53 protein-coding genes, 3 pseudogenes and 1 riboswitch are annotated in these 55,311 nt (G+C 45.3%); of the genes and pseudogenes, 25 read left to right on the top strand and 31 right to left on the bottom strand.

The features are described 5' to 3' along the window. The first annotated feature begins 170 nt into the window (after window positions 1-170). Window positions 171-410, top strand: a complete 240-nt coding sequence (locus H6F44_RS08925) for a ribbon-helix-helix domain-containing protein (RefSeq protein WP_190350601.1) — start codon at window positions 171-173, stop codon at window positions 408-410. Window positions 411-418: 8 nt separating this feature from the next. Here the strand turns inward: H6F44_RS08925 and H6F44_RS08920 are convergent, their stop codons facing one another. After that, entirely contained in the window at window positions 419-1,303 is an 885-nt protein-coding gene (locus H6F44_RS08920; protein ID WP_190350600.1) for a VWA domain-containing protein, read from the bottom strand. 435 nt (window positions 1,304-1,738) lie between these two features. Between H6F44_RS08920 and leuS the strand changes: the two genes are divergently transcribed. Further along, window positions 1,739-4,318 (top strand): leucine--tRNA ligase, encoded by a 2,580-nt coding sequence (gene leuS / locus H6F44_RS08915; RefSeq protein ID WP_190350599.1) that lies wholly within the window; start codon window positions 1,739-1,741, stop codon window positions 4,316-4,318. A gap of 68 nt (window positions 4,319-4,386) precedes the next feature. Here the strand turns inward: leuS and H6F44_RS08910 are convergent, their stop codons facing one another. From H6F44_RS08910 to H6F44_RS08880, 8 genes and pseudogenes are all read right to left on the bottom strand, one after another. Next, window positions 4,387-7,431, bottom strand: coding sequence for a CHAT domain-containing protein (locus H6F44_RS08910; protein WP_190350598.1), 3,045 nt, complete (start codon window positions 7,429-7,431; stop codon window positions 4,387-4,389). A gap of 17 nt (window positions 7,432-7,448) precedes the next feature. Then, window positions 7,449-7,661: pseudogene (locus tag H6F44_RS08905) on the bottom strand (transposase); the annotation flags it as partial. Between the two features lie 42 nt (window positions 7,662-7,703). Continuing rightward, a pseudogene (locus tag H6F44_RS23985) lies at window positions 7,704-7,869 on the bottom strand (transferase hexapeptide repeat containing protein). Window positions 7,870-8,136: 267 nt separating this feature from the next. Then, window positions 8,137-8,313 carry a hypothetical protein gene (locus tag H6F44_RS08900; RefSeq protein WP_190350597.1) on the bottom strand — a complete coding sequence of 59 codons (177 nt, stop codon included), beginning with the start codon at window positions 8,311-8,313 and terminating at the stop codon, window positions 8,137-8,139. A gap of 128 nt (window positions 8,314-8,441) precedes the next feature. Further along, window positions 8,442-8,789, bottom strand: a complete 348-nt coding sequence (locus tag H6F44_RS08895) for a type II toxin-antitoxin system RelE family toxin (RefSeq protein WP_190350596.1) — start codon at window positions 8,787-8,789, stop codon at window positions 8,442-8,444. Then, window positions 8,779-9,006: a hypothetical protein gene (locus H6F44_RS08890; RefSeq protein WP_190350595.1), complete on the bottom strand. Its 228-nt coding sequence runs from the start codon at window positions 9,004-9,006 to the stop codon at window positions 8,779-8,781. Before H6F44_RS08890 ends, H6F44_RS08895 begins: the two co-directional genes overlap by 11 nt. Window positions 9,007-9,185: 179 nt before the next feature. Then, complete coding sequence (locus H6F44_RS08885; protein ID WP_190350594.1) at window positions 9,186-9,425, bottom strand: hypothetical protein; 240 nt, start codon at window positions 9,423-9,425, stop codon at window positions 9,186-9,188. A gap of 300 nt (window positions 9,426-9,725) precedes the next feature. Then, on the bottom strand, window positions 9,726-13,544 hold the full coding sequence (locus H6F44_RS08880) for a hydantoinase B/oxoprolinase family protein (RefSeq protein ID WP_190350606.1): 3,819 nt from the start codon (window positions 13,542-13,544) through the stop codon (window positions 9,726-9,728). Window positions 13,545-13,633: 89 nt separating this feature from the next. On the opposite strand from H6F44_RS08880, the gene H6F44_RS08875 reads away from it, so the two are divergent. After that, window positions 13,634-14,395, top strand: coding sequence for a DsbA family protein (locus H6F44_RS08875; RefSeq protein ID WP_190350593.1), 762 nt, complete (start codon window positions 13,634-13,636; stop codon window positions 14,393-14,395). Between the two features lie 101 nt (window positions 14,396-14,496). Here H6F44_RS08875 and hisG read toward each other — a convergent pair whose 3' ends face one another. Both hisG and H6F44_RS08865 read right to left on the bottom strand, forming a co-directional pair. After that, the gene (gene hisG / locus H6F44_RS08870) at window positions 14,497-15,117 is read right to left on the bottom strand and encodes an ATP phosphoribosyltransferase (RefSeq protein WP_190350592.1); all 621 of its coding nucleotides are present in this window, start codon (window positions 15,115-15,117) and stop codon (window positions 14,497-14,499) included. Window positions 15,118-15,169: 52 nt separating this feature from the next. Next, a complete protein-coding gene (locus tag H6F44_RS08865) occupies window positions 15,170-17,410 on the bottom strand; it encodes a hypothetical protein (protein ID WP_190350591.1) in 2,241 nt (746 codons plus the stop codon). 206 nt (window positions 17,411-17,616) lie between these two features. Further along, window positions 17,617-17,774: riboswitch (cobalamin riboswitch) on the top strand. 32 nt (window positions 17,775-17,806) lie between these two features. On the opposite strand from H6F44_RS08865, the gene H6F44_RS08860 reads away from it, so the two are divergent. The 5 genes from H6F44_RS08860 to cobI all read left to right on the top strand — a co-directional run bounded on the left by H6F44_RS08860 (window position 17,807) and on the right by cobI (window position 22,774). Further along, entirely contained in the window at window positions 17,807-18,514 is a 708-nt protein-coding gene (locus H6F44_RS08860) for a HupE/UreJ family protein (protein ID WP_190350590.1), read from the top strand. Window positions 18,515-18,600: 86 nt separating this feature from the next. Next, entirely contained in the window at window positions 18,601-19,641 is a 1,041-nt protein-coding gene (cobW, locus tag H6F44_RS08855) for a cobalamin biosynthesis protein CobW (protein WP_190350589.1), read from the top strand. Between the two features lie 229 nt (window positions 19,642-19,870). After that, complete coding sequence (cobG, locus tag H6F44_RS08850) at window positions 19,871-21,436, top strand: precorrin-3B synthase (RefSeq protein WP_190350588.1); 1,566 nt, start codon at window positions 19,871-19,873, stop codon at window positions 21,434-21,436. Beyond that, window positions 21,429-22,058: a precorrin-8X methylmutase gene (locus H6F44_RS08845; RefSeq protein WP_190350587.1), complete on the top strand. Its 630-nt coding sequence runs from the start codon at window positions 21,429-21,431 to the stop codon at window positions 22,056-22,058. Before cobG ends, H6F44_RS08845 begins: the two co-directional genes overlap by 8 nt. A 14-nt stretch (window positions 22,059-22,072) precedes the next feature. Continuing rightward, window positions 22,073-22,774 (top strand): precorrin-2 C(20)-methyltransferase, encoded by a 702-nt coding sequence (gene cobI / locus H6F44_RS08840; protein WP_190350605.1) that lies wholly within the window; start codon window positions 22,073-22,075, stop codon window positions 22,772-22,774. Window positions 22,775-22,821: 47 nt separating this feature from the next. Here cobI and H6F44_RS08835 read toward each other — a convergent pair whose 3' ends face one another. From H6F44_RS08835 to H6F44_RS08795, 9 genes are all read right to left on the bottom strand, one after another. Continuing rightward, complete coding sequence (locus tag H6F44_RS08835) at window positions 22,822-23,181, bottom strand: CpeR family transcriptional regulator (protein ID WP_190350586.1); 360 nt, start codon at window positions 23,179-23,181, stop codon at window positions 22,822-22,824. Next, on the bottom strand, window positions 23,159-23,764 hold the full coding sequence (locus tag H6F44_RS08830) for a chromophore lyase CpcT/CpeT (RefSeq protein WP_190350585.1): 606 nt from the start codon (window positions 23,762-23,764) through the stop codon (window positions 23,159-23,161). The genes H6F44_RS08835 and H6F44_RS08830 overlap by 23 nt, the downstream gene beginning before the upstream one ends. Before the next feature lie 67 nt (window positions 23,765-23,831). After that, on the bottom strand, window positions 23,832-24,368 hold the full coding sequence (locus H6F44_RS08825) for a phycobiliprotein lyase (RefSeq protein ID WP_190350584.1): 537 nt from the start codon (window positions 24,366-24,368) through the stop codon (window positions 23,832-23,834). Beyond that, entirely contained in the window at window positions 24,368-25,141 is a 774-nt protein-coding gene (locus tag H6F44_RS08820) for a phycobilisome linker polypeptide (protein WP_190350583.1), read from the bottom strand. Before H6F44_RS08820 ends, H6F44_RS08825 begins: the two co-directional genes overlap by 1 nt. A gap of 138 nt (window positions 25,142-25,279) precedes the next feature. Beyond that, on the bottom strand, window positions 25,280-26,029 hold the full coding sequence (locus H6F44_RS08815) for a phycobilisome rod-core linker polypeptide (RefSeq protein ID WP_190350582.1): 750 nt from the start codon (window positions 26,027-26,029) through the stop codon (window positions 25,280-25,282). Between the two features lie 308 nt (window positions 26,030-26,337). Continuing rightward, a complete protein-coding gene (locus H6F44_RS08810) occupies window positions 26,338-27,198 on the bottom strand; it encodes a phycobilisome linker polypeptide (protein ID WP_190350581.1) in 861 nt (286 codons plus the stop codon). Window positions 27,199-27,502: 304 nt separating this feature from the next. Continuing rightward, window positions 27,503-27,856: a 50S ribosomal protein L20 gene (rplT, locus tag H6F44_RS08805; RefSeq protein ID WP_190350580.1), complete on the bottom strand. Its 354-nt coding sequence runs from the start codon at window positions 27,854-27,856 to the stop codon at window positions 27,503-27,505. Between the two features lie 72 nt (window positions 27,857-27,928). Then, window positions 27,929-28,126 (bottom strand): 50S ribosomal protein L35, encoded by a 198-nt coding sequence (gene rpmI / locus H6F44_RS08800; RefSeq protein WP_169362119.1) that lies wholly within the window; start codon window positions 28,124-28,126, stop codon window positions 27,929-27,931. Between the two features lie 114 nt (window positions 28,127-28,240). Next, window positions 28,241-29,317 (bottom strand): Mrp/NBP35 family ATP-binding protein, encoded by a 1,077-nt coding sequence (locus H6F44_RS08795; RefSeq protein WP_190350604.1) that lies wholly within the window; start codon window positions 29,315-29,317, stop codon window positions 28,241-28,243. A 290-nt stretch (window positions 29,318-29,607) separates the two neighbouring features. On the opposite strand from H6F44_RS08795, the gene H6F44_RS08790 reads away from it, so the two are divergent. Continuing rightward, a complete protein-coding gene (locus H6F44_RS08790; RefSeq protein ID WP_190350579.1) occupies window positions 29,608-29,928 on the top strand; it encodes an STAS domain-containing protein in 321 nt (106 codons plus the stop codon). A gap of 59 nt (window positions 29,929-29,987) precedes the next feature. Here the strand turns inward: H6F44_RS08790 and H6F44_RS08785 are convergent, their stop codons facing one another. After that, window positions 29,988-31,142, bottom strand: a complete 1,155-nt coding sequence (locus H6F44_RS08785) for a PP2C family protein-serine/threonine phosphatase (RefSeq protein ID WP_190350578.1) — start codon at window positions 31,140-31,142, stop codon at window positions 29,988-29,990. A 124-nt stretch (window positions 31,143-31,266) separates the two neighbouring features. Beyond that, the gene (gene psbP / locus H6F44_RS08780) at window positions 31,267-31,815 is read right to left on the bottom strand and encodes a photosystem II reaction center PsbP (RefSeq protein ID WP_190350577.1); all 549 of its coding nucleotides are present in this window, start codon (window positions 31,813-31,815) and stop codon (window positions 31,267-31,269) included. 267 nt (window positions 31,816-32,082) lie between these two features. On the opposite strand from psbP, the gene H6F44_RS08775 reads away from it, so the two are divergent. The 3 genes from H6F44_RS08775 to H6F44_RS08765 all read left to right on the top strand — a co-directional run bounded on the left by H6F44_RS08775 (window position 32,083) and on the right by H6F44_RS08765 (window position 35,699). Continuing rightward, window positions 32,083-33,291 carry a DUF4336 domain-containing protein gene (locus H6F44_RS08775; RefSeq protein WP_190350576.1) on the top strand — a complete coding sequence of 403 codons (1,209 nt, stop codon included), beginning with the start codon at window positions 32,083-32,085 and terminating at the stop codon, window positions 33,289-33,291. Between the two features lie 61 nt (window positions 33,292-33,352). Next, window positions 33,353-34,111, top strand: a complete 759-nt coding sequence (locus tag H6F44_RS08770) for a DUF561 domain-containing protein (protein ID WP_190350575.1) — start codon at window positions 33,353-33,355, stop codon at window positions 34,109-34,111. A gap of 118 nt (window positions 34,112-34,229) precedes the next feature. Beyond that, window positions 34,230-35,699 (top strand): class I SAM-dependent methyltransferase, encoded by a 1,470-nt coding sequence (locus H6F44_RS08765; protein WP_190350574.1) that lies wholly within the window; start codon window positions 34,230-34,232, stop codon window positions 35,697-35,699. A gap of 178 nt (window positions 35,700-35,877) precedes the next feature. Here H6F44_RS08765 and H6F44_RS08760 read toward each other — a convergent pair whose 3' ends face one another. Next, window positions 35,878-36,045: a metallothionein gene (locus H6F44_RS08760; RefSeq protein WP_190350573.1), complete on the bottom strand. Its 168-nt coding sequence runs from the start codon at window positions 36,043-36,045 to the stop codon at window positions 35,878-35,880. 259 nt (window positions 36,046-36,304) lie between these two features. On the opposite strand from H6F44_RS08760, the gene H6F44_RS08755 reads away from it, so the two are divergent. Continuing rightward, window positions 36,305-36,697 carry an ArsR/SmtB family transcription factor gene (locus H6F44_RS08755; protein ID WP_190350572.1) on the top strand — a complete coding sequence of 131 codons (393 nt, stop codon included), beginning with the start codon at window positions 36,305-36,307 and terminating at the stop codon, window positions 36,695-36,697. Between the two features lie 156 nt (window positions 36,698-36,853). On the opposite strand, the gene H6F44_RS08750 is transcribed toward H6F44_RS08755, so the two are convergent. From H6F44_RS08750 to H6F44_RS08740, 3 genes are all read right to left on the bottom strand, one after another. Then, complete coding sequence (locus H6F44_RS08750; RefSeq protein WP_190350571.1) at window positions 36,854-37,273, bottom strand: hypothetical protein; 420 nt, start codon at window positions 37,271-37,273, stop codon at window positions 36,854-36,856. Between the two features lie 274 nt (window positions 37,274-37,547). After that, window positions 37,548-37,895, bottom strand: coding sequence for an FHA domain-containing protein (locus tag H6F44_RS08745; RefSeq protein ID WP_190350570.1), 348 nt, complete (start codon window positions 37,893-37,895; stop codon window positions 37,548-37,550). An 89-nt stretch (window positions 37,896-37,984) separates the two neighbouring features. Next, window positions 37,985-38,374: an FHA domain-containing protein gene (locus tag H6F44_RS08740; RefSeq protein ID WP_242016502.1), complete on the bottom strand. Its 390-nt coding sequence runs from the start codon at window positions 38,372-38,374 to the stop codon at window positions 37,985-37,987. A gap of 175 nt (window positions 38,375-38,549) precedes the next feature. Here H6F44_RS08740 and prfB point away from each other — a divergent pair. The 7 genes from prfB to H6F44_RS08705 all read left to right on the top strand — a co-directional run bounded on the left by prfB (window position 38,550) and on the right by H6F44_RS08705 (window position 46,765). Beyond that, window positions 38,550-39,657, top strand: a protein-coding gene (gene prfB, locus H6F44_RS08735) for a peptide chain release factor 2 (RefSeq protein ID WP_190350569.1) whose coding sequence is annotated in 2 segments (ribosomal slippage) — window positions 38,550-38,621 and window positions 38,623-39,657 — 1,107 coding nt in all. Because the reading frame shifts where the segments join, the coding sequence is not laid out codon by codon here. 109 nt (window positions 39,658-39,766) lie between these two features. Continuing rightward, entirely contained in the window at window positions 39,767-40,348 is a 582-nt protein-coding gene (locus H6F44_RS08730; RefSeq protein ID WP_190350568.1) for a DUF4168 domain-containing protein, read from the top strand. 251 nt (window positions 40,349-40,599) lie between these two features. Continuing rightward, the gene (pilM, locus tag H6F44_RS08725; RefSeq protein ID WP_190350567.1) at window positions 40,600-41,709 is read left to right on the top strand and encodes a type IV pilus biogenesis protein PilM; all 1,110 of its coding nucleotides are present in this window, start codon (window positions 40,600-40,602) and stop codon (window positions 41,707-41,709) included. 9 nt (window positions 41,710-41,718) lie between these two features. Beyond that, window positions 41,719-42,414, top strand: a complete 696-nt coding sequence (locus H6F44_RS08720; RefSeq protein WP_190350566.1) for a PilN domain-containing protein — start codon at window positions 41,719-41,721, stop codon at window positions 42,412-42,414. A 1-nt stretch (window position 42,415) separates the two neighbouring features. Beyond that, on the top strand, window positions 42,416-43,168 hold the full coding sequence (locus tag H6F44_RS08715; protein WP_190350565.1) for a hypothetical protein: 753 nt from the start codon (window positions 42,416-42,418) through the stop codon (window positions 43,166-43,168). Window positions 43,169-43,601: 433 nt separating this feature from the next. Further along, window positions 43,602-45,920 carry a secretin N-terminal domain-containing protein gene (locus tag H6F44_RS08710; RefSeq protein ID WP_190350564.1) on the top strand — a complete coding sequence of 773 codons (2,319 nt, stop codon included), beginning with the start codon at window positions 43,602-43,604 and terminating at the stop codon, window positions 45,918-45,920. 98 nt (window positions 45,921-46,018) lie between these two features. Further along, entirely contained in the window at window positions 46,019-46,765 is a 747-nt protein-coding gene (locus H6F44_RS08705) for a cytochrome c biogenesis CcdA family protein (protein WP_190350563.1), read from the top strand. Window positions 46,766-46,800: 35 nt separating this feature from the next. Here H6F44_RS08705 and H6F44_RS08700 read toward each other — a convergent pair whose 3' ends face one another. Continuing rightward, on the bottom strand, window positions 46,801-47,718 hold the full coding sequence (locus tag H6F44_RS08700) for an alpha/beta fold hydrolase (RefSeq protein WP_190350562.1): 918 nt from the start codon (window positions 47,716-47,718) through the stop codon (window positions 46,801-46,803). Between the two features lie 16 nt (window positions 47,719-47,734). Next, the gene (locus H6F44_RS08695) at window positions 47,735-48,481 is read right to left on the bottom strand and encodes a phosphoadenylyl-sulfate reductase (RefSeq protein ID WP_190350561.1); all 747 of its coding nucleotides are present in this window, start codon (window positions 48,479-48,481) and stop codon (window positions 47,735-47,737) included. A gap of 102 nt (window positions 48,482-48,583) precedes the next feature. Between H6F44_RS08695 and H6F44_RS08690 the strand changes: the two genes are divergently transcribed. Together H6F44_RS08690 and H6F44_RS23535 are read left to right on the top strand one after the other, a co-directional pair. Next, on the top strand, window positions 48,584-49,159 hold the full coding sequence (locus H6F44_RS08690) for a DciA family protein (RefSeq protein WP_190350560.1): 576 nt from the start codon (window positions 48,584-48,586) through the stop codon (window positions 49,157-49,159). A 126-nt stretch (window positions 49,160-49,285) separates the two neighbouring features. Continuing rightward, window positions 49,286-49,654, top strand: a pseudogene (locus H6F44_RS23535) (HD domain-containing protein); the annotation flags it as partial. A gap of 133 nt (window positions 49,655-49,787) precedes the next feature. Here the strand turns inward: H6F44_RS23535 and H6F44_RS23130 are convergent. Both H6F44_RS23130 and lipB read right to left on the bottom strand, forming a co-directional pair. Beyond that, entirely contained in the window at window positions 49,788-50,231 is a 444-nt protein-coding gene (locus H6F44_RS23130; protein ID WP_190350559.1) for a T3SS (YopN, CesT) and YbjN peptide-binding chaperone 1, read from the bottom strand. A gap of 400 nt (window positions 50,232-50,631) precedes the next feature. Continuing rightward, window positions 50,632-51,324 (bottom strand): lipoyl(octanoyl) transferase LipB, encoded by a 693-nt coding sequence (gene lipB, locus H6F44_RS08675; RefSeq protein WP_242016501.1) that lies wholly within the window; start codon window positions 51,322-51,324, stop codon window positions 50,632-50,634. Between the two features lie 98 nt (window positions 51,325-51,422). On the opposite strand from lipB, the gene H6F44_RS08670 reads away from it, so the two are divergent. Continuing rightward, the gene (locus tag H6F44_RS08670) at window positions 51,423-51,917 is read left to right on the top strand and encodes a CAP family protein (RefSeq protein ID WP_190350558.1); all 495 of its coding nucleotides are present in this window, start codon (window positions 51,423-51,425) and stop codon (window positions 51,915-51,917) included. A 94-nt stretch (window positions 51,918-52,011) separates the two neighbouring features. On the opposite strand, the gene H6F44_RS08665 is transcribed toward H6F44_RS08670, so the two are convergent. Further along, window positions 52,012-53,154, bottom strand: a complete 1,143-nt coding sequence (locus H6F44_RS08665; RefSeq protein WP_190350557.1) for a CO2 hydration protein — start codon at window positions 53,152-53,154, stop codon at window positions 52,012-52,014. A 307-nt stretch (window positions 53,155-53,461) separates the two neighbouring features. Between H6F44_RS08665 and bioB the strand changes: the two genes are divergently transcribed. Then, the gene (gene bioB / locus H6F44_RS08660) at window positions 53,462-54,400 is read left to right on the top strand and encodes a biotin synthase BioB (RefSeq protein ID WP_190350556.1); all 939 of its coding nucleotides are present in this window, start codon (window positions 53,462-53,464) and stop codon (window positions 54,398-54,400) included. Window positions 54,401-54,406: 6 nt separating this feature from the next. Continuing rightward, window positions 54,407-55,198 (top strand): peroxiredoxin-like family protein, encoded by a 792-nt coding sequence (locus H6F44_RS08655; protein WP_190350555.1) that lies wholly within the window; start codon window positions 54,407-54,409, stop codon window positions 55,196-55,198. Window positions 55,199-55,311: the final 113 nt, after the last annotated feature.

Below are 55,311 nucleotides of genomic sequence, written 5' to 3'. Positions count from 1 at the left end.
ATCTTTCCTAGTCGAGCCAAATTTGTCGGGCTTATGCTGGCGGTGTTTCAACCTGTAACTCACTTGCTATTCTAATATAAAGCCGTGCTGGAAGCACGGGGTTTTAAACCCATTTTTCTGATAAGGTAGTTTAGGCGATCGGCAGAAATATAAATTATTACTTTAATACCATGAATGTTAGCGTCCCTATCCCCCAAGAACTTGAGACTTATATCCAATTACAGATTCAGTCTGGAGGTTACAACACAGTCGCAGACTATTTCTTAGCACTGTTAAATCAAGATCGGCAAAAAAAAGAAGCTCAAGCAAAATTAGCGAACTTATTGCAAGAGGGCTTAAACTCGGACCCCAAAATAGTCACACCAGATTATTGGCAAAATTTACGCCTGTCGTTTCTAGGCTCAGATTAAAGTCTCTATTATTTGGTGATTTTTACAATGAATTCTTTCTGAACAGTATTTTCACCATTCAAAGTTAAAGTGAAATAATTTTTGGGTACTTTTTCTCTTTTTGTGATTTCCTGCCCATCAAGCAAAATTTGCAAACTATCACTAGTCGGCTTTATCCAAAGCTCCTTTCCTTCCCTTTTCAGATAACCTATTGATTCACCAGCAGCACAATCAAAAGAATCTATTCCTAAATCATATCGATCTTTCATTTTTTCAATCTCACCATCATTAATAGAGATCTTCCAATCCTTGCGACTGGCATAAATATGTAAACCACTCAGAATCAATCCTATTAACACAGCAATGCTACCAACTCCAAAGATTAATGCTGGTAGCCATAACTGATTCACCAAATAAGGTGTAACCAAACAATTACTTTGTCCGTTAGGCGCATAGGTACAGACCTCTTGAACTGTAGGCGCAATATCAACTACGGTTAGTTTGTAATTATCTTTAATTTGATGAGATCGTTCTGGCTTATTTAAAAGATCTAAACCTTGCAACCAAGCGCTTCTATCCTTGCTTTGTTCAGAATTAGCATCACGAAAAGGACTGTTAGGCGGCGTTTCAATCCAATCTTGTTCTGTAGCAGGAGACTTGCTAAACAATGGTGCATCTGTCATCCAGATTACTGATTGACGATAAATTGGTTGCTTTGCAATCAGTCGCTCTTGATTGAGTTCAGCCAATCGCCGATAAATTTTCCCCTCAGCGTTTTGAATATCCGTGTTGCGTAATTTAGGATCTGCTTCAAAGCTCAAATTACTCAGCAGTTTAGTTTTGTCCTCATTAGAACGAATAACTATTGGCTGTTTAGACAACTCTGTATTATCTATATCCGTTGCAAAATCCACAATATAAATGCGATCGCCAACCTGTAAAGCATCCCGAATAAGCTGTGTGATCCTTGTGCGTCCCTCCTCCTCAATCCTCACACTCTGAGTGCGATCGATTGCTATAAATATTTCCCGCCCTTGATTTGGAACGAATTTAGATACAATCTCTAAACCAAAACTCTGTTCTGGGGATAATTTTTCTTTTGATGGATAAACTATGTTGGATGTCATACAGAGATAAATTAAGGATAAGTCAAGAAAAAATAGCACATCTATCCGTATGCATCATAATCTAAATTACGATGATCACTGAGTCGCACCAAAACTTTAGCGCTAGTTCAAAATTAAACTTGATATATGGCTGATAGTAAAGCTATGCTAGTTTAACTTGGTTAGCATTGATTGCTTAAATCCCTTGTATCATCATATTTTTCTCGCGTTAGTTGATAAGTAATGGACACCAGATATACCCCCCAGCAGATCGAACCCAAATGGCAACAAGTTTGGGCAGAGAAACAACTTGACAAAGTAAGCAACGATGCAGTTAGTGCAGACAAAAAGAAATTCTATGCGCTGTCAATGTTTCCCTACCCATCGGGCGATCTGCATATGGGTCATGTCCGTAACTACACGATTACCGATGTGATAGCCCGTTATAAAAGAATGCAGGGCTATCAAGTGTTGCACCCAATGGGCTGGGATGCCTTCGGATTGCCTGCGGAAAATGCGGCGATTGATCGCAATACCCATCCCGCGAAATGGACTTACGCAAATATCGACAATATGCGATCGCAACTTAAACAAGTGGGCTTGTCCTACGATTGGGATCGTGAACTGGCCACCTGTTCACCCGAATATTACAAATGGACGCAATGGATCTTTTTGCAATTTTTAGAAGCGGGTTTGGCCTATCAAAAAGAAGCCAAGGTGAACTGGGACCCCATCGATCAGACCGTAATTGCCAATGAGCAAGTAGATAGTGAAGGGCGCTCTTGGCGCTCGGGCGCGATCGTGGAGAAACGCAAATTGCGCCAATGGTTCTTGAAAATTACCGACTATGCCGAACAACTGTTGCAAGATTTGGACAAGCTAGATGAATGGCCATCTAGCGTCAAAATTATGCAAGCCAATTGGATTGGCAAATCGACAGGTGCAGAGCTAAGTTTTGCGATCGTGGGCAGTGAAGAAAAAATCACAGTTTTCACGACCCGTCCTGATACGGTTTACGGTGTGAGCTATGTCGTGCTTGCCCCAGAGCATCCCCTAGTCGAGACTTTGACTAGCACCGATCAAAAAGAAGCCGTTGAAACATTTATTCAAGAAGTCAAAAATCTTAGCGAAATTGATCGCACCTCTGACGATCGCCCTAAGCGTGGTGTAGCGATCGGCGCAAGTGTAGTTAATCCTTTTACTGGCAAAGAGGTTCCCATTTGGATTGCCGATTATGTTCTCTTTGAATATGGCACAGGTGCTGTTATGGGCGTTCCTGCCCATGATGTCCGTGATTTCGCCTTTGCCAAGCAGTATAATCTTCCCATTCAAACCGTAATTATTCCAAACTCCCCTCTCCCTATGGGAGAGGGGCAGGAGGTGAGAGAATCTGCCTATACCGAAGCAGGAATCATGGTCAATTCGGGAGAGTTTAACGGATTGGATTCCGTAACTGCGAAAACCAAAATTATTGAACTTGCGGAAAAGAATCAATGGGGAACTGCCAAAATTACCTATCGCTTGCGTGATTGGCTGATTTCGCGCCAAAGATATTGGGGCTGTCCAATTCCTGTCATCCATTGCCCTGAATGTGGCATCGTTCCCGTTCCCCATGCTGATTTACCCGTAATTTTGCCTGAAGATGTGGAACTCACAGGGCGCGGAGCCTCGCCTCTCGCTCAAAAGGAAGATTGGATCAATGTTCCCTGTCCCTGTTGCGGCACGCCAGCCAAGCGCGAAACCGATACGATGGATACCTTTATTGATTCTTCTTGGTATTTTTTGCGTTTCAGTGATGCCCAAAATGATCAGGAGATTTGCGATCGCAATGCGGTAAATAATTGGCTACCCGTCGATCAATATGTGGGCGGTGTTGAACACGCAATTTTGCATTTGCTCTATTCCCGTTTTATGACTAAAGTTTTGCGCGATCGCGGATTACTCACTTTTGATGAACCCTTTACGCGCTTGCTGACTCAGGGCATGGTACAGGGCCTAACCTACATGAATCCCAACAAAAGCGGCAAGGACAAATGGGTTCCTTCGGCTTTAGTTGACCCGAAAGATCCGAAAGATCCCAAAACTGGCGAACCTTTGCAAGCTCTCTATGCCACGATGTCCAAATCTAAGGGCAATGGGGTATCTCCTGAAGTGGCGATCGCTAAGTATGGAGTCGATACTTTGCGGATGTTTACACTCTTCAAAGCTCCTCCTGAAAAAGATTTGGAATGGGAAGATGCCGATGTCGAAGGTCAGCAACGCTTCTTAAATCGCGTATGGCGCTTGGTGTCTAGTTTTGCGGAAACTAGGCAAAATGGCATCTCTGACAAAATTGATCGGAACTTGCGTCGTGCCATTCACATCGCCATTAAGGAAGTTTCCGAAGATTTCGATGGCGGCTATCAACTGAATACCGCCATTTCCGAGTTGATGAAGCTTAGTAATGCTTTGCAAGACAATGAAGATAAATCTTCTACTACTTTTTTAGAAGGTATTGAAACTCTCCTAACTTTGCTTGCTCCCTTTGCACCACACATCGCTGAGGAGCTTTGGTCATTAATTGGTCACACTGACTCGATCCATTTGCAGCCTTGGCTCACCCATGATCCCGATGCGCTCACTGTTGATGAGATTACCCTCGTCATTCAAATCAATGGCAAAGTACGCGGCAGCCTCCAAGTGCCATCTAGCGCCAGCAATGATAAGCAAGCCTTGGAAGCATATGCTCGCAGTTCCAGTGCGGCGCAGAAGTATCTCGAAGGCAAGGAGATTAAGAAGGTGATTGCTGTTCCTGGCAAGTTGGTGAATTTTGTGGTTGTCTAAGGTTAAATCGAAGACAACGTGTAAAAATAACTCTTGCCATTTCATCAAGCCATTTCATCAAGCCATACTCATAACCCATTGCCAATCAGGATAAATGGCGACCAGTAGTAAGGATGACTAAATTCATCATTACCCTTAATCAAGCTACGCTGAGACTTAGCGAGAACTGAGGCTTTGGTAATCTGCGGATCTGAGAGTAGATCGTAAAAGCGATCCATCAAAGCCTGTGTTCCACCATCGGACACTTGCCAGAGCGAAGCGATCGCCGCCTTGGCTCCCGCATATTCCATTTGATAACCAAAACCCATAATTTCTGTGCCATTGCCCAATTTGCCGCCCAATCCTGTCTCACAGGCACTAAGAATCACCAAATCCACATTCTGCAAAGACCATGTAGCCACATCCCGCAGTGAGGCGCGACTGCCATCACCAAATAATACAAAGGAATCTTCAGGATCTCCAGTCACAAAAGCAGCATGGGTAGCGAGATGGATAATATTATAATTTTTAAATTTATCAACTGTAGATTTGACGCTAAAGTTTTGATCTACGAGCTTGACGGAATTGGGAAGTTTATCGGTCAAATTCTCAATTTCTTTACCCGCAAAGGGCAACCCAGCAAAATTGAAAACTTCGCCATTGACCTCAAAAATGTAGCGACCCGTAATAAAAGCGCCAGCCAGTACGCGCAAAGGTTGATTGCGGCGACGATCGCTCAATTTGGTGAGACTAGCTGCCGTAATTGTATTGATGGCATAGCGTTCCACTAGCCATTGCTTGCCATCATGGAGCGCGGCGATCGGCAAATAGCGTAACTGTCCATCGGGCGCATAGATAATCGTCTCTACTCCTGCCCTTTGCAAATCCGCAGCGATGGGGGCAATCAGCCATTGATAAAGCTGTTGTGAGGAATCCAATACATCTAAAGAAGAAGGATCGCGCACTTCCGAACGGAATTTTACGATCAATTGGTTAATCGCCTCGCGTTTAACATTGACGGTACGGCGGATCACATCACCTTTTGCAGGAACCAAAATTAGCTCTAGACGATCTTCCAAAATCAAGGGGTATAAAATCACCGACTTTTGTGATAACTGCTGCAAACTGCTTTGCAGACTAGTGAATTGTTGGAGATTTACATCCCCGCTAGTAGTTCCTGTCACCTGCTGCAAAATAGAAACCACCGCAGGATTTTGAATATAATTATTAAGCTGTTGTGATGCCAGTTCTTGTATTTGGAGCAGTTCTTGCAATTTTTGTGATTGCGCGGCAGTACGGTTTTCAGGCGTGATTTTTAAAATCTCGATCGCCTCCTGCCCCGATTGAATCATGCGATTTTGAATGGCATTGTAATCTATCAAAAAACGACGTTCAGGATCTAATAAACTGATGCCCCTAGCCGTATCCACATTGCCCCGCACATTTTTGAGATAATCATCCAGTTCCTGCACCTTCAACAAATCTAGAACTTGCTGCGCTTCTAAAACCCGATTTTGCTTGAGCAATAGGTCGGCTAGATCGCGATAGGTTTGAGAAACCTTGCCCGTGAAGATATTCTGTTCTGCTTGCGATAGCGATCGCAGTTCCTTACGCAGTTGCTCGCGCAGATTTACTGACTGCTTATAAAAAAGAATTGCTAATTCGGGCTGATTGGTATTTGCAAATAGTTGTCCAAGCTGACTAAGGGCGATGCTCTCTTCGGCTCTTTCCCCGATCTGTTGATGGATTGTTGCCGCCTGTTGATAGAGATCAATTGCTTCAGGATAACGCTTGAGATCCGTATAAATATTGCCAATATTACCAAGGACGATCGCCTCAGTAGAGAGATTGCTTACCTTTTTTAAAAGTGCCAATATCTGATCGTAGGTTGTCAAAGCTCGCTCGCTTTGCCCTAGTTCCCCATAGGCAAGGGCAATATTATTCAGGGTTTTGGCTTGGGCGGGCAGATCTTTGAGTTCTTGATGAATTTTATAAGCCTGTTGATAATAATCTAGCGATCGCTGCACCTGCCCCTTATCACCATAAATAGAACCAATATTACTGAGAAATACACTCTCTGACTGACGATCGCCCAACTTTTGGACTTCTTTTAAAGCCTTTTGATAATATTCCAAAGCGCGATCGTACTGCCCGATCGCCTTATAGACACTGCCAATATTGCTGTTAGTGATAGCTGCTTTTCGGAATTCTAAGGCCTCTTCCGCTAATTTTAGTGAAGACTTGTATGAATCCAGCGCTTGAGCATATTTGCCCTGACTCAGATAAACAGTCGCAATATTGTTAAAAATAGAAGATAGCACCGAAATATTTTTCTCTGCTTGGGCAATTTTTTCGGCTTGTCGGTAATAATCTATTGCTTGATCCGAGCGACCGAGGCGGCGATAGGCATAGCCAATATTGATCAAGATACTCAAAGGCTGATTGGGATTAGACAGACTTTGATTTATTTTCAAAGCCTTCTGACTCAATTCCAAACCCTTACTAGGATTACCCATCTCGATATAAATGTAGCCAAGGCTATTGAGAATTGACACCTCCCGATTGCCCAAATTGGCGGCTCGCGCCTTGGTCAGGGCTAGTTCATAGGTGGCGATCGCCTTCGACTCATCATTGATCGAACTCAGCACATATGCCAAATTCTGCAAAACAAACACTTCCTCTTGGCGCACTGGTTGCAGATTTTCTGGGGGGAGATTGCCTGCTTTTAAAAGAATCTCCTGAATGATTTGCAGTGACTGCTCATAGCTCGCGATCGCCATCTTTAACTGCTTTTGAGCAAAATAGGTATCACCTAACAAATTCAAAGTCCTTGCTTCCGAAAAAATATCCCCAGATTTCCGAAAGATAGCGATCGCCTCTTGAAATTTACCCAAAGCCCCCGTAAAATCTCTTGACCGCAAATACTGCCTACCCGCAATCACCAATTGAAAACCATTGGCGCTTTTCTCCACTCCAGGCGCAGCACTAGCAGGCAAATTTGGGTCAGCCTCAGCCAGTTGTGTCTCCGCCGCGATCGCCCCTCTCTCTGTAAATGTCTCCATGAATATTTCCATGAATATATTCAGAGGGGCAACGATCAAACCAATCGCAGTAACCAAGAAATAGGGTTTCATAAATTTAGGACTTACGCAAGAACCATAGTACAAGCAATGTGTTTGCGCTGAATTCTGGATTTACGGCACTGGCAAGCCTCAATGCCCGACAATTGCTTAATTTCCCGATGAAATTCCTCAATATTCCACCTGATGGAGCAAATAGCTTGTACTTCATGGGTGTAGTCTTGAGTTAATCTGCCCAAATTTCTGATGTCGATCGCTTTGGTTTGGATAGCGCCGTATTTAATCCTTTTTAGATAATCGCTTCCGCTTTGCTTAACTGCTCGACATCATGAGTCAAGAGCTTCAAGAAAAGCTGAGTCATCGGAGATGGAACCTATGAGTTTATCAAGCCAGTTGTCGGAGCTAGGCTTACTTTCAAATTTATGTTGAAGATCAAAAAACACTTGTTCAAGCGTTGCTCAAGCGTTGCTCAAGCGTTGCTGTATCTAGCATGGTTGCTCCTAGGTTGAAAGTTATTACTCAGTTGAGTAGCGAAAGACTTACTCTAGTCTAACTAAAAATTGTATCGGTGTTCAAGTTAGTGTCAGTATAAACAAAAATAAGGTGAGTTGCACTTCATTAATGTAGCAGACAAGATCAGCGATCTCTATTACCATAAATCATGATTTCTAGGCGATCGCCCCAACAATCTATCTCCTAAAGCCGATCGCTACTACCATAAATCATGATTCCTAGGCGATCGCACCAACAATTTATCTTCTAAAGGCGATCGCTAATACTGTAAGTCATAATTTCTAGGCGATCGCCGATCAATTGTATATTTAGCTGCTTAGTGGTGCAGAAAACTTTTGGCGTATCAAATAAGATGGCGAGACTTAGTTTAAGAAAAGCCTGTAAACACCTATACTCGTTGATATTGCCATTATGATCATGCATTTACACAAAAAATCCATATTTGCTTATTTTTTTGAAAACCTTGCTAGATAAGGGTTTCAAAAACGGCTAGAGTTTTCTGCACCACTAAGATTTAGCTGTATTGCGAGCGCTCTAAAATGTTTTCGTAACTATTCCTCCACAAATTCTTTAATAATTTTTTCGATCACATTATTCTCTATATCTGACGTGTCGGACTTAGAATAAATCGTCACCAAAACCACACTGATTTCAGTTTTTACATAATAAATAACCCGATAACCTGCGCTTTTTCCCTTTTGAATATAGCTGTTTTTGAGACGAACCTTAAATACTTGATTATTCAAACCAGAAATTTGATCGCCTAAAATTTCTCCTGATTTAAGCTGCTCAATTAGAGGTTCTAGATCCTTACGAATTGAACGATAACGTTTAGCTAATTGACTGAGATCTTTTTTGAAACGGGAAGTCAGAAAAATCTCAATAGAATTACTCGACATCAATCCCCTCCCACATCTGAGATAGAGGAATAGTTTGACCACTCATCGCCTCTTTGAGTCCTTGTCTAATACCCTCGATAACAATATCATCAGGGGTATCATCAAGATCCTCACGGTTTTTTTCGACTAAATATTGCAAAACTTCTTGCTGCTCATTAAGTGAAAGTTGATCGATCAAAGTAAAAACCTGATCTTTTGTAATTTGTAAAGTTAGCATAAGTGTTAATTTCCTTAAGTGTTATTCATGAATTTAGCAAAATATTATTTTCTATTACCTAAATTATAACGTTACGTCAATCCTAAACTCTTCACACCCTCCAAGTCAGGCGATCGCACCAACAATCTATCTTTTCAAGGCGATCGCTATTCCCATAAGTCGTAATTTCTAGGCGATAGTCATGACTCGGCAATAATGCGAGCATTCATAAGTGTGAAAATGCGATCAAGTTCAGTGATGCCAGCAAGCTCAGCACTTTCCTCTAGGGTGAGGATGTTATTTTTTTTGCGTTCGATGAGGATTTCGAGGCGCAATTGAAGATCATCATTGAACTTAAAAAGGTTAAGACCTCTTACCTTTTGGATTTGAATGCCAACCTCTATCCAGAAAGAAGGTTGCACCATTGTTTGAGTAATCATATTTACTACCCTTGTGTATATTCTTGATTGTTACAATTAGAATCTTTCAAAGTTTGAAGACTGCATAGGCAACTAAACCTTATGTGCAATGCTTTAATGACAGCGACTTTATTATAGCGTTAGACATCTTTAAAAATCAGACAAGCCAGATCGCAATTACCATAAGTCGTAATTTTTAGGCGATCGCCTCAACAATCATCTACTAAAGGCGATCGCTATTACTGTGAGTCGTGATTTTTAGGCGAGTGGCTATGAGCTAAACCCTATTCAAATTTCTGGTGGGTTTGAGTGCAAAGCACTTTAAGCACCATAACCGCCACCACCAGGGGTTTCGATCGCAAAGATGTCGCCAGATTCCATTCTTACCGTAGCAGTGCTGGGTAAATCGAGAATATCGCCGTTAGATTTAATTACATAATTGCGTCCTGTTTGGGCGGCACCACCTTTGAGACCGAAGGGAGCGATCGCTCGACTGCTGGATAAAATGGCGGCAGTCATTGGTTCTAGAAACTTGATTTTTCTGATTACACCATTGCCACCTTTGGCTTTGCCGATACCGCCACTGTTAGCACGGATCGCAAATTGTTCTAACAACACAGGAAAGCGCCATTCCAGAATTTCAGGATCGGTTAATCGAGAATTGGTCATGTGGGTCTGTACCGCGTCAGTACCATCAAAAATGCCATCGGTATCCATGCCTGCCCCTGAGCCGCCGCAGATGGTTTCGTAATATTGATAGCGATCGCTGCCGAAGGTGAAGTTATTCATGGTTCCCTGAGCCGCAGCCATCACGCCCAGAGCGCCATACAAAGCATTAGCGATCGCCTGTGAGGTTTCCACATTCCCTGCCACCACCGCCGCAGGATAAACAGGATTTAACAGAGAACCCTCAGGCACAATTATTTCTAAAGGCACAAGGCAACCTCCATTTAAGGGAATCGCATCGGTGACAAGGGTGCGGAATACATAGAGAACGACAGCCTTACAGACCGCTAGGGGTGCATTGAAGTTATTAGCAGCTTGGGGCGAAGTGCCAGTGAAATCAATCTTAGCGCTACCCTCCTCCGCATTGAGACTAATGGCAACTTGGATTTGACTGCCATTATCCATGGGATAGATAAATTGATGCTGGTTCGCGTTATGTTCGTGATTGGCTTCGCGTTCATTCTGCCAAGCTTGGGCTAGTTGGGCGATCGCTTTTCTAATGGCTAACTCCGCATTGTCACGCACGAAGCCCATATAGGCATTCGTCATGGCAATGCCGTAATGCTTAACCATAGTTTGCAATTCCCTTGCGCCACACTCATTGGCAGCAATTTGTGCCTTGATGTCAGCGATATTCTGCTGCGGGTTACGGGCGGGATCGGCGCTAGATTGCAGCAAATTAAGGGTTTCAGCTTCACAGAATTTGCCATGCTTTACCACTGGGAAATTATCAAAGAGAATGCCTTCTTCATTGATATTGGTGCTATGGGAAGGCATGGAACCTGGAGTAATGCCACCGATGTCGGCATGGTGTCCCCGTGAGGCGACAAAAAAGGTGGGCTGGCGATCGCCATCAATAAAGACAGGCGTAATCAGCGTTAGATCGGGTAAATGTGTACCGCCATTGTAAGGATTATTAGTGGCAAAAACATCACCGTAATTAATTCCATTATCAATATCATTACGCCGATCGCGAATTAAAGCCTTCACACTTTCACCCATCGAACCCAAATGCACAGGGATATGCGGCGCATTAGCAACTAGTTCCCCCTGACGGTCAAAAATGGCACAGGAAAAATCTAAACGCTCACGAATATTCACACTGGCGCTGGTATTTTGCAGCGTGAAGCCCATTTGCTCAGCGATCGCCTGAAATAGATTATTAAAAATCTCCAACTTAATCGGATCGGGCTTAGGGAAATAATTCTGCCCTTGATCTTGCATCGGAACTTCAGCGATCGCCCTAACCCTTCGCAAGATCAAACAATGTTCCGCGTTTAACTCCGCTTCCCAATTTGGCTCAATCACATTTGTCCCTGTCGTATCCACAATCAGAGCCGCCCCCGCAACGCGATCGCCCACCCGCAAATCCTCCCGCCGCCAAATCGGCGCATCCCGCCATTCCCCCTGTATATAAACCCGAACTAATTCCCGTTCCCCATCTTCCCACTTCCCAATTCCCACTTCCCTATTTTCCCTTTCTACTTTTTCCTTTTTCCTTTCTACTTTTTCCTTTTGCAAAATTGCTTCCACCACAATCGCCTCCACCACAATCTCGCGATCGCTAAAAATAAAGCCATAGCGCTCTTGATGTAATGCTGCAAACTGATTTTGCAATGGCTTGAAAAGATGGTGATCTAGGGTTGCATCCAGAGGAATTTCTAAAGCAGAATCTGTACCGAAATAACGTAATCTGAGGGATGTTTCTAAGGATAGATGACCATCATGATCCCCTGCGTTAAGTTCGGCGATCGCTGCCTGACTCAGTTCTTGGGCGATCGCCGCTAGTTCCGTTAATAGTTCAATCGTGAGAATTGACTCCACGGAGCGATCGCGAATGGTGCGAACATCAGCAAGCCCAATGCCATAGGCGGATAAGACCCCTGCATAGGGATGGATCAAGATTTGAGAAATACCTAAGAGATCGGCGATCGCACAGGCATGTTGTCCACCCGCCCCCCCAAAGCAACACAGCACATATTCGGAAACATCATAGCCCCGTTGAATGGAGATTTTTTTAATTGCCATCGCCATCTTTTCCACCGCAATTTCCAAAAAACCTTGAGCTACTTCTTCAGGACTGCTGATCTGCCCCGTTACTAAACTAATTTCTTCGGCAAGTTCTCTAAATTTCTGCTGTACGATTTCCCGATCTAATGGCAAATTGCCATCCTTCCCAAAGATGGCAGGGAAATAATCGGGCTGCAACCTGCCTAACATCACATTGCTATCTGTGACCGCCAATGCCCCCCCATTACGGTAGCAAGCTGGGCCTGGAAATGCCCCCGCCGATGCAGGACCTACCCGATAGCGCGATCCATCAAAACGCAAAAGCGAACCACCACCCGCCGCCACCGTATGGATCGCCATCATCGGCGTACTGAGGCGTACCCCAGCCACTTCCGTATGCAGCGATCGCTCGTAATGTCCTGCATAGTGCGCCACATCCGTAGAAGTGCCGCCCATGTCAAAGCTAATAATTTTATCAAATCCTGACTGTAAGCAGGTTTGCACCGCGCCGACAATGCCCCCTGCGGGCCCTGAGAGAATGCTGTTTTTACCACGAAAGGATTTAGCATCGGTCAAGCCGCCATTGGACTGCATGAACATTAACTTACAGGGCTGGGGATGAGAATGTTGCGAAGCAACATTCTCATCCTCTTGATTTCGTAATTCGGCATTAAAGCGATCGACATAGCGCTTGAGAATTGGGGATAGGTAAGCATCGACAACGGTAGTGTCAGCGCGATTGATGAATTTGATGAGCGAACTAATTTCATGGGAGATGGAAATTTGCGTAAATCCGATCTGTTGCGCGATCGCTGCTAAACGCTGCTCATGATCATGATAGCGATAGCCATGTAATAGGGTGATCGCACAGGAACGGATGCCTAAATCATAGGCAATTTGCAATTCCTGAATTGCGCGATCGGTATCTAAGGGAATTAATAATTCACCGTGGGCGCTGTAACGTTCCCTAACTTCAATTACGCGCTCATAGAGCATTTCTGGCAAAATAATCCTTTGAGCAAAGATATCAGGACGATTTTGATAGCCAATCCTGAGCGCATCGCCGAAGCCTTCAGTAATCAACAAAACTGTGCGATCGCCTTTGCGTTCCAATAGGGCATTAGTGGCAACCGTGGTTCCCATCTGAATTGCAGCAATCTGCTCAATGGGAATAGATTCTGTCTCCGCCAACCCTAAAATATCGCGAATCCCCTGTATCGGTGCATCGCTGTAACGTTGGGGATTTTCTGACAATAACTTATGGACGATAATTTGGCGATCGGGGCTTTGGGCGACAATATCCGTAAATGTGCCACCGCGATCGATCCAAAATTGCCACCGCGATCGCTGAGGTTGCACCTGATCAATCGCAATATGCTCAATATCGTTATGCCCTATTTCCATAAATTCCATTGTAAAATTCTAAACATCAGCCCAGACAACCACTCAATTCTACTTTTTCCTTTTTCCTTTCTACTTTTTCCTTACTCAATATGCGTCTCAAACCTCTTATTTGGTCAGCCCTAGCCGCCCTCCTGCTAGTGATCACCAGTTGCGCCTCCCTCGGACAATCCGCTAATGCCCAACTTTCAGATACTCAACTTGAAACCAAAGTCTTAGAGATTATCCGCAAAAATCCGCAGGTAATCATCGACTCAGTGCAATCCTACCAAAGATCGCAGGCACAGCAAGAGGAAAAGTTACGCGAGCAGGTACTATCGCAAATTCGCCAAGAACCAAAGCTGCTACTGCGTAATTCCCCCGTCACTGGCTCAAGCAGCCAAAAAATCATCCTTGCTGAGTTTTCTGATTTTGAATGTCCTTTTTGCGCTAGGGGTCACGCAGTGGTCAAAGAATTCATGGCGAAAAATCAAAAGGACGTAACCTTAGTATTCAAGCATTTCCCCCTAGCAGAAATTCATCAACAGGCGCAACCTGCGGCTTACGCTTCATGGGCGGCGATGCAGCAGGGCAAATTTTGGGAATATTACGATGCTTTGTTTGAGCAACAAAACCGCTTGGGTGAAGATTTTTACCTAGAGTTGGCAAATAACTTCAAGCTTGATATTCCTAAATTTAACCGCGATCGCCAAAGTGCCGAGGCAAAGGCGGCGGTGAAAAAGGATTTTGAGTTAGGCAAATCCTTGGGTGTGCGCGGTACGCCTTCCTTCGTGATGAACGGCGTATTTTTCTCAGGTGTCCCCAATGTGAGCGACTTAGAAGCACTACTTGCCCAAATCAAGGCTGGCAGTTGATCCCAGTGCCAAGCCTAAAAAGATCCCCCTTTTTAAGGGGGATTTAGGGGGGGATTTAGGGGGGGATTTTTGGAGAGCAAAACTTTTAAAACAGGCTCCTATTAGATTTGCTGAATAAGTTGACCAAAGCGATCGCTGTGGAGGCGATAACTGAGAGGGTGAGCGATCAAACGGGCAGTGCTGTGATACAACACTTCGATCTCAATGAGTCCGTTGTCTTTGAGGGTCTTGCCCGTGGAAACCAAATCCACGATCGCCTCAGCCATGCCTGTAATCGGACCTAATTCTACAGAACCATAGAGGGGAATAATTTCTACGGGTAAATCGATGCTATCAAAGTAAGTTCGGGCGCAATTGACATATTTAGAGGCAATGCGGCTATGGGGCGGCAAGTCAAGGGGCGATTGGTAGCCACTGGCTTGGGCAACGGCGATCGACATACGACAGCCGCCAAAGCCAAGATCAACTAATTTGGCAACTTTTGGGGTTTTTTCACGCAATACATCTTCGCCAACGATACCCATCTGCGCCTGTCCATATTCCACATACACAGGCACATCCTGCGCCCTAACCAATAGAGCCTTAGCTGTTCCTGTGGGATCGGTGATTTGCAATTGACGGTTAGACTCATCAAGAAAAGCACTAAAGTCTAGTCCTGCTTTTTGCAATAGCTGAATCGAGTCTTTGAAAAGGGAACCTTTAGGCAGTGCGAAGGTGAGCATAGAGCGCAGTGATGAGATTTTGCCCTAGCATTTTACAGCGCTTTGCCCTGATTTAGCGAAAGTTCCAAACTTCATAACGTCCATTGCGGAGGGTGAGAATCTGCCCGACCGTGGAGCTAGGCAAAACATCGATCCAAAGTCGCCCCCCATTCATATCGCTAAACAATAGAGTGCCGTCACTAGCAAAAGCGATCGCCATTGGATAGTAGCGATCGCCGAGATCCACCTGTTCCCGTTCTAGCAGCAGCAAATATTCAGACTTACCCACACCATCAAGATCCACCGCCAAGATTCGCCATTGTCCTTGCACTAATAAACTAAATTCTTCGATGCTGACAGAGACTTGACCATTGCCCTGCAACTGGCGATAGGCATTGCGAATAATGCGTTCAATCACTTGGGGAGTGAGGCTATTCCATGCCACAGATTGGCCGTTAGGTGGATTAAACGCGCCACCACTGGTGATGAGGGGCGGGATAATGCTGCTATTGAGCAAACTGGCTAGACTATCTTGTCCTGATGCCAAAATTCTGAGGTCGCCGTCATCGCTGACCCAGAGGGACTGGGCGGTAATGGTGGCGGTTTGAACCTTGCCATAGGCATCGTACAAAATGATCCCAAGGTTATTATTGAGGGCTAGCCCAAGGACACGCCATAGTAAGCGCGAAGAGCGATCGCTCAGTTCTGGAATGGGGGCATTGCGCCACTGCTGATTGTCCTTAAATAAATGGATGGAAACCTCATACCATGCCTGATTTGGCTCTAACGGTGACGGCGGCAAGAACCAATCTTTGCTGCCATTGTTTCTGCCCAGATGGCTAACCGTACCCAGTAGTTGCTGCGGATTAAGTCCGAGGGGGGCGAGGTCCAATCTTTGCAAGATGGGGTCATAGTCTTTGGCAGCGATTTTTTGCGATCGCAGCCAGGTTTCAGCACGGCGCAAGCCTTGTTTTTGCAAAACCACTAAGCCACCCCATAGCTTCACTTCCTGCTTTACGCCTGTGAAGGTGAGCATGGCATTGACACGCTGCCAAATATGAGGATGGTACTTGGCTAACATTTCGGCAATTTGCTCGCCCTTGTATGCGGGGTCGCTAGCGATCGCCAGTGCCACATCCCAACGTCCATCAACAATATTGACAAGGGCTTTTTTGCCAAGGTTGCTGATTGGTTGCTGGGCTTGGGCAACGGTAGCTTGAGCATGGAGCGCGATTAGATCGTACTGTTCTTGCAAAAATGGGGCTATCTCCTTACCTTGCGATCGCAAATCCGTTAGCAGCGTATCAAACTTGACGAGGGCAGGCGACCATAGCCCTGCACTAGCCAAAACCAAGGCTTCGCGATAGATGGGCGGTTGATTTTTAGCTTCATTGAGATTTACTTGGCGCAATTGCCAAGGCGCAGGGGCGATCGTTTGCGGTTGCGCGGCACTTGGTTCTAGTTGCCATACTAAAAACGCGGGTTCCACAAACTGGGTTTGATTGACAACCAACTGCTGTGCTTTATTTTTCGAGGAAGCTAAGACATTGCGCCATTGGGGAAGTTCTGCCGCAGGGCTAGTCCATGCTTCCATTTCATAGAGTTGCGATCGCTTGCCTGAGACAAAATGATAGATCTGTCCATAGGTAATCCCATCGACTGTTGCGGAAGTGGTAAACCATAGCCCACCATATTCCTTGGGGGTATTGGCTAAAAGGGACAGCTTTTTGAGCGGGAGGCGGTTGCGATTGGGTTGCAGTCGTTCGGGAAGGTCATAGGTGACATATTTCAGTAAAGGCGATCGCACAAAGTATTCATCAATACCTGCGATCGTTGTGGTGCTGACTAAAAGTAATTTCTCTTCGCCCCGATCCTCTATTTTTTGGTAGAGACGGATTTCCCTGATATTTTTTGTTTCCTTCTCTAAAACTGTATAGATAATTTCCCCAGCTTTTAAATCATAGCTTTCGCCTAGTTGCAATTGCACCTTTGCGAGCTCCCCTTGAATCTCCTTTGAGCTTTTGGGAAGGTTCCAAAAGGAGTTAGTATAATAAACCGATGATTCTGAAGGGGATAACCAACTAATTGCGGTGGGATCGTACAAACAAACCAGTCCAAACCCTGCGAAGGCAAACAATGCAGGTATGCTCAAGACTAAACCTAAGTTAGACCATGTGAAGCGATCGCAAGGGTTATCCTCTGGTATTGCGATATCGCTATTAGGGCTTGAGGATTCAGGCAGATAATCCATGCACGACATCATCGATTTGAGACTGCCATAGCCTATCACAATAGAAGTCGATGGTGTTGTCACTTTTTCATGAACTATTTTTCATGAACTATTTTTCATGAACTGTTTTATAGTCCGAGTAAGATTTGCAAGCCTGATAAATTCAAGCCTGATAAATTCAAGCCTATAAATCTGGTAACATTTGCTCTTAAAGTTAGCAAATTATTGTAGAGTCGTAAAGCCGTTCTAGTTTTAACGGGGAACAGCCGTTAGAAAAGTGAAATTAAGTAGATTGTTTGGATTTATTTAGTTTTGCAAATGGGGAAAGTTTGGTGAGAGTCCAACGCTGTACCGCAACTGTAAAAGGCGCTATAGCAATTTGTTTTCCCGTTGGCAAACCAAATTGCTGTCCTAAAGTCAGGATGCCCGCTAGAGCTAGGTTTGTATGTTTTGTTTATCCATATCTGCGAGTTACAGATCATGAATTTGTCTAAGGGTTTATCAGGTTTTTGTTCGTCAGTTCTTGCTTCTGTGCAGAACAAGGTATTGGCGATCGCCTGTGCATGGATTTTTGCTTTTAGCTTTTTAGTATTTGCCAGTCCCGCCGCCGCGCACCATCCTCTAGGCGGCAAAGTGCCTAGCAACTTCTTTGAAGGGTTTATGTCGGGCTTGGCTCACCCTGTGATTGGTTTTGATCATTTAGCCTTTATTGTTGCCATTGGTTTATTTGCGGCTGTCAAAAAGCAGGGTTTCTGGATACCTCTCGCCTTTGTGGGTTCGGCAGCGATCGGTACAGGTTTGCACTTGATGAGTATCGATCTGCCCCTAGTTGAATTAGCTGTTGCCACTTCCGTATTAGGCTTCGGTATTCTCTTAGCCATCAAAAACAGCCCCAATTATCTCGTAGTTACCGCTTTGGCGGCGATCGCGGGGTTATTTCACGGTCACGCTTACGGCGAGGCCATTTTTGGCGCAGAAAATGTGGCGCTATGGTCTTACTTGGCAGGATTCACGATTATTCAACTGGTTATTTCAGGCGCAGCATTTTTTGCTGGCAAAAAGGTGTTGAGTGGTGATTTGGCGATCGCCCCGAATTTGCGATCGGCTGGTTTAGTCATTTGCGGTATCGGCGCAAGCCTTTTGGCTTCAAATATTTCGGCTCTAATTTTCTCTGTACCTAAAAGCTAGATTTCCCCATAGTAGGAGCAATTCATGAATTGCCCCTACTGTGAAATTTCTATAATGTAGGTTTTTAAAGTTTTTTAGAGAGAATTATGGCAGCGAAAATCCCTGTAACTGTGATTACTGGCTTTTTGGGCAGTGGCAAAACCACGCTGATTAGGCAACAGTTACAAAATAATCAAGGCAAACGTATTGCCGTACTGGTCAATGAATTTGGTGAAATTGGCATTGATGGCGATTTGTTGCGATCGTGCAAAGTCTGTGATGAAGATGGCGTAGAAGTTATGCCCAACATTGTCGAGCTAACCAATGGCTGTCTTTGCTGTACGGTGCAGGATGAATTTCTGCCCACGATGCAGGAATTGCTAAAGCGCCGCGATCAAATCGATTGCATCCTGATCGAGACTTCTGGTTTAGCCTTGCCTAAACCACTGATTCAAGCCTTTAAATGGCAAGAAATTCGCAATGGCGCGACTGTGGATGGCGTGATCACGGTTGTGGATTGTGAGGCGATCGCCAATGGCAAATTGGTCGGCGATCTTGATGCCCTCAATGCTCAACGTCAAGAAGATCCCAATCTCGATCATGAGACTCCCATTGAAGAACTATTTGAGGATCAGTTAGCCTGTGCAGATTTGGTGCTATTAACCAAATCTGATTTAATTGATGCTGATGCTCAAAACAAAGTTCATGCTTGGCTCAAACAAGAATTGCGTCAAGGGGTGAAGGCGATCGCCTGCGATCAAGGCAAAATTAGCTCTGAGATTTTGTTAGGCTTTAATGCTGCCGTTGAGGACAATCTCGATTCGCGCCCCAGTCACCACGATCACGAAGAAGAGCATGACCATGACGACGATATTAATTCGATTAATGTCATTACCGAGCAATCCTTTGAGCCTTCGCAATTATTAGCATCACTCAAACAGGCGATCGCTGATCAAGAAATCTATCGCATCAAGGGATTTGTAAATGTCCCCAACAAGCCGATGCGAATGGTCTTGCAAGGAGTCGGCGATCGCCTTGAGACTTCCTACGATCGCCTCTGGTTAAAGGATGAAGTCCGCCAAACCCGTCTTGTATTTATCGGTCAAAGCTTAGAGCGCTCCCAAATCGAATCCGCTTTGAGTTTGTAAGTCCCTCACCCCTCTACCCCCCCCTTCCCTATTGCGCTACAGCGTACACACAAGTTACTAGTTATATCGTTAGTTAAAGATCCCCCCCAGCCCCCCTTGTAAAGGGGGGAGAATTTTCTTCTTCCCCCTTTACAAGGGGGATTGAGGGGGATCTAAACCCTGAAACGAAGACAGAGAGACTTGTGGTAAACGGTAGCCAATGTGATTATTATTTCTGGAATTTCCTCAATTGCAATCTACTACCGCTATTTGTCCTAGTCTTTTTAATGCCACCACTGCTCAAGATGGCATCCTTTCGCGCATCCGTTTACCTGCGGGATTGATCACCGCTTCGCAATGTCAACTAATTAGCGAAATTGTTAATCAGTTTGGCACTAATCAATTTGGCTATGGCGAAGTCCAAATCACTAATCGCGCTAACCTGCAAATCCGCACCAGCGCTGCCCTCAGTGAAAATACACTTCTCGATCTGCAAGACTATGGATTAGCTTCTAGTTGCCCCGACACAGACGGTTTACGGAACATCATGGCAAGTCCCGCCGCAGGGATTGATTCACAAGCGCTTGTCAATACAATTCCCTTAGTCAAGCAATGGAACCTCTATTTATTAAATCATCCAGAATTAGCAATTCTCTCTAATAAATTCAGCGTCTGTTTTGATGGCGGCGAGTCAATTAACATCAGCGATCGCCCCAATGATATTTGCTTTAAAGCCCTAGCAATCAAAGATGAAATTTATTTCAGCTTGCAATTAGGATCTGAAGTAATAGGGATTTTAATCCCCTACTCCCAAGTAATCGCAGTTCTCGCCGCCCTAACAGAAGTTTATCGCGACTATACAGAACAGAAAATAGAACAAAGACTAGAGCAAGATTCTAAAAACCTGCGATCGCGTCCTCCCAGATTAAGAGAACTGCTCAATGATTGGGGCATAGACAAATATCTTGATCTAGTTGCAGAGAAATTAAACTCTAAATCCCCCTCAATCCCCCTTAAAAAGGGAGACGAAGAAATCTCCACTCCCCCCTTTACAAGGGGGGCTGGGGGGGATCAACACCTTGAATCGCAGATAGAAAGACCCTCACCCCTAGCCCCTCTCCCAAAAGGGGAGAGGGGGACAAGAGGTTATCAACATCTCGGTATCCACCCTCAAAAACAAGCGGGACTGGCTTACATTGGCATAGTCGTACCATTGGGAAGATTAACGGCTCAGCAATTGCGAGGACTAGCAGAACTCGCTAAACAATATGGTGGCGGCGCTTTGCGGTTGACACCTTGGCAAAATATTTTATTAACGGATATTACGATCGCCGATCTTGCCAAAGTTACAGAATTAATCGCGAACTTAGGATTATCTATTTCGCCAACAAATCCCTATGCTGCGATCGCCGCTTGTTCGGGCATCACAGGCTGCAAATCTGCCCATACCGACACCCAGACAGATGCTAAGGCGATCGCTTCCCATTTAGAGAAATGTATGCAATTGGACGAGCCAATTAATTTCCATTTTTCGGGTTGCGATAAGTCTTGCGCTCAGCACCATGCCAGCGACATCGCGATCGTGGGTCAAGATTCCCGAACTTACAAAATTTATATTGGTGATGGCGAAATCCATTTTGGGCGCGAGTTATATGCTGAATGTATGGCTAGCGAATTGCCGCAGTTAATGGAACGCCTAATTAATGTTTATCAAACTCAGCGCCAACCCAATCAGAACTTTCGTGAATTTGTGAATCAATCTGATTTACCAGAATTAAATCGAAAATTGAGACAGGGAGCGATCGGTCATGCTTGATTACATTCGTGATGGTAATGAGATCTATCGTCAGTCCTTTGCCACAATTCGCGCTGAGGCTGACTTTTCGAGATTACCGCAGGATCTCGAAGTGGTGGCGGTGCGTTTGATCCATGCCTGCGGCATGACCGATATTGTCCAAGATCTTGCCTATTCGCAGGATGTGGTGCAGATTGGGCGTGCAGCTTTGCAAAATGGCGGCAATATTCTCTGTGACGCGCAGATGGTGGCGAATGGTGTCACCCGTAAGCGTTTACCCTCCCAGAACCAAGTAATCTGCACCTTAAACGATCCTGCCGTTCCTGAACTAGCCCAAAGCATTGGCAATACGCGCTCGGCGGCAGCGCTGGAACTATGGCGATCGCATATTACTAATTCCATCGTGGCGATCGGTAATGCGCCCACGGCTCTGTTTCGGTTACTAGAATTACTCGATGATGGTTTTCCCAAGCCAGCCGTTATACTAGGATTCCCCGTTGGTTTTGTTGGGGCGATCGAGTCTAAGGCAGAACTAGCCGCCAATAGTCGCGGAATTCCTTTTTTGACGATTCACGGGCGGCGCGGTGGCAGTGCGATCTGTGCAGCAGCAATCAATGCATTAGCAATGGAGAATGAATTATGAACGAATCTCAAACCATGACTAAGGGCAGTCTCTACGGCGTGGGCATTGGCCCTGGCGATCCTGAATTGCTGACCATTAAGGCTCATCGGATTATCACCACCGTCCCTGTGATTGCCTATCCCACCATGGAAAATGGCAAGGTATTAGCAAGGGCGATCGTGGCGGATTTTATCCGTCCCGAACAGATCGAAGTGCCGATGCCTCTGCCCTTCAGCGTCGAGCGTTCTTCCCAACCCTATTACGATATTGCTGCGGCGAAAATCGCCGAACATTTGCAAGTTGGGCGCGATGTGGCGGTGCTATGTGAAGGCGACCCCATGCTATATGGTTCCTTCATGTATATTTTTCGGCGACTCGCTGACAGGTTCCATACCGAAGTTATCCCAGGGATTTCTTCCACCCTTGCCAGTGCCGCTATGCTCGGCGCACCCCTCACCTTCCGTAATGATGTATTAAGCATTATGCCCGCAACTTTGGATGCGGACACCCTGCACGATCGCCTAGCGGTGGCAGATGCCGCGATTATCATCAAACTTGGTCGCCACTTTGCCAAAATAAAATCGATTTTGCAGGATCTCAATCTCTGGGAACGCGCCCTCTATATCGAACGCGCCACTCTGCCCAATCAGGTGATCAAGCCTATTTCTGAAGTCGATCCTGATAACGTCACCTATTGGGCGATCGTGATGATTCCCAGTCAGACTAATCCCCAATGAGGCATTTGTGGCATAAAACTTTGCAAATATCTCATACCGCAAAACTACTAAGCTTGTTCATCAAACCTAGTGCGAAAATTGCCATACTTAATCCAATATTGACGCAGTTGATGGTGAGGAGTATGCAGACTTGCTTTAGAACGGTAGAGAATCACTTGGCGATGATCGCCCATCCAAATTTTGTCAACGGGTTCAACAGTAATGACCGTACCGCCCAAAGCTGCCACACATTCGCCAAAGCGTTCCACCGCACTATAATCAACACTTTCAAAGACAAAAAAATTTCCCGAACAAATTAGATGGCGACTGCGAATCCAACTCTGCATTTTTTTCTGAGCTTCGGGCGGCAATATTCTTGCCAGATTGACTGGTATTTCTATCGGTTTACAGGATATTGGGGACTTCATTGGCAAAGCTCTCTTTTTTTTCAAATCTTAATGGACCAGTAGTTGAACCCCAAACTTGTTGATGCGTGTTAATATCCATGCCTTTATCGAGACTAAGCCATGTCGTTTCAGTCACCTCGACATAGCTATCGAGATAGGTTTGACAGCCATTTTTCTCTATGAAGCAACTACTGCCCTCAACGCCACCGATATAGCGATCGCCTTCGCGCCGAAAGACCATTGAGCAGTTATAGCGCCTTGAGATCGCCTCTTTACTAATCGTTTTGAGAATGTCCAGATTGCGTCCTGCCCCTGCAAAGTACATTGCATTTTTGAGGCTATAGTTCTCTATATAGATGCGATCGCCTTGATCCACTAAACGATGGACACCTTGGCGGTAGGGAGTCCAGAGGTCATAGTCATAGACCTGTTCTGAATAGAGTCCAATTCCGTTAAAGAAGTCAAAGGGCAGAGGACGGAAGAACACATGAATATGGGCAAAGTCTCTAGGACTAGCGGCGGCTTGTTGGTAATTACTGAAATCACCTGCCATCCAACGGGCAAGGGTAATTAAATCATGGCAATTAGACTGGGATAGATCCATAGATTTAATAAGTGAAGATTAATATTAGGGCTTAGTATTAGCGTCAGCGCTACTATCCAGCATTTTGTCACGCACTTTGCGAACTTTGGCGAATTTCGGAAGAGAAAGAGGCAGTAATCACCCCAGTACCAGCACTGGTTTTAATCAGCGATACCCGACATCGGACATTGGGGTTAACAAACCAAATTTTTTCTTCAGCCGAGGCGCGATCATAGTTAGTCACTAAAACAAAGGTATTATCTTCGGTAATGTGATATTCACCGATCGCTGCCACCTCTTCGGCATAGCCGCGTTCTCGCAGGAGCTTGCCACAATTAGGCCGTTCAGGATCGGGGATCGGAACCAATACGCAATTACCTTTGATCTCTTCACTATCTTCCCAATCTGACTGACCAACCCAACTCATCCGAAAGGGGGCGATCGCCTCCTTGGGGTCAATGCTGTAAGCTTGACAAAGCGCAACGACTTCGGGAGCATCCAGAGCTAAGTCGGTGATGTCAATTTCTGACTGCACCGCCTCAAAGTGACCAAATGCCAAATGGTGAGCGCTACGCTGCGATCGCCAATGTCCGATAGAACCAGCAACAAACTCACGAATATCCATTAGTTTTTGGGCTTTCGAGGTGATTTAGTCGTGGTCTGAGCATTTTTGCGTTTATTAAAACCACTTGCTGCCGTTTTAGTTGAGGCTTTGGGCTTCTTCGCATTGGCAGTTGGTGCAATTTCTACATTCGCCACAAGTTCGCTCTTAAGCGCAATAGTTGGCTCAATAACTGGCTCAATAACTGGCTCAATAACTGGCTCAACAGGTTGTTCTGCGAGAACTTCTCCATTCAGAGGCAAATCGGCATTAGCGGTAGCCACGATGGGAATATCTGCGGAATCTTCCTTAACTATAACTTCATCTGCTGCCATAGGCTCAGCTAGAGCGATAACAACATTTTTTACCCCATCAACATCTGCCGCCTCAGCAAGAGATTCTCCAATCACCTGCATTTCCCCAACCTCGCAGTCCATCGCTTGCATATCGGTTGATTCAGCATCAGACGCTACTTCTGAGGCTTCAGAGCTAGTGGCACTAGTTAGCGCCTCAACGGTTATGGCAGTCGTCTCTGCAATTACATCTGCCTGTTGATCGGGCAGTTGTAGTTGGGATATAAAAACATTGCAAATTTTCCTGCCAGAACGTTTAATTGAGCGTAAGGTCTGGGAGAAACGATCATAGGGAACCGCGATCGCCAAGACACCTGCACGACCTATGCCCGAACGACCATTGTCCATGACCTCAATGACAACGCGACAACCTTGGCGATCGCTATAACAGTAAGGATGGTTGGCAATAGGATTATTGATATTTTGATTACTTACAGTTGACACAACAGACCTTGCTTGGTTTGTATATAGCCTAATGAGGCTGTGAAGATTACAGAAATATTTCTGAAAGCAGCACGAAGCTAGGCTCTCAAAAATATTTCTGGATTTAAATTAAGCGCAAAGCGCTGTAATCGGCTGATTCTAGGCGATCGCCGTGATGCTGACGATCTTGCCAGAAGTACGATTGATCCGTTGGATTTGAGCAGTCATATTGCTCAGCGAAACAATGTACTCAGTTTGGCTGACACGACGGCGCGTATCAAACTTAGAACCCGTCACCACAATCTTGAACCGCTTCTCAGTACCAGAACCAATCACATTCGATGTGGATGGCTTAATAACATTGCTGCTATTGGTTGCCAAAGCAAAAACCAACTGTGAGGACTGCACGGCGCTATCCGATTGGGCTGCACCACGATCTAACACAAACATACGGTTGTAACCGACTTGCTTGGCATTGTTGGCGCTGTTTTTGCCACGGCTATAGGGAACAGTGTCTTCGCCAAAGGCATCTTGATATTCATCGCTATCGATGTAAGAGTCGATGTCAGCAGCATAGCCTTCAGCGACAGTACGCACGATATGCTCAGACACTTCACGTTGATCTTGAGGAGCGCGTCCTAGCAGATGCAGAAAGTTTAATTCAACCGCACGGTAAGGAGCGCAGGCAGAAAAGTAGCGATCGCGATAAAAGTCTGACTTTGCCACGATCCGTACAAATTCACGCACAGTGATCGAGCGATCGCCAAGTTTAGACTCGGCAGCAATTAGACGCTCACTGTCCATTACATGGGGATTTCCCAACTGCTTGTATACAGAGCGAATCACAGTCTGTAAATCTTCAGAACTGCTATTGGCATAGAGTTTGACTGGTGCTAGTAAAGTTGCCATAGGTTGTTGTAAAAGCAAGATATAAGTAAGATATAAGCAAGATATAAGTATGATACAAATAGGTATCAAGAAATACTAAGAAATATCTCAGGGGGTTTTATTATGGTTTTTGTTATGAAAATTTTAAAATTAGTATAGCGATCGCAGTTTTGGCGATCCCATCAATTCAACAATTAGCCATAAATAAACTGAAAACCTGAGTTGCTGGACAGCCAGAGCCGAAGCAACAGCTACCCAGCATTTAGTTTACAAATTTAGCTATGACCAACCAGCCAAGCTAGTTGGCGCAAAGCACCAACTAGCCAAGACTAAACAGGCGTAATGCTAGCGATTACACCGCCTTGTTGGTGAATACGTTGGTATTCTTGAGAAAGCTGATCGAGGGGAACGAGGTAAACCTTGTTGCTACGGCGGAACTTGGAAATGCTATTGACGGTTTTGGCGCGATAGCCCGTAACTTCGACGCGGTATACCTTGCTTGTGGCTGTCCCAAAAGAACCACGGCGGGTCAAAGGCGCATCCGCAGGAGTACGGAATGAAGCACCATCGCCAGTGGATGGAATTACGGCGGTAGGGATAGATTTGATCATTAGACTGTTGAGCTTAGGGCTATTACCTGCCAAATCACCCTTAAGGCTACTGCTAGCAGCACCACGCACTAGTTCAAAGGTATGGGTAAACTGCACCAAATTAGTGATCGCTTCAGTCTTATAGCCTCGGATATAAGGAACAAAGTTTTCCCCAAAAGTATTTTGGTACTCATCACTGTCAATATAGGAGTCAATGTCAGCTTCAAAGCCTTGAGCATTGAGAATGTCGCTATGTTGACGCACCTCTGCATAATCAATGGGAGGGCGACCAAGCAGGTGGCGAAAGTTCAACTCTGTAGTGCGGTAAGGCGCAGCATTGTTAACAAACCGCGAACGATATAGCTCAGACTTAGCCACAGCGCGGACAAACTCCCGCACACTCAAATCACCATTCTTAAACTGAGACTCAGCAACAGTGAGTCTTTCACTTTCCATGACATAGGCATTGCCTAAGACTTGGCGATATACGGCACGAATGATTGTTTCGGTCTCTTCTAGGGACTGACCTAGCACCCTCTCTTGGGGTGGGGTTTCATCAAACAGACTAACACCCAAACGTGAAGCTGGTCCAAAAGGCATTACAGACTATCTCCTGATTTAAAAACGGGGGTATAAAAAATTTAAATTATGACAAATTAACCCAGAGGCTAGCCATTAACGATTCACAAAAACGTATCAACACTTTTGCAAAAGCTAATCTATCTAATAGCATCGGGATCAACTTAGCTAAACGCATTAAACGTATAAATTAATACGCTTAGTTATAGTCGATTTTCTTACAAGTCTGTTACCGAAACCATCAAGTTTTGTAAATCTTTATCACAAAAAAGAAAGGGAGGACACACTCAGTGTGTCCTCCCTTTCTTTTTTGTGCATCGCCTCATCAGATCATAGCTTTAGCTTTTTCAACGATCGCCGTAAAAGCTTGGGGATCGAGAATGGCGATCTGAGAAAGCATTTTGCGATTAATTTCGATATTGGCTTTCTTGAGTAAACCTGCAAACTTGCTATAGGTTAGACCCTGTTGACGGGCAGCAGCATTAATGCGGGTAATCCAGAGGCTACGGAAATCGCGCTTTTTCTTGCGGCGATCGCGGTAGGCATTACGCAGAGCTTTCATTACCTGCTGGTTTGCAGTACGGAACAGCTTAGAGTGCGATCCGCGAAAGCCCTTGGCTAATTTCAGTACTTTGTTGCGGCGCTTTCTAGCTACGTTACCGCGTTTTACTCTCGTCATGGCTTTTTGGTTATCGTGAAATGTGTTTACTTAACTTTTTTAGGGCGCGAAATGCCCCAAAAAATTCTTGATTTAGGCGTAAGGCATCATGGCACTTACTCTGTCATTATCAGTCTCATCGACTATAGCCATCTGACCCAATCTGCTCTTACGGGCAGTGGGCTTATGTTCTAGTAAGTGATTGCGACCAGCATGGCGGCGTGCAAACTTGCCGCTACCTGTCACCTTGAACCGCTTTGCAGCAGATTTACGAGTTTTTAGTTTAGGCACTTCTTTTTACAGGCGACTTTTTATAATCTGATTTTTTGACCTTTACGAGTTTATCACAATAAAAGTCAAGATAACAAATAATATTTACCAATCACCAATCACCAATCACCTTACCTATACCGCCACCTTCACCGCGATCGCCTTTGCAATTTCCCTGAGCGCCTTTGCTGATGCTGAATCAGGATGACCTAAAACAATCGGCACACCGCGATCGCCCCCTTCACGCAGACTAATTTCCAGAGGCACACAACCAAGCAAATCCACGCCAAGCTCTGCCGCCGCCTTTTTGCCGCCCCCCGACCCAAAAATGTCGTACTGCTTTTCAGGCAGATCGGGAGGAATAAAATAGCTCATGTTCTCGACAATGCCCAAAACAGGGATGCCCATATTTTGAAACATCTTCAAGCCCTTAAGCGAGTCTAAAAGTGAGACTGTTTGCGGTGTGGTCACGATCACGGCTCCTGCCAATGGCACAGATTGAGTGAGGGTTAATTGAGCATCACCAGTACCAGGGGGCATATCGACAATTAAATAATCCAGTTCGCCCCAATTGGCTTGGTATAAAAACTGACGAATTACGCCATTAAGCATTGGTCCCCGCCACACCACGGGCTGATCCTTCGCGATTAAAAATGCCATAGAGATCATCTTGACCCCATAGTTAAAGGCTGGCTCCACCACATCCGCGCCATTTTCCGCCTTGACCACTTTTATCTGCGCCGCCTCCATGCCCAACATTACGGGGACATTAGGCCCATAAATATCCGCATCAAGAATCCCGACCTTTGCGCCCATGTCAGCAAGGGCAACCGCCACATTGACCGCCACCGAGGTTTTGCCCACGCCACCTTTGCCACTGGACACCGCCAGTACATACTTAACGCCAGCGATGCCCTTGAGTGGGCTTGTAGGTGATTCAGGATTATTGACCACAGGGCTATTGGCGATTACTTTCACCCAAGCATCGGTGACATTGGCGATCGCCTTGATCGCCGTTTTACATTCTTGAATCAAGGCATCGCGGTGGGGGCTATTGGGATTGTCCATCAATAGCGTAAAACTAACTACCCCATTCGCCTTGACTGCAATATCGCGCACCATTTCCGCTTCAATAATACTTTTTTGGCGATCGCGATCCACAATCGGTCTTAATACATCCTGTATGGTTTGGATATTGGGCAAATCAGCCATAGGTTTGAATAATTCGGTATAGTTAACAATTACAAAAATTACAGCGCTTTGTGCGCTCACTTAAAACCCAAAGAATTTTCTGAAGGTAGAGTTTCGATCTCCTTGCAAAAGTTCTCTGTATTACATAAAGCCTTAAGGAACTGGACTGACATAAGATTCTAGAATCTCATAGAAATTGATGAGGTCTGGTAAAGTAACTTCAAGTTAAACTTAAAGCCAAGCTTTTATTAAAGCCCAAATGCGAGTCAAAAAATCAATACTTGTTGCAAACGTACTATCAGGAAAAATTAATGAGTAATCAAACTAAGATCGTCCAACCTAAAGGCAGATTAGATGTCACAACGGCGGCTGAATTTCGCCGCCAAGTTAGTGATATTGCCGCCTCGCCAAATCCTCCCAAATATTTGGTTTTGGATCTGCATGATGTCAACTTTATGGATAGCTCTGGACTAGGTGCTTTGGTTTCTGCCCTCAAATCAATCCGCAACATCAATGGTGACATGGTGATCTGTGGTGCTAATGATCAAGTACAGATGCTATTTGAATTAACCAGTATGACGAAGATTTTTAGGGTTTATCCCACTGTAGAAGAGTTTAATGCCACTTTGTAGAGAGTAGCGCCGCCCTTGGCGCAGCAATATTCTCTATGATTAATCTAAATTAATCTAAATCAATCTATATGAAACTCAATTTCTAATAGAGAAAGATCATCATCGAATGGCTGACCATTTGCCGCATCTTTAACGCAATTAAGAATATGCTCTAACCGTGGCTGTTTGCTGGGAGTATGGATTAGAGTATCGATTAGTGAGTTTAATCCCCAGATACTTTGATCGGGTTGCGTGATTTCATAGACCCCATCACTAAACAAGTATAAACGGCTACTAGTATCAACTTCACAGATATGTTGTGGATAGTTTATATCGGGCATCATGCCAATGGGCAATCCCGCAGTTTTCAATAATTTTATTTTCGGGATTTCTTCATTGGACAGCAATATCGCAGGCGGATGACCACCACTCGCATAGGTAAGCTGGTGGTTTTGCTTGTTGTAGACCCCATACCAGATCGTAAAGTACATTTCATTATGGATTGACATTTGAAATGTTTGATTTAAATCGGTTAATACGGCGCTAGGGCTGTGGAAGTTGGTTCCATCTGGGGCAGTGGGATTAGGTCTAAGACTGCGACTTCGCATCAAATTTAGCACTGATACTGACAATAGCGCTGACCCCACTCCATGCCCTGACACATCTAATAAATAGAGGGCAAGATGATCATCATCTAACCAAAAATAGTCAAAGCTATCGCCGCCTAGCTGTTTGGATGGTAGGAAGCTAGAATGGATCGAGATTTTGCCTGTAATAGGATTTGGTAAAAGCGATCGCACATATTCTGATGCCTGCGCTAGCTCCTGCTCGATCAAGCATTTTTGTTTCTGAATCTCTTCAGTGGCATGGTAAAGGCGCAATCCAGCCCTCACCCTTGCCCTTAGCTCATTGATCCTTGGTGGCTTACTCAAAAAGTCATCCGCGCCCATCTCCAATCCTTTCACTAGATCGGTTTCTTGATCCCTCGCGGTCAGTAAAATTAGGTAAATTTTTGCCAATTCCTGATTACTTTTAATTTGACGGCAGACCTCCAGCCCATCGATAATGGGCATCATCCAGTCGCAAATAATTAGGGATGGGCGCTCTTCCCAAGCTTTGGCTAGCCCTTCTTGCCCATCCTTAGCCACAGTTACCCGATAGCCTTGACTCTTCAAAAATCTTTGCAGGGTCATTCTAATGGTTGGATCATCGTCAATGATTAAGATCTGGGACATATAGGGCAGAACTATAGGGAAAACCGATCCCTGTACTTACTTGGCTAAGATTCAATCGCTGAGCTTTGGGAACTAAGATCTTTGGCTATCAAATGAGTGTGCAACCATTTGACAGGCGCTATAACTAAGATTCAATTGTGAAAGACTTAGCCACTCTGGAGAATAATTCCTTGACTTTTTCCCAGCGCTTTTCAGAGCTAGAGATGCTAAGGGTGTAAAGGTTGCCGCGATTGGTTGTTAGGGTAACAAGGTCATGGCGCGGTTCTCCTTGAGCGCGTTCAACGGCATACTCAAAGGTGTAATAGTTGCGATCGCTGACTGCTCTTTGGGTAACATTAAGTAATTTGGCTTGACGACCTGAACCTGCTGGGGCAACTACACGCTCTTGCACCCGCAAGGCGATCGCCTCAGCATCACCGATTTCTTCGAGGGTTTTAACGGTTTGTAATTTGGTGATCGCCACGGACACATTCTCAGATGGCTCAATGATGTCATGGAATAAAACGTCAACTGCCGAGTTTCCCTTGGTTTCAGTCCAGCCATTAGGATACAAAAAGCGATAACCGTCTTTACTATCTGCAAATGGGACAAGCCCACTGGTGGGAGTATTTGCACAACTGGTAAGAAATAGCGCAAATATCACAAGTAATGTCGAGACGGTACGTTTGAGCATAATGGGAGGATCTAGGTGAATAATATCTTAATATCTTTAATATTTTAAAGCTGGGTTTCGGTAAACGTAGAGCTATTGGGATGTAGTTCTACTGTTACTATTGCTACCACTATTAGAATACACTGTAATCTCCAGCATACAGCAAACCCTAACTCAGCAATTTTGAGTACCTAATGCTAACTTCAGCATTAGGCTAGAAAAACTATATCTAGAAAAACTATATAATTGGCGGCAACTAACCCAAATCAAGAATGAGATCCTGAATTAATGACTGCTGCTGCTAAGCCCCCATTAACTGCTCATAATAAAGACTGGTCTTGGAAATTCTGGCAAGTCGTGCCGCTTTATCCTTACGGGCAGAGGCGCACAATCAGGCAAGAGGTGGTGAAAAATTCTGTTTGGACTTTTGACCAGATTCAGGGCATTTTTTATGTGGTTGTGCCGATCCGCATGACGGTGGTGAAGTTGGCGGCGGGGGGGCTGTTGGTATATGCACCCGTTGCGCCGACCCCTGAATGTGTGCGGCTAGTGCGGGAGTTGGAAGCGGAGCATGGCGCGGTTAAGTATATTATTTTGCCAACGGTTTCGGGGATTGAGCATAAGGTGTTTGTGGGACCTTTTGCGCGGAATTTTCCTGATGCAGAGGTTTACATATCGCCCCATCAATGGAGTTTTCCGCTTAATTTGCCTGTGAGTTGGCTGGGGTTGCCTTGGGGACGCACGAAGGTATTGCCAGAGGATGGGCGACAAGTGCCTTTTGCGGATCAGTTTGATTATGCGATTTTGGGATCGGTGGAGCTAGGTTTGGGTAAGTTTGCGGAGGTGGCGATGTTCGATCGCCGATCGCAAACTTTGCTGGTGACAGATACGATTGTGGCGATTCCCGAAAGGCCGCCTGAGGTCTTGCAAATCGATCCCTATCCGATGCTATTTCATGCTAGGGATAGCGCCCTAGAACCAATTGTCGATACAGAAGTAAATCGGATTCGCGGCTGGCAGCGCACGGCTTTGTTTTTGTTTTATTTCCGCCCACAGGTTTTGGAAACAGTGCCATTTTGGCAGGCGATCGCTGATATTGCCAAGGCTCCTGAGCGATCGCCCAAGGCATTTTGGGGGCTATTTCCCTTTAAGTGGCGCGATGATTGGTATCAAAGTTTTGAGAAATTGCGCGGTAATGGCAGAATTTTTGTTGCGCCAATTTTGCAAACGCTGATTCTCAATCGTGATCCGCAAAAGGTCATTGCATGGGCGGATCGGGTGGCGAGTTGGAATTTTAAAATGATTGTGCCTTGCCACTTTGACAATGCGATCGCTGCCACTCCCAAGGACTTTCGCCAAGCCTTTAATTTTCTCGAAAAAAGCCCCGCAGCAACCACTCTCCCCAATTTACCTGAAGAAGATTTTACGGTTCTCAAACAAATCAATAGTCTTTTGGAAAACAGTCGTCTGGTTTTTGCGGCAAAGGAAAAGATCTAAACAAAATCGCGTTAAAGTAGTCATACATCTAAATATTTAGTCTATTAGGATGACCAAGCTTATGTCTCGTTTACCTGTTTCCTTACGCAACGCCTTTAGCCGCCGCAACGCTCTCAAGATTATTAGCGGCATCCAAAACTTTGATCGGGAGTCAGTAAAAATGGTGGTGCAAGCTGCTGATCGCGGTGGTGCGACCTTTGTGGATATTGCCGCCGATGCGGAGCTAATTGCGATCGCGAAGGCGAACTGCTCTCTGCCCATCTGTGTATCAGCGATCGAAGCCCATAAGCTGGCTGAAGCAGTGGCTCAAGGGGCTGACCTCGTGGAAATCGGTAATTATGATCGTTACTATGCCCAAGGTCGTGAATTTAGCGCCGATGAAATTATTGCCTTGACCATCGAAACTAGAGCTTTGTTACCCCATACTGCCATTTCCGTTACTGTTCCCCATACCCTTCCCCTCGATCAGCAAATCACCCTTGCCGAAAAGCTAGAGGCGATCGGTGCAGATATCATCCAAACTGAAGGTGGCACTAGTGCCGCGCCAGTCCATGCAGGTGTATTAGGAGCGATCGAAAAGGCTGCACCCACCCTTGCCGCCGCCCATGCCATTAGCCGCGCTGTGTCCATTCCCGTACTTTGTGCCTCTGGTTTGAGCAATGTCACCGCACCGATGGCGATCGCTGCGGGTGCATCAGGCATTGGTGTTGGTTCTGCGGTTAACCAATTGCATGATGTCGTTTCCATGATTGCCACCGTTCGCGCCCTCAGAGAATCTTTAGAAATGAGTAGCAATATTGCTTCAGCGATCGAAGCCTAAAATAAATTATAAAAGCGTGGATAAGCCGCGCTTTTATAGTTTGCAATAACTAAACTTACATACAGCGCCGCTCTCAAAAATCTTTCTGTACCCCTTAAAGCTTCAACAGACTGTAACCATGCTGGATAAACATTTCTCAGAACTGCTGAATAAATATACTTACACCAGTGGCGAAATTTCTATGCCCTGTGTACCCGCACTATTAGAGACTTATATGGGGCGGTTTGAGCAAATGTTTAGCAGTCTGGGCAAACCCTTTAGTAAAGCTGATTTATTGAAATTACGCGAAATCTTAACCGAGTATCTGCAAAAAGGATACCAAGCCGCATCTAACACCTATTTAACCCTCAAATATCATCCGACCCAATCCCCCGATACAGGCGTTAGCTACACAGTTTCCTACAACGTCGATCCTGATGTTAGTCCACCTCCTAATAATCGAGATTTGCAGATGCGTGTGCCTGCGATGTTGGGAGTTAAGTCTGAGCAGCAACCAAAGGCATTAGTACAGGTCGGCGGTAAGAAGGCAACGCTCCAAGTCTTACAGGTCAATGCCACGAAGAATTTGGCTGACCCTATTGATGTGCCTAATTTTTTAAAAAATATAAATCTCTATACAAGGGTTAAGGGGGAGATATTGATGCCCTGCACCCCTGCATTGATGAATGTGTATATGGAGAAATTAGAGAAGTTGTTTAAAGCGGTGGGCAAAGCTTTTAATCAGTCAGATTTAGCGGTTTTACGGAAGTTGTTAAAGGAAAATTTGGACAATGGATTTCAATATTCGCCTTTATCTAGATTAGTGATCAAGTATGAGTCAGCGCTTTACCCTAATGTCGGTGTTACCTACAATGTGGCATATTCCCTTACCTCGATCGCTGAGCAATATCAAAATTGGGTAGATACGCGCAAGCCGCCATTGTTTGGCAAAAGTGCCGATGCTAGGGTTATGGATGCGATCGCTGGTTTGGGTGATCCCACCAGCCTCAGGGTGTTAGATATCGGTGCTGGCACGGGGCGAAATATTCTGCCCTTAGCCAAACTAGGCTGCCAAGCTGAAGCCCTAGAACTAGCACCTGCCCTAGTACAGCAACTGACTCTAGATGCTCAAGCCCAAGGACTAGAGGTAAAAGCGATCGCTGGTGATATTCTCGATCCACAGGTAAATTTACAGCCTGATCACTATCACTTTATCGTTTGTGCGGAGGTTGTGGCTTCCCATTTCCGCAATGTTGAGCAGATCAAGGTGCTATTAGAGAAGGTTAGTAAAGCGCTATGTCATGGAGGGCTATTCCTATTTAATCTATTCATAGCCCATGATGATTATGTGGTCACACCAGTGGCGCAGCAGTTTTCCGAGGTGGTCTGGTCTTCGATGTTCACCAATCAAGAACTCCATGCCGCTTTTGCCGATTTACCATTAGCAATTGTTAGTGATGACTCAGTTTTTGAATATGAACGGGAACATTTACCCACCGCAGACTGGCCTCCAACAGGATGGTTTGAAAATTGGACAAAGGGGAAAGATTTGTTTAGATTTAGTGATTCACAAATGGAATTACGCTGGGTTTTAGCAAAGCGCATTTAGAGCTAGAGCGTTTGGCAGTTTTCCTATGGCTAAATGAGGGAATGGCTACGCCATTTACTTCTCCATTTACCGCAATTGCTGTTCAAACGAATCATAGAAAAAGCCTTACGGGCATTGCTTAGCAATGCCCGTAAGGCTTTTCTTTGTTTTGGGGTTTGAGCGGTAAAGCGCTGTCGCATTAACCACATCCACAACCAGATTTTTTGCATCCTGTTGAACCTTCAGGATGACCATCGGCACAGGCTTGAGAGCAGTAAGGCTTGCCGTCAGCAATGATCGCGGTCTCTAGGGAGACCATGCAAGAACATTTGGGGCAGGCGCATTTGGTTTCAGTTGCGGTAGTCATAGTAGTTTATCCATTGAATTCAATTATTATATATGAACGTATATTCATATGTCAATAGCAAAAAGCTAGACTAAGACTATTGAGGTTTGGCATAACACAATGCCAATTACAATATGCCAATTCGATATTGCGCGGTAAAACTGGAGTTAGCTACTCCCTTCCCAGTGAAAATTAGACGTTGCGGAGCTTCGCGCTGCAACGCTAATTCTTGGTCTTATATGTCTATTTCTTTGGTGGGAGGGGAGTATATAATAAAATCATGTTAGAACCCAATCCCGTTAGCCTTGAGAATGTTCTAGATTTGCCCACCTGTGACATCCATGCGATCGCCCCTGAAGATTTGCGGGAGCTACTGGATATTGTTCTGCCCTTAGACAAAGCACAGGTAATGGCAGAATTTTTTGCAATGATGGGTGATCCTAGTCGCCTTAGAATTTTGTCGGTACTATCTAAGCAAGAACTCTGTGTGCATGATATTGCGGCGATCGTGGGGATGAGTGAATCGGCGGTATCGCACCAACTCAGAATTTTACGCACCATGCGTTTGGTTAGCTATCGCAAGAGCAAGCGCAAAGTTTATTACCAATTGCTAGATCACCATGTTCTCGAAATCTATCAAGCAGTTTCCGAACATTTAGATGAAAAGGTTTGAATTAGTTTGGACTGGTACTGCAAAGTGCGGACTGACAGCAGGTGAACCGCAAGAAAGATATTGCTTTGTTTGGGTTTGAGCGCAAAGCACTGTGGAAAATAACAATAAAAAAATATAATAAAAAAATATAATAAAAAACAAAAATATATAATAAACTTATATTTCAAAGGCGGCAACTGCAACCAACATCACCCCAACTAATAACCACAAAAATGTAGTTATTTCAGAACCGACAAAGCCATTGCTGAGAGTGATTGTGATACTGGCAATGGTGACGATCGCCAAGAGCCAGCGCCATAGCGATCGCGAATTAGCAAATAAACGTTTATGCCTAGATCTGTAATGACGGGATGATTTTGGGTGGGGGAACTTCAGCAAGCGTTGGGAAGGTCGGGATAGTTGCTTTGGTGAGAACTTAGAGTTTTTTGTGGGTGCAGAAATTTGCCTTTCAAGATTCTTAAGTCTTAGCCAAAATACAACTAAGGTAGCGATTGCAATGCAACAGATGCCAACAGCTAACTTCAACCAAAAAAGCAACAAATCTATGTTTTCTTGATTAGATAGGACAAGAGCCATAAGGTCTGCAAATTCAGCCAAATTGCGGTTACGTTAATTGCATTGTTTCATTGATAGCCCTATGACAGGGACTAGAAATCATCAGCAAAAATGTCCGCAAAAACATGAACATAGCAAGCCCCAGCGACGTTAGCTGATAGCCCTTGGTGCTGACTTGCAGCAACTACCGCTCCATCGAATCGCAATAAAAACTTTAAAAACTTTGCCTTGCAACGTTTTCAAAACTTGTCTTGGTTGGGGTGTAAGCGCTTTGCGCTGTGATTTTTGGGTTTAATTAAGTTTGTGTATTTAAATAGGTCAATTCCACATTGGGAGCCAAGGTGATTACATCGCCATTGCGTAAATTGTATGAGGATGTCACCTTCATATGGTGGTTGATAATGATGCCATTGACGCTGGGTTTGCCAGTTAGATCGCCGTCAATAATTCTATAGAGATAGCGCCCCCCTTCCCCAGGAACTCGCAGCAAGACCGCGTGTTGACGAGATACAAACCGTGAATAAAGCTGAATGTTATTATTCACATCCCTACCAATTGTATATTTTAAGCCATCAAGTGCGAGTTTTCTACTACCTCTCGCGTCCGTAATTAATAGAGTGTGACTAACGTTTGTTTCGCTCATTAGCTCACCAAAGAAAAAGAAGTAGATATCGCTTACTAGCGAAAAGTATATGCTACTGCTGAGCATTTGGCTTAACTTAGCGCACAAGATTATCTGGGAGCAAGGTAAAGGATATGTACTTCAGGCGCAAAGGTGACAATATCGCCATCGTTAAGATCATGGGATCTCACACTTTGCATAGCATTAACTACTAGTCCATTTTTGCTAAGCTTGCCCGATGTACTGCCATCAATGATTCTGAACATACTCGGACTTTTGAGGCTTTGCACCCTAATAACATAGGCATGATGGCGCGATACAAAATCTGAATCAAGGCGAATCGCATTATCTTCATCTCGCCCAATTGTATATTTATCCTGAGTGAGTGCGACTTTGCGAGTACCGCTATTGTCGGTGACGATCAAGGTGGGGTCAGAGGAGAGGCTAACGCTAATTTCGCTTTCGTCACGAGCTTTTTTGTCCATTTCTTTTTTGTCCATTATTGATCTATTACCGCCTATTGAGGATTACAGAGAGGCTTGAGACTCTTTGGGCTTTCAGTCTTTCAAACACTTGCCTATACTATAGACTGTAGCAATCTTAAAGAATTTGTATCAGACCAAATACATAGCCAAATACATAGTCAAATACATAGTCAAATACATAGCCAAATAAATGGACATTACCGAAATTAATCGCCAGACTCAAGTTTTATGCCAACGCCTGAGCATCGCTCAGGACTATCTTTGACGTACCTGCGATCGCTGCCAAAATTAGTGACCTTGAGCATACGGCGGCGCAACCAGAATTTTGGGAAAATAGTGAGCAAGCGCAAAAAACAATGCGTGAACTCGATGGTCTCAAGTCTTATCTCGATACGATCGCCCGTTGGCGCAAAAGCATTGAAAATCTCGAAGCGATCGCCGAGCTATTGGCAATGGAAGACGATCAAGCCCTTGAGGATGAGGCAAAGCAAACCCTAGCCCAACTTACGCAAGAATTCGATCGCTGGGATCTAGAGCAGTTGCTGTCAGGGACATACGACAAATATGATGCGATTCTCACGATTAATGCGGGGGCGGGTGGTACTGATGCCCAAGATTGGACAGAAATGCTCTTGCGAATGTATACCCGCTTTTGTGAGTCGCAGGGCTATCGGGTGGAGATATCAGAAATATCTGAGGGGGAAGAGGCAGGCATTAAGTCTGTGACCTTGCTCGTCCATGGGCGCTATGCCTATGGCTACCTTGCCCCCGAAAAAGGGACGCATCGCCTAGTACGAATTTCGCCATTTAATGCCAATGACAAGCGCCAAACTAGCTTCGCGGGGGTGGAGGTGATGCCCCTAATCGAGGAGGATGTGGCGTTAGATATTGATCCCAAGGATTTAGATATAACCACCACTCGTGCAGGGGGCAAGGGGGGGCAGAACGTCAATAAGGTGGAGACGGCAGTAAGGATTACGCACTTACCTACAGGGATCTCGGTGCGTTGTACCCAAGAGCGATCGCAGTTGCAAAATAAGGAAACGGCAATGCGATTGCTCAAAGCCAAATTGATGATTATTGCCCAAGAGCAGCACGCCCAAAAAATTGCCGATATTCGCGGCGATATGGTGGAGGCGGCATGGGGCAACCAAATCCGCAATTATGTGTTTCATCCTTACCAACTGGTCAAGGATTTACGCACCAGCACTGAAACCACAAATATCCAAAACGTGATGAATGGCGATCTAGAGCCATTTATCCAATCCTATCTAAGGCAACAAAATCAACTGGTTTGAGTCAATAAGTTTTGTATTGGATTACTTAAGGATAGGTTGCACTTTGTGCGGTCGATCCTTGGCATTACGTCTCTAGTAACTTTGTTAGTAATTTGGTTGAAAGATAGCGATGATCACGAAAGCGACCCATCAGAGGCATTCATTTTTTCGGAACAATAATTTTAGGATCAAATTTAGGATCAAATTTAGTCCTAGCTTTGCGTTTAGTCCTAGCTTCGCTAAGTATGCAGTCAGTTTGTGGGGCATCTGTTTATTGAGCGCGATCGCTGAGCCGTTAATATTTGGCGATCGCCTTGCAGCACAGGCGCAGACCTCACCAACGATCATGCAGCTAAATAATATTTTGAATCAGGCTGTATTTGGTGATGATCAGATCACACGTTATGCGATCGCCGCCAATGCGATCGAAAACAAGCGTTTAGAAATATTTCGGGCTGCCAAAAGCCATCCCAACTGGAGCCAAGTCGCAAATGTTGCCGAATCCCAACAAACTAAGGTGTGTGATCTTGAAAAGCAGCCCGAATTTTTGCAGGCTCTATGTGGTCAACTACGCAGCTTTACAGAAGAGGAAATTCGGCGGCGGGGTTTTACAAACAAAGAATTCAACCAAATTACAAGGGAGCAACGACAGGACGCAAATCTCAGAAGCATGATCCAAACGCGGCAGTTGCAACTGCGTGGCGGCAGTTAATCGACAGTACAGCGTCTTTGCGCTCAAACAAAAACAACAACAAGAGAGGTGCTTAGCGCCTCTTTTTTTGTTTGCACAAACAGCCGAAATCGTCTATAAGTTACAAGCGGATTTAGCTACTGTTGGCGATCGCTAGTAAAAGTCTGGATTATTTTTGATTACTTCTATTGACAATGTTCACTATCAGTCTATAATCCCTGCATTATTATCTCCAGTGCTACAAAAGCTACAAAACTTACAAAGACACGCTTATGTTCGGCTTAAAGTTTGGCGGAAAGTCTAAAAAAGGGATCGGAATTGAAATCACTTCCGAGAAAATTAACCTAGTGCAACTGCGCCGCAAGGGTCAGTCCGCCTACAAGCTGGTGGCGCATGGTAGTAAAGAGCTTCCCGAAGGCACAGTTGAGGAAGGGCGGATTCTTGATCCTGTAGCACTGGGAGAAGTCATTCGCAGCTTGCTCACAGAGAAGAAAATCAAGGTCAAACAGGTGGCGACAGCGCTGCCTGGTCGCGAAACCGTCAGCCGTTTGATCCGTTTACCTGCGGAAATTCCTGATATTGAGTTACGGGAAATGGTCTTAAATCAGGAGGCAAGTTTATATTTGCCTTTCCCCCGTGAAGATGCGGATGTGGACTATCAGAAATTGGGAACTGCCCTTGATGATGATGGCATTGAGCGCATCGAAATATTGATGGTGGCAACCCCTAAAGAGGTGACAGATAGCTACATCCAAGCGATGGAAATAGCCCAACTCAAGGTGGATATTGTGGAGGTGAGCAGCTTTGCGCTGATTCGTGCCATGCACAATGAGCTATCGCGCTTTAGCACCTTGGCGGAGGCAGTGGCAGTTGTGGATATTGAGTATGAGTCAACGGAAATTACGGTGGCGGTTGACGGTGTACCGCAATTTTCGCGCACTTTCCCCATTGGTACGGTGCAGATTCAAAATGCACAACTGCGAGCAATTAACTTGCCGCCCCGCAGGACAACGGACATGGAAATGTTGAGTTCTACGGTTGTGCCTGTGCAATCCATTGATACTGCAAGTTTGATGGGTGGCGGTAGTACCCCAGGGGATGCGGCGATTATGCGGGTGGTTGGTGACTTGTCCGATGAGTTGCGGCGCTCCATTGATTTTTATACGAGTCAGTCTCCTGGCTCGGATGTGGTGCAGATTTTGATTGCAGGTCCTGGGGCTTGCATTGGTCAGCTAAATGAATTTTTTAGCCAACGTCTTGGCATTGCTGCCAATGCCGTTGATCCAATCACAGCGATTGGAGCAAGTTTTGATGGGGATATCCCCATACAGGATCGAATGTCGCTGGCGACCGCACTAGGACTTGGTTTGAGGGAGGTTTAATTAGGATTTATGTATACACTTGATATTAATTTTTTAAGCGATCGCACAGCTATAGAGCAGGCTAATGCGGTAGAGCGTCAGCCGATCGCCGATTCGCAGTTCCTCATTTTTGGCGGTGCGATCGCGGTGGTTGCCTTGTCATTGGTGGGTGGTGCATACCTATTTTTAAGCACGATCAATGAGGGTGTAAGGCAAGAGGTGGCAACCCTAACCTCTAAGGAAGCGGAGCTAAAAAGCCGCATCGACTCACTAAAGGTGCAGGAAGATCAACTAAAGGCGATCGAGGCACGTACTAATGGTTTGGTGAATCTGTTTGTGGGGAATCTGCCCATAAGCGCGATCGCTGATGACATTAGAAAACGTACCCCAATTACTGTGCAGGTGGATTCGCTGACACAGGCCCTAGGAGCCGAGGGCAAAACCACAATTTCCCTAGTGGGCAAGGCAACGAGCTATACCGAGTTGAATGACTTTTTGCTGCTGCTCAAAGCTTCACCATTGCTAGACGATGCAGATACAAGGCTGATTTCATCGACATTGCAAGCAGCAACGGTCGATCGCAATTTTAATTTGGTCAATTTCCAGATCCAAACCGCCCTTAGCACGAAACCAATTAGCGAAATTCTGCCAGACCTGCAAAAGGCGGGGGCTGATGGTTTAGTTGCCAGAGTTAACCTATTGAAACAACAGGGAGTGATTAAATAAAATGACAAACGCTGGAATTGCCGCAGGAAATGATGAAGGCGCAGGCGGTATTACTTTATTTGGATTTACCTTTACCTCCAAAATTTTAGGGATTTTGATGGGGGTAGCAGGTATTGGTCTTGGTGGTTATGCTGCCAATGAGTTTGTTGTGCCACTTTGGAATGAATACCAACAGGGACAGCAAAATATTGAGAAGACGAAATCTTCAGTACAGGCCTTAGAAGGTCAGGTTGCGAGTAAGGGCAATGTTGCTGAAAAGATTGCGGCGGCGAATGAACAAAATAAATTTGTACTTTCTTTGCTGCCTAGTGTGAATAATATTGATACTTTGATCCGCGATATTCAAGAGCAGATCCCTAAGACAATCATTATTGCTCTGCCCCCCGACTTCTCCTATGAGCTGGCGGGGACTTTGCGCTCCTTTCAGCCCTCTGAACGCAAGGATGATGGGCAGTACTATACCTATTCCTTTGCGATCGGCTTTGATGGCAAATTTGAAGATGTCATGTCCACGATTCAAAAGATTGAGCGCCTGAAGCCATTACTAGTCGTTAAGGATCTCAGGCTCACGAAAAAAACTATTCCTGCTGACTCTTTTAAATTTTCACGCCCGATTATTCCTGGTCGAGAAAAGGACATTATTGATAGCTTGCCACCATTGCTAGGGGCAGATTTTACGCTGCAAGCTTTTGTGCCAAAAACTCAGGAGGAGCTTGCGGCTGCGGCTGCGGCTGCGGCTGCGCCTCCAAAATAATAAGTGGAGCAAGGGGCTGAAGTCAGCTTTTTGGTTAATTTTGGTAAGGTCGTTTGTGCTTGCTTATGCTGAATAGCTTTCGGAAACAGATAAATCTCTAGTTGGTATTGACTAAAAAATGGCAAGCTGTGATATAATCTCGCTCCATAATCACGTCTAAATAAGTTGGTTAATTCTGTGGTTTTGACGAGATTATGGTTAACCCTATCGGGTTATGTTGGCTTTTTGTGTTGAGTGTTGATTTTCACGTTTGATTTCACGTTTGATTTCACGTCTAACTTTTGTGTTGAGTTGTATTTCTGTGGGGTTAGCCAGGGGAATTACATTGTGCGATCGCCTAACCAGAATAGATTTCCAAACAGGATTTCTAAACAGGATTTCTACAAGGATTAAGTGTATTGAGCTTCGTTAAGAAGCTAGAGGAGTGTAATTTATGAATATGAATACCAATTTAAATTTTGGGTTGAATTTCGGGTTGCGTAGTAAGTCTCTGGCTTGCTGGTTTTTGATCGCTGCAAGTTGTCCCCATGTGCTGATGCTATCCCCTGCTAATGCCCAGACTGCGGTTTCGGCAAATCCGCCTAGCCCTGCTGATGTGTTGGGGGTTGCTAGTCGTATTACAGATATTGATGCCAATGTGTCAGGCGATCGCCTCAACTTGGTGCTAAATTTTGCCAGTAGCGATCGCCCTCAAGTGACCTATACCCGTCAGGGCAAGGCATGGATCGCGCTGCTCAATGGCGCACAGTTACAGCTAAATAATGGTAATGCCAGCTATGCCAAGGCAAATCCTGTGCCTGGGGTGACGGCGATCGAGGCGACTCAATATGCCGCCAATCGGGTACGGATCAGGGTAACGGCTAATGATCCTGAAATGTTTAAGGATTTGTTTAAGCGTCAAGATAGTGGCGATCGCCTCACCTTTAGCCTAGAGATGCAGCCTTCGGCAACCCAATCTAATACTATTTCTGCTGCCAATCTGCCCGAAGCTGGGGTGATCAATGGGAATAATGCTGCTGATCCTAACCGTACTGTGGTTGCTCAAAATACGGCTGTCAATTCTTCTGTGGGTCAGCCCCTATTCAAGCCTCAGGTCTCTGTGACTGGTACTGATGGCAAAACACGGGTTGCTCAAACTAATGCGCCGCAAGCTAATACGCCGCAAACAGTACCTCCCCCTGTAAATAATCCTGTTTCGCCACAATTGCCTGGGCGTGTACCTGGGGTCGTGCCACCATTCCGCCAAATCAAAACGCCACCCGTTGGTGACATTGCCACCACGACCGCCAGACTCCGTGCTGATATTGTCGAACTCGGTACTGCGGAACGAGTGCCAAGTTTTAGGTTTGTCGCGAGGGCTATCGATGTCTTGTCTGCACTTGGTCGGATTGTTGATTTAAATGTTGTCTCTTTAGATACTGGCGAACCTGCGACGCCAAGTCCACCACCTACGGATGAGGATGTTTGTCTCAAACCCAGGCTTGATCGTAAAGTTGACATTGACATTAAAAATGAACCTGTTCAAGACATTTTCAATAATGTTTTGAGAATTACTTGTTTAGAAGCGAATCGAATTGGCAACACGATCTTTGTTGGAACCAGACTGCCTGTCACCCTCAAAAACCTTGTCACCAAAAGCTATCGTCTCAATCAAATCACCACTGGAGAAGCTTCTGCTTATCTGATTGGTTTAGGCGCATCCCGTGTGGTTAGCCGTCAACGCCCAATTCCTGGTGTGCAGACCGCAACACTTGGCACGGCGGCTCAGGCAATCATTAATGTCACAACTGAAGCCGTACCAACACTGGAAACTATATCCATTCCTGCCGAATCTGGATCATCTCCATTACTTAAAGGGTTACAAGTTATTGCTGAAGAGCGTTCTAACTCTCTAACTCTTATTGGTTCACCTCGGCAAGTTGAATTTGCTGAAGCACAACTTGCCAGGTTAGACTTGCGGAAACGTCAAGTCAATGTCAATGTTCGTGTTGTTGAAGTCAATCTTAGCGGTGGTCAGACCGTTGCGGGAGGAGTTAATTTCATAGGTGGAAATCCTTCTATTTCCGGAACTAATAATCAATCTATAGGAATACGGTTTGATAGTGGACAGTCTGTTACATTACCTCGGCAATTGATTGCCAGTATTATTGCTTCAATTAATGCTGGCAATGCCAAGATTTTAACTGATCCAAGTTTAACTGTTCAAGAAGGTGAAACAGCTACAGTTGCACTGACACAAGATATATCTACTGGTACAAGGACTACTACTACGAGTAGTAACAATATAACAACAACAGTGATAGAACCTACAAAAGCACAAGCTGGATTGACTCTTTCTATACAAATTGATAGAGTTGACGACAATGGTTTTGTGAATCTATCCATTTCACCAATCGTCTCTGCTCCAGTAGGAAGTGTAACTGCACCTGGTGGGACTCCATTAACACTTCTATCTAACAGAATTCTAAACTCTGGTAAAATTCGCTTGCGTGACGGTCAAACCTTCATTCTGTCTGGTGTAATTCAGGATTCAGATATAGAATCTGTTAGTAAAGTTCCGTTTTTTGGGGATTTACCAATTATTGGTGCTCTTTTCCGTTCTAGTAGTTCTCAAAATAATCGCAGTGAGGTTGTTATCATTGTCACACCACGCATTATTGACGATAGCCAAAATGCAACTTGGGGCTATACCTACCAACCAGGACCTGAAACTCAGAGGATCTTGGATAGCAACAAGATCAAGCCTCAGTAATTTAGCTGGCTCAAGATCGCCATCAATCGTCTCTTGAAAAGGGGGGAAGAAGAAAATTCTTCCCCCTTTTTATTACAAAGCTATGTTAAATTCATAATATGCAAGACTTCTGGCGATCGCTGCCCAATTATTTTTATCAACTAGAGCAATGGAGCAACGGCTTAGTCGATAGCCAACTCCATCAAGCATCTTGGCTCACCTTGGGCATTGTCTTTTTAGCAGGATTAGTGACAAGCCTAACCCCATGCACATTGTCAATGTTGCCGCTTACCATTGGCTATATCGGCGGCTATGAGTCTAAGGACACATGGCAATCGGCAAAACAGTCGGCATGGTTCTGTTTGGGGTTTGCGATCGCCCTAACAGGCTTTGGACTTGCCGCCGCCCTCCTCGGCAAAATCTACGGACAAACCGCTTGGGGCTGGTCAATCGTCATGGGCATAATTGCGATCACAATGGGATTGCAGCTATTAGAAGTCATTGCCTTGCGATTACCGAGTTTTGGCAACTGGGAAATATCGCCAAACTTACCAAAATCTTGGCGATCGCTCTTGATTGGCTTGTCCTTTGGGTTTGTCGCTTCCCCTTGCAGCACACCCGTATTGGTGACATTATTGGCTTGGGTATCTGGCTCAGGCAATATTCTATTTGGAACCGAATTGTTATTAGCATATGCGATCGGCTCCGTCATTCCCTTAGCGATCGCGGGTACATTTACAGGCTTGATCAAGCAATTTCTAGAATTACGGCGCTGGTCAAGTGGACTAAATTGGTTAAGCGGAATTATTTTAATCGCCTTCGGCACGATCTCCATATTGACTAGAGTATTGGCTTTGCAAAATTAAGAAATGGCTTAGCCATTTCTTAATTTTGAGTTAAATTACGGTGCAACCGCATAACTTGATTGCACAGCTAATTGGGTTTGGGCGACCCAATCTAAAATTATTTGATTAACCTGATCAGGGGCATCATCATGGGCGCAATGTCCGACATTTTCTAAATAAATGAGACTAGCCTCAGGTGCAAATTGCAGCAGTCGCTTCCCTTCCGATGGTGGAATTAGGCGATCGCTTTTACCCCAAAGAATGAGTAACGGCGCTTGCAACTTTGACAATGCCTCAGGCAGGTTGGGGGAATAATTGGGAGCATTGAGGCTGCGGTTGAGGGCAACAAAGGCATCGGCGGCTTGGCGATCGTGGGCAGGTTTGGCGATGATTTCCACTAATTGAGCATCCACACGGCGGCGATCGCTATAGACAATACTCTTCAGCACCCACCGAATCACAAAGGGTTGGCGGATCAAATAAAACAGGGGCTTGACGAAGATGGCGGCAACGATCGCCTTCACAGCGCGTTCAAGGGGCTGCAATGCTTTGGGAACCATCGCATTAAAGGCATCAATATCGGGCAAACTAATCGTTATGATCCCTGCCGCCATTTCAGGATGCTGACTCGCGGCGATCGCGGCAACTAATGCACCAATGGAATTACCGACAATCACCATCGGCACACCAATAAATTTTTGCCAAAACTGGAAAACCTGCTCCACCCAAAGGGCGATTGAATAATGGGTGACTGGTTTTTCAGAACCGCCAAATCCTAGCAAATCGATGGCATAGACCATATGCGACTCGGCTAAGGCAGGCACATTGTCCCGCCATTGATCGATCGCCGCGCCAAAACCATGAATTAATAAAATCGGTGGCTGCGGTGGTTGGGCATCGGTCGACAAATGGCGCGATCGCTGAAACCCATACCGCGATCGCCACCCTCGAAAATACCAATTACGATATTGCATTGCGTTCCCAATGAAATTATGACTTTGCTCTTACCAAACGACCATCGCTAGTGACGTGCAAACCACATTCCTGATTGCTCATCTCCCACCACCAACGCCCAGCGCGGAGATCTTCACCCTCAGCGATCGCCCTCGTGCAGGGCGCACAACCAATGCTAGGAAAATTGCGATCGTGCAGCTTGTTATACGGCACATCATGGTTGCGAATATAAGCCCACACATCATCATTTGACCAGTCAATGAGGGGATTAATCTTGGCAATTTGGCGATCGGCATCCAACTCCACGGTTTCCATCGTGGCACGGTTCGCCGTTTGATCGCGCCTTAGCCCCGTGATCCAAGCTTCTAAACCCTGTGTCGCCCGACTAAGCGGCTCGACCTTACGGATATAGCAGCATTGTTTGCGATTTTCCACACTGTCATAAAATAGGTTGATTCCCTTCGTGCTGACCATTTCCTGCACAGCGTCAGCCTGTGGAAACATAATTTGCAAATTTAACTGGGGATACTTTTGTTGCACCTGCGCCATGACATCATAGGTTTCCACGGGCAAGCGTCCTGTATCTAGGGTAAAAACATAAAAATTTGCAGGTGCATCGGGGCAAATTTTGGCGATCATGTCAATTAGCACCACATCTTCAGCACCAAAGCTAGAGGCTAGAGCAATCTTGCTATAGTGGTTCAATGCCCAAGTTAAGGTTTCCTGTGGCGTTCTGCCCTTGAGTTGGGCGGCGGCGGTATTGATTTCAGTTTCTAGAGTCATTGTAAAATTTAATGCAAATGCGATAAATCCAGAATAAGATTTGCGGCACGAAGTGCCGCAAATCTTATAAGAAACTATATCTTTAAAACTGTTGCTTACCCTATGTCCTTATCTGGTTTATCGAATATTCTCCATGACATGCAGTCGCGCACTAGTTGGCAGCAGCGTTGTCAATATTTGCTAATTGCCGATCGCTGGGCAGAAATTGTGGGTGAAAATGTCGCTAAGCAGTCCAGCCCCACGGGGGTATATCAAAAAGTATTGCAGGTGGCGGTATCAAGCCCTGTATGGTCACAGGCACTCAGTTTTGAGAGATTAAGAATTTTAAGCAAAATCCATCGGTTACTCGAACCGCTCAATCAAGGCAAAGCGATCGCCTTGCCAATTACCGACATTCATTTCTCCTCAGCTAAATGGGCAACCCAACAGCAAACCCTCTCTATGCGTCAAGTCAGAACTGAGGATCATCCCAGTCATTTACCGAAATTAACTAAATCTGCCCCACCCTTACCACCGCCCGAAAATGTCCATGAAGCCTTTGCGCGGTTACAAAAAACGATCCAGTTACGTTCAGCGCAAATGTCGCCCTGCCCAAAGTGCGATCGCCCCGCCCTCCAAGGTGAATTGTCCCGATGGCAAATGTGCCGTGTATGTGCGATCGAAAATTTATTTCAATGAGATTGCCCACAGAGATCAAGTGAAAAGGATCTTTCAAACATGGATAGTTGTCACCTTTTTGTTTTCACATTCCGCATCGGCTCTAAAGCTAATTGCGGAACTGTCTATTTAATTCGGTGAATCTTGATGTTTTTTAGTAAATCCCGTACCTACCATGATCCAATTCATGGCGCGATCACTCTCAATGGTGGCGATCGCACCGAATCTCTGTTAATTCAATTAATCGATACACCTGAATTTCAGCGACTAAGACGGATTCGCCAATTAGATATCGCTGCCTTTACCTTTCATGGAGCCGAAGGTTCGCGGTTTACCCATGCCCTCGGCGTAATGGCACTGACCCGCCGCGCCTTTGATGCGATCGCGCTGGAATATCCATACCTAGCGATGCATCGCCCTGTGGCATTGGTCGCCGCCCTGCTCCATGATCTCGGTCATGGTCCCTATAGCCATGCTGCGGAAGAAGTATTTCATAGTCAGCACGAAATATGGACGCTAAACCTATTGAAGTTTGGCAAGATCGGCGAACTTCTCCATGATTTTTCAGAGCAGTTACTTCCCGATCTTGAGCAGGTATTCACGAAACAATATGCAGTTCCCTTTTTTTATTTGGTATTAATCCAATTAACTAGGCAACGCGATCGAGGGCGCGTTCACCACCCCATGTTGCTACGATCGTGTCATCAAAATGATCGGCAGTCTGCAAAACCGATGATACTGATGTTTGTAATTCATGGCGATCGCAGGTTGAGCCAACCAATGTGGTGTGAAACCTGATATCACCGTCATCATCAATACTAAAAACGCCAAACTGCATTTCTGAATTTTGTTTTAATAGGAATTGCATGAGGTCTTGAGTAATATCAACTCCTGTGACCACATAAGACCAAGTAGAAATAATTGCTTCGGTACTGCCCCAAGGCAGCACCTCTACAGTTGCTGTTGCTGAGCCAAAGGGCAACACAAACACAGGCAAGTCGTAAGGGGGGGTATAGACATCTTCATACAAATCATTGAGCCAACTCTTGATTTTCTCGTAGCAGTCTTTTTGGATAGGTGTCTCGAATTTCATAGCTTCACCAAATTTATGAGTTTTATGTTTCTATACCTAAGCAGTAAATTAGAATACAGCCTATTGAGGCTATATGTAATACAGAGAAGTAATACAGAGGAGTTTTTAAAAGGATTGCTGAGTGCCGCTTCCCAAACATTCTCTGAGTTTTCAGTAAGCGCAAAGCGCTGTAGAAACTATTCCAAAGCTAAAAAAGTGTCGCCAATTTTGAATTTATAAAAATCCTGACTGGATTTGGAGGTTTTAATTACAAAAGCGTTGATGTACTTCTGTAATTTGGCATTATGCTTTTGTAAAGGGAATAAGTTTTGGATTTATTTAATAATCGTGATATAACCAAGCCAAGGATGTAGTATTGTAGGATACTTGTATAATCACAATTACAGCATTTTGCGCTTACTTAAAACCCAGAGAAATCTTGCATTTGCAGGTTAAATGTATTGGCGAATGCAGCAGCGATCGCCGATCTCACCTGTGGCAAACTCACATCGGCAATAAAATCCTGAAGGTTGCACACCTGACAATCGGCAATGCCACAGGGGACAATTCTCTCAAAACCAGCTAGCTCCATCGCCACATTCAGCGCGAAGCCATGCATTGTTACCCACTGACTAACCTTAATTCCCACCTGAGCAATCTTTTGAAATTGTCCATTTTGCTCAATCCATACCCCCGTCAAACCCTTGATACGATGCGATGCCACGCCATATGTGGCTAGTACCTGCATGATTGTTTCTTCCAACTGCCGCAAATACCAATGGAGATCGCGCTGGTGATAGTCTAGATTTAAAATGGGGTAGCCCACTAGCTGCCCGATCGCATGGTAAGTGACTTCCCCACCGCGTTCAACGCGATGGCATTCGATCGCAGCATCATCGGGATCAAATTTTAGAAACTCTAGACTTGAACCCTGTCCCAAGGTATAGACCGCAGGATGTTCAACCAACAACAAAACATCAGGGAGATCCTTGCCATCGCGTCTAGCTTGTTTACGCTCATTTACCAGTTGCTTTTGCCATTGCCATGCTGTCAGGTACGGCATTGGGCGATCGCTTTGATATAGCCAACAGGTACGAGGGGGATTTTGAGACATTTTGAGACATATTTTAAGACTTGTAGTGGACAGGTCTAACCCGCTATATCATCGGATCATAACTTGCAGCACTAGTGCAACACTGGGAGTAATTATCCATGACAGCGATCGCCTTAACGGTTTTGCGTAATGAAATTTTAGCTAGACATAATTCCTACCGCGCCACACATCACAGCCCCAACATGGTGATGCAATCCAATATCGACATGACCGCGCAACAATGGGCAGAATATCTTGCTGCCAATGCCCTATTTCAGCATAGTACTGCCACACAGCGCCACAACGCAGGCGAAAATATTTATGTTTATTACACCACTGCCACCACCGTTAGTGAGGTACAGCTTGCCACCGAAGCTGTCAAGAGTTGGTATAATGAGGTCAAAGACTACAACTATGCTATTCCCCAGTTTGCCTCTAACACTGGGCATTTTACACAGGTGGTATGGAAAGCCAGTGTTGAGTTAGGCTCTGGGGCGGCGGCTGGCAAAAAGGTAATTAATGGCATTACTTACAATGCTTTCTATGTGGTTTGCCAATATGCGCCCGCAGGCAACTTGGTGGGTGCTTTTGCCACCAATGTCCTTAAGCCTTAGCACGACAGAAGCACAAAGCAATCAACACAAAGCAATCAAGAAGCTAAAGAGTGGCAGTGCCAAGCGCTGCCATTTTAACTTAGTCGTTTTGGGGCTATTGCAATGTGAAGATTTGCGATCGCGATAGTCTGTCCAGCCAAGGAGCTAAGAACTGATCATTTAGCTGCTTTTCTTGAGGATCATTGGTGGTCAAGGGGTGAGGAGCTAGACCACGCAGGGCGGCTGTGGTTACGCAAAACATTGATCTCTGAAAGGATAGACAAATCTTGACTAAAATATCCTCATCACCACGGGAGCTTTGACGATAAAAATCTTGGAGATAATCGGGGATGAAATGACGCATATCTTGCATCAGCAACGTGGGGGGAATGCCTGCACCACCAACGGGAAGCGGGTCAGCATAGAGAACACCATAATTAAATTGGGCTATCTCCGTAGATATTTGATGCGCTTGGGCATTGTAGGAAACTGTGCCACGAAAGGGAAAAGAACGGAAAAACACCGCCTCAACATAGGGAACGGCGGTATCCATCAAAAAGCTCAAATTGGCTGAGCTAGGCACAATCTCATAATTTTGTCCCGCGATCGCCACTTTATAAGTATAGGGAACAGCAGCAGCAGCCACTAGTCCATCCTGAACGTGCTGTACCACCTCAGGAATGCTCGTAATTTCACCCCGATCATAGCGATCGCTAAGCTGTAAAAACAAAGGAGACATGAATGACCAGAAGTAGCCTAGGGCACTGTAGTAGGTCATTAGGCGCACCTGCTCAACCAAGAAATCGGGAAATAGGCGATGCAGCAATCGTAATATGGGATTGCCTTTAATCTGAGCCGCGATCGCCGCTTGAGCATTTTGCTGAAACTCGTCCGTATCTAAATAAGCATCCAATCCACCGCCACCATGCCAAAGCATCGCTTTCATACAATATTCGGCAAATTCAAAATTGATGCGATCATGCCAAAGATGCTTGCCTAATTTACCTAGGGAAAACTCGCCATTAAAAAATTTAAAAAATGGCAATATTTCTAAAAATTGATATTCGGATATATAGGTTAAATTTCTGTGATATTCACCCAAAACTACTCCATAGCTCTTGAGAATGCCAACCACTTCTAACAGGTTTTGTTGGGAGTCGGGTAGCAATGCGCCGCCTGCCTCTAGTCGCTGCTTTATATCCGCTAGGGCAGGTTCTAGAATTGGTGTTGACGCTCTACTTGTGGCTAATTTGTCCATGTTGGGGAATAGATTATCTAAATTAATTCTAATAATTATCGATCTGATTGACCGATTGCAAAGTCTCAGTGGGCTGAATAGCATTCCTCATGGTGACTATGGCTGCCTGAAAGATCAAAACTTTATACTGGGACTTGTTTTGACTTTTTAATGCGAACATATTCATTGAGTAATCACTATGCAAACCATAGTCAAGTATACCTGTCATCAGCATTAGGGTAAATCAAAAGACAAATCAAATTTCAGGGTAGAATAGCGATCGCTCTAAAACGACTAAGTTAATAAGTTAATAAGCATAGATACCGTCTTGATATCCCTTGAATCTGTCACCCAAATCTATCACCAGCCATTACTATCCCTAGTATTTGAGGCGCAATCGATCCATCGTCAGTACCAACCCATTGATGCGGTACAGATCTGTACATTGTCGAATATTAAATCGGGGCGTTGTCCTGAAGACTGTAAATACTGCCCTCAAAGTGCGCGTTACCCCACGGCGGTCGAAGAATATCCCCTATTACCTCTAGCGGAAGTGATCAGCCAAGCCCAAGCTGCTAAGCAACAGGGGGCAACCAGATTTTGCATGGGTGCTGCTTGGCGCAATGCCCCTGATGGTGAAGATTTTGAACGGGTAATAGAAATGGTGGAAACGGTGGCGGGGATGGGCATGGAAGCCTGCGTCACCATGGGAATGTTACGCCCCGATCAGGCACAGCGCCTCGCCCAAGCAGGATTAACAGCCTATAACCACAATCTAGATACCTCTGCAAGTTTTTATCCTGAAATTATTAGTACGCGCACCTACCGCGATCGCCTCGACACAATTAAAAATGTTGCCGAAGCAGGCATTCAAGTTTGCTGTGGTGGCATTGTGGGCATGGGTGAAACGGAGGGCGATCGCATCGAGCTACTGCATACCCTCGCTAATCTCAATCCCAAGCCCGAATCAGTACCGATCAATGCCTTAGCCCCCGTCACAGGAACCCCCTTGGGCGATCTTGCCCCGATTGATCCCCTTGTACTAGTGCGAATGGTCGCCACCGCCAGAATCTTGATGCCTAGAGCCATGGTGCGCCTATCCGCAGGACGCGATCGCCTCTCGGCATCCGAACAAGCCCTATGTTTCCTTGCAGGGGCAAACTCGATCTTTGCCAGCGACAAATTACTGACCACCACCAATCCCTCTTGGCAGGAGGATAAAGATATGTTTGCTAAATTAGGGATCGTCTCCAAAGAGTTAGTGTGATTCCAGATGTCCAGCACCAAAAATCCATATCAAATAATTAATGAGACTCCGCAACTAAGGGTCAGTGATGGAGCGATCGCCTCAATCTTTGATGATTGTTTTGATGATTGTCCACCGACAAGTCGCAAATTGGTTTTAGTGCTGTCACAGCTAGGCGACTTTGATAGTTTGGAATATATTTGGTGGATTCAACGGGAAATTGATCGCCTCAAGGCTGAGCAGATTGCGGTAAGAGCGATCGGTATTGGCGATCGCCAGTCAGGGGAATATTTCTGCAAATTCACGGGCTTTGATCCTCACTGGTTATATGTGGATGCGATCGCCAATATCCATCAACAACTCAATCTCTATGCAGGACTAACCACCCAATATCCCCTACTCTCGCCATCCCAAAGCGCATGGGTAAACCTCATGCTGATGTGTGCAGGCATCAAGAGCGCAGGCACATTAAAAGAAGTACTCAGAGGTTATACAGGCGATCGGCGATCGCCACAACTAATTGGCGATGATGAAACCATCAAAGCCGCGCCATTACCACCACTAAAAGGCGCTTTTTTTCAATGGGCAGGTGGTAAAGGCTATCAAAGACCCTTTGAACTCGCCACCCTACGCCTCCGCAACATGGCAGAAGTGCTTAGCAAATGGCAAGCCTATGTGCCTGACGCATCCCATATGACCCAACGCGGCGGCACATTCCTATTTGACGCGCAAAACCAGTTAATTTACGAACACCGCGATCGGGGTATTTTGGGCTTCGCCGCCAATCCTAGCTATCCTCTGCAATTTCTCAATTTTTGACATTCCCCGCGGTGAAGCGACGGGGATTCCTGAGCTAATCACAGCCCTTTCTGCTTGCACATACTTAGGTCTTACACGATTATGTCCCATCCGAGCTTACTAGAATATTCCTT

It is taken from the genome of Pseudanabaena cinerea FACHB-1277 (genome assembly GCF_014696345.1).
Taxonomy (GTDB): domain Bacteria; phylum Cyanobacteriota; class Cyanobacteriia; order Pseudanabaenales; family Pseudanabaenaceae; genus Pseudanabaena; species Pseudanabaena cinerea.
This window is presented reverse-complemented; position numbering and strand designations above follow the sequence as displayed.

Bases quoted from the DNA above. Each gene is read 5' to 3' on its own strand.
- H6F44_RS08925 (WP_190350601.1), top strand. From the start codon at position 171: ATGAATGTTAGCGTCCCTATCCCCCAAGAACTTGAGACTTATATCCAA.
- leuS (WP_190350599.1), top strand. From the start codon at position 1,739: ATGGACACCAGATATACCCCCCAGCAGATCGAACCCAAATGGCAACAA.
- H6F44_RS08910 (WP_190350598.1), bottom strand. From the start codon at position 7,431: ATGAAACCCTATTTCTTGGTTACTGCGATTGGTTTGATCGTTGCCCCT.
- H6F44_RS08900 (WP_190350597.1), bottom strand. From the start codon at position 8,313: ATGCATGATCATAATGGCAATATCAACGAGTATAGGTGTTTACAGGCT.
- H6F44_RS08895 (WP_190350596.1), bottom strand. From the start codon at position 8,789: ATGTCGAGTAATTCTATTGAGATTTTTCTGACTTCCCGTTTCAAAAAA.
- H6F44_RS08890 (WP_190350595.1), bottom strand. From the start codon at position 9,006: ATGCTAACTTTACAAATTACAAAAGATCAGGTTTTTACTTTGATCGAT.
- H6F44_RS08885 (WP_190350594.1), bottom strand. From the start codon at position 9,425: ATGATTACTCAAACAATGGTGCAACCTTCTTTCTGGATAGAGGTTGGC.
- H6F44_RS08880 (WP_190350606.1), bottom strand. From the start codon at position 13,544: ATGGAAATAGGGCATAACGATATTGAGCATATTGCGATTGATCAGGTG.
- H6F44_RS08875 (WP_190350593.1), top strand. From the start codon at position 13,634: ATGCGTCTCAAACCTCTTATTTGGTCAGCCCTAGCCGCCCTCCTGCTA.
- hisG (WP_190350592.1), bottom strand. From the start codon at position 15,117: ATGCTCACCTTCGCACTGCCTAAAGGTTCCCTTTTCAAAGACTCGATT.
- H6F44_RS08860 (WP_190350590.1), top strand. From the start codon at position 17,807: ATGAATTTGTCTAAGGGTTTATCAGGTTTTTGTTCGTCAGTTCTTGCT.
- cobW (WP_190350589.1), top strand. From the start codon at position 18,601: ATGGCAGCGAAAATCCCTGTAACTGTGATTACTGGCTTTTTGGGCAGT.
- H6F44_RS08845 (WP_190350587.1), top strand. From the start codon at position 21,429: ATGCTTGATTACATTCGTGATGGTAATGAGATCTATCGTCAGTCCTTT.
- cobI (WP_190350605.1), top strand. From the start codon at position 22,073: ATGACTAAGGGCAGTCTCTACGGCGTGGGCATTGGCCCTGGCGATCCT.
- H6F44_RS08835 (WP_190350586.1), bottom strand. From the start codon at position 23,181: ATGAAGTCCCCAATATCCTGTAAACCGATAGAAATACCAGTCAATCTG.
- H6F44_RS08830 (WP_190350585.1), bottom strand. From the start codon at position 23,764: ATGGATCTATCCCAGTCTAATTGCCATGATTTAATTACCCTTGCCCGT.
- H6F44_RS08825 (WP_190350584.1), bottom strand. From the start codon at position 24,368: ATGGATATTCGTGAGTTTGTTGCTGGTTCTATCGGACATTGGCGATCG.
- H6F44_RS08815 (WP_190350582.1), bottom strand. From the start codon at position 26,029: ATGGCAACTTTACTAGCACCAGTCAAACTCTATGCCAATAGCAGTTCT.
- H6F44_RS08810 (WP_190350581.1), bottom strand. From the start codon at position 27,198: ATGCCTTTTGGACCAGCTTCACGTTTGGGTGTTAGTCTGTTTGATGAA.
- rplT (WP_190350580.1), bottom strand. From the start codon at position 27,856: ATGACGAGAGTAAAACGCGGTAACGTAGCTAGAAAGCGCCGCAACAAA.
- H6F44_RS08795 (WP_190350604.1), bottom strand. From the start codon at position 29,317: ATGGCTGATTTGCCCAATATCCAAACCATACAGGATGTATTAAGACCG.
- H6F44_RS08790 (WP_190350579.1), top strand. From the start codon at position 29,608: ATGAGTAATCAAACTAAGATCGTCCAACCTAAAGGCAGATTAGATGTC.
- H6F44_RS08785 (WP_190350578.1), bottom strand. From the start codon at position 31,142: ATGTCCCAGATCTTAATCATTGACGATGATCCAACCATTAGAATGACC.
- psbP (WP_190350577.1), bottom strand. From the start codon at position 31,815: ATGCTCAAACGTACCGTCTCGACATTACTTGTGATATTTGCGCTATTT.
- H6F44_RS08775 (WP_190350576.1), top strand. From the start codon at position 32,083: ATGACTGCTGCTGCTAAGCCCCCATTAACTGCTCATAATAAAGACTGG.
- H6F44_RS08770 (WP_190350575.1), top strand. From the start codon at position 33,353: ATGTCTCGTTTACCTGTTTCCTTACGCAACGCCTTTAGCCGCCGCAAC.
- H6F44_RS08765 (WP_190350574.1), top strand. From the start codon at position 34,230: ATGCTGGATAAACATTTCTCAGAACTGCTGAATAAATATACTTACACC.
- H6F44_RS08760 (WP_190350573.1), bottom strand. From the start codon at position 36,045: ATGACTACCGCAACTGAAACCAAATGCGCCTGCCCCAAATGTTCTTGC.
- H6F44_RS08755 (WP_190350572.1), top strand. From the start codon at position 36,305: ATGTTAGAACCCAATCCCGTTAGCCTTGAGAATGTTCTAGATTTGCCC.
- H6F44_RS08750 (WP_190350571.1), bottom strand. From the start codon at position 37,273: ATGGCTCTTGTCCTATCTAATCAAGAAAACATAGATTTGTTGCTTTTT.
- H6F44_RS08745 (WP_190350570.1), bottom strand. From the start codon at position 37,895: ATGAGCGAAACAAACGTTAGTCACACTCTATTAATTACGGACGCGAGA.
- H6F44_RS08740 (WP_242016502.1), bottom strand. From the start codon at position 38,374: ATGGACAAAAAAGAAATGGACAAAAAAGCTCGTGACGAAAGCGAAATT.
- H6F44_RS08730 (WP_190350568.1), top strand. From the start codon at position 39,767: ATGATCACGAAAGCGACCCATCAGAGGCATTCATTTTTTCGGAACAAT.
- pilM (WP_190350567.1), top strand. From the start codon at position 40,600: ATGTTCGGCTTAAAGTTTGGCGGAAAGTCTAAAAAAGGGATCGGAATT.
- H6F44_RS08720 (WP_190350566.1), top strand. From the start codon at position 41,719: ATGTATACACTTGATATTAATTTTTTAAGCGATCGCACAGCTATAGAG.
- H6F44_RS08715 (WP_190350565.1), top strand. From the start codon at position 42,416: ATGACAAACGCTGGAATTGCCGCAGGAAATGATGAAGGCGCAGGCGGT.
- H6F44_RS08710 (WP_190350564.1), top strand. From the start codon at position 43,602: ATGAATATGAATACCAATTTAAATTTTGGGTTGAATTTCGGGTTGCGT.
- H6F44_RS08705 (WP_190350563.1), top strand. From the start codon at position 46,019: ATGCAAGACTTCTGGCGATCGCTGCCCAATTATTTTTATCAACTAGAG.
- H6F44_RS08700 (WP_190350562.1), bottom strand. From the start codon at position 47,718: ATGCAATATCGTAATTGGTATTTTCGAGGGTGGCGATCGCGGTATGGG.
- H6F44_RS08695 (WP_190350561.1), bottom strand. From the start codon at position 48,481: ATGACTCTAGAAACTGAAATCAATACCGCCGCCGCCCAACTCAAGGGC.
- H6F44_RS08690 (WP_190350560.1), top strand. From the start codon at position 48,584: ATGTCCTTATCTGGTTTATCGAATATTCTCCATGACATGCAGTCGCGC.
- H6F44_RS23130 (WP_190350559.1), bottom strand. From the start codon at position 50,231: ATGAAATTCGAGACACCTATCCAAAAAGACTGCTACGAGAAAATCAAG.
- lipB (WP_242016501.1), bottom strand. From the start codon at position 51,324: ATGTCTCAAAATCCCCCTCGTACCTGTTGGCTATATCAAAGCGATCGC.
- H6F44_RS08670 (WP_190350558.1), top strand. From the start codon at position 51,423: ATGACAGCGATCGCCTTAACGGTTTTGCGTAATGAAATTTTAGCTAGA.
- H6F44_RS08665 (WP_190350557.1), bottom strand. From the start codon at position 53,154: ATGGACAAATTAGCCACAAGTAGAGCGTCAACACCAATTCTAGAACCT.
- H6F44_RS08655 (WP_190350555.1), top strand. From the start codon at position 54,407: ATGTCCAGCACCAAAAATCCATATCAAATAATTAATGAGACTCCGCAA.